This is a genomic window from Saccharothrix mutabilis subsp. mutabilis, from assembly GCF_039521145.1.
GTDB classification, from domain to species: Bacteria; Actinomycetota; Actinomycetes; order Mycobacteriales; family Pseudonocardiaceae; genus Actinosynnema; species Actinosynnema mutabilis.
This window is the reverse complement of sequence record NZ_BAAABU010000030.1, coordinates 1-57,671: the sequence shown is the minus strand read 5'-3', so window position 1 is coordinate 57,671 and position 57,671 is coordinate 1. Positions and strand designations below refer to the sequence as shown.

General features: G+C 71.9%; 47 protein-coding genes (1 of these 47 running past the window's edge). 15 read left to right on the top strand and 32 right to left on the bottom strand.

The features are described 5' to 3' along the window. The 9 genes from ABD126_RS35665 to fabG form a co-directional block, all read right to left on the bottom strand. On the bottom strand, positions 1-95 hold the beginning of the coding sequence (locus tag ABD126_RS35665) for a hypothetical protein (protein ID WP_343939492.1). It extends 472 nt beyond the left edge of the window; 95 of the gene's 567 nt are visible here — the first part of the coding sequence; the start codon lies at positions 93-95; the stop codon falls past the left edge of the window. A gap of 60 nt (positions 96-155) precedes the next feature. Further along, on the bottom strand, positions 156-2,090 hold the full coding sequence (locus tag ABD126_RS35660) for a vWA domain-containing protein (protein WP_343939490.1): 1,935 nt from the start codon (positions 2,088-2,090) through the stop codon (positions 156-158). Beyond that, positions 2,087-3,472, bottom strand: coding sequence for a sigma 54-interacting transcriptional regulator (locus tag ABD126_RS35655; RefSeq protein WP_343939488.1), 1,386 nt, complete (start codon positions 3,470-3,472; stop codon positions 2,087-2,089). Before ABD126_RS35655 ends, ABD126_RS35660 begins: the two co-directional genes overlap by 4 nt. 359 nt (positions 3,473-3,831) lie before the next feature. Then, positions 3,832-5,649, bottom strand: coding sequence for a glycoside hydrolase family 6 protein (locus ABD126_RS35650; protein WP_343939486.1), 1,818 nt, complete (start codon positions 5,647-5,649; stop codon positions 3,832-3,834). A gap of 279 nt (positions 5,650-5,928) precedes the next feature. Beyond that, positions 5,929-6,705: a hypothetical protein gene (locus ABD126_RS35645; protein WP_425542941.1), complete on the bottom strand. Its 777-nt coding sequence runs from the start codon at positions 6,703-6,705 to the stop codon at positions 5,929-5,931. A gap of 70 nt (positions 6,706-6,775) precedes the next feature. Beyond that, entirely contained in the window at positions 6,776-7,312 is a 537-nt protein-coding gene (locus ABD126_RS35640) for a YcxB family protein (RefSeq protein WP_343939482.1), read from the bottom strand. Beyond that, positions 7,267-8,283 carry a ferrochelatase gene (locus ABD126_RS35635; protein WP_343939479.1) on the bottom strand — a complete coding sequence of 339 codons (1,017 nt, stop codon included), beginning with the start codon at positions 8,281-8,283 and terminating at the stop codon, positions 7,267-7,269. Before ABD126_RS35635 ends, ABD126_RS35640 begins: the two co-directional genes overlap by 46 nt. A gap of 152 nt (positions 8,284-8,435) precedes the next feature. After that, positions 8,436-9,203, bottom strand: a complete 768-nt coding sequence (gene fabI / locus ABD126_RS35630) for an enoyl-ACP reductase FabI (protein ID WP_309110752.1) — start codon at positions 9,201-9,203, stop codon at positions 8,436-8,438. A gap of 49 nt (positions 9,204-9,252) precedes the next feature. Continuing rightward, positions 9,253-9,957 (bottom strand): 3-oxoacyl-[acyl-carrier-protein] reductase, encoded by a 705-nt coding sequence (gene fabG / locus ABD126_RS35625; protein WP_343939476.1) that lies wholly within the window; start codon positions 9,955-9,957, stop codon positions 9,253-9,255. Positions 9,958-10,052: 95 nt separating this feature from the next. Here fabG and ABD126_RS35620 point away from each other — a divergent pair, with 95 nt between their 5' ends. Continuing rightward, positions 10,053-12,803 carry an FAD-binding and (Fe-S)-binding domain-containing protein gene (locus ABD126_RS35620; protein WP_343939474.1) on the top strand — a complete coding sequence of 917 codons (2,751 nt, stop codon included), beginning with the start codon at positions 10,053-10,055 and terminating at the stop codon, positions 12,801-12,803. Here the strand turns inward: ABD126_RS35620 and cutA are convergent. The 5 genes from cutA to ABD126_RS35595 form a co-directional block, all read right to left on the bottom strand. After that, entirely contained in the window at positions 12,784-13,104 is a 321-nt protein-coding gene (gene cutA, locus ABD126_RS35615) for a divalent-cation tolerance protein CutA (RefSeq protein ID WP_343939472.1), read from the bottom strand. The two genes, ABD126_RS35620 and cutA, sit on opposite strands and share 20 nt — an antisense overlap. 396 nt (positions 13,105-13,500) lie before the next feature. Beyond that, positions 13,501-14,496, bottom strand: coding sequence for a LacI family DNA-binding transcriptional regulator (locus ABD126_RS35610; RefSeq protein ID WP_343939470.1), 996 nt, complete (start codon positions 14,494-14,496; stop codon positions 13,501-13,503). Then, complete coding sequence (locus tag ABD126_RS35605; protein WP_343939468.1) at positions 14,496-16,991, bottom strand: beta-glucosidase family protein; 2,496 nt, start codon at positions 16,989-16,991, stop codon at positions 14,496-14,498. Before ABD126_RS35605 ends, ABD126_RS35610 begins: the two co-directional genes overlap by 1 nt. A 269-nt stretch (positions 16,992-17,260) precedes the next feature. Then, the gene (locus tag ABD126_RS35600) at positions 17,261-20,191 is read right to left on the bottom strand and encodes a glycoside hydrolase family 48 protein (RefSeq protein WP_343939466.1); all 2,931 of its coding nucleotides are present in this window, start codon (positions 20,189-20,191) and stop codon (positions 17,261-17,263) included. A 110-nt stretch (positions 20,192-20,301) separates the two neighbouring features. Beyond that, the gene (locus ABD126_RS35595; protein ID WP_343939464.1) at positions 20,302-22,965 is read right to left on the bottom strand and encodes a glycoside hydrolase family 9 protein; all 2,664 of its coding nucleotides are present in this window, start codon (positions 22,963-22,965) and stop codon (positions 20,302-20,304) included. Between the two features lie 447 nt (positions 22,966-23,412). Here ABD126_RS35595 and ABD126_RS35590 point away from each other — a divergent pair, with 447 nt between their 5' ends. The 3 genes from ABD126_RS35590 (at position 23,413) to ABD126_RS35580 (ending at position 25,390) form a co-directional block, all read left to right on the top strand. Beyond that, the gene (locus ABD126_RS35590) at positions 23,413-24,735 is read left to right on the top strand and encodes a glycoside hydrolase family 6 protein (protein ID WP_343939462.1); all 1,323 of its coding nucleotides are present in this window, start codon (positions 23,413-23,415) and stop codon (positions 24,733-24,735) included. Positions 24,736-24,818: 83 nt separating this feature from the next. After that, positions 24,819-24,995, top strand: coding sequence for a hypothetical protein (locus ABD126_RS35585; RefSeq protein ID WP_343939460.1), 177 nt, complete (start codon positions 24,819-24,821; stop codon positions 24,993-24,995). Positions 24,996-25,015: 20 nt separating this feature from the next. Then, a complete protein-coding gene (locus ABD126_RS35580; RefSeq protein ID WP_343939458.1) occupies positions 25,016-25,390 on the top strand; it encodes a YchJ family protein in 375 nt (124 codons plus the stop codon). 303 nt (positions 25,391-25,693) lie between these two features. Here the strand turns inward: ABD126_RS35580 and ABD126_RS35575 are convergent, their stop codons facing one another. From ABD126_RS35575 to ABD126_RS35550, 6 genes are read right to left on the bottom strand one after another with little or no spacing between them, the layout of a single operon-like run. Beyond that, positions 25,694-26,788, bottom strand: a complete 1,095-nt coding sequence (locus ABD126_RS35575) for an MCE family protein (RefSeq protein WP_343939456.1) — start codon at positions 26,786-26,788, stop codon at positions 25,694-25,696. Further along, on the bottom strand, positions 26,788-27,780 hold the full coding sequence (locus ABD126_RS35570) for an MCE family protein (RefSeq protein WP_343939453.1): 993 nt from the start codon (positions 27,778-27,780) through the stop codon (positions 26,788-26,790). Before ABD126_RS35570 ends, ABD126_RS35575 begins: the two co-directional genes overlap by 1 nt. Continuing rightward, positions 27,777-28,784: an MCE family protein gene (locus tag ABD126_RS35565; protein WP_343939450.1), complete on the bottom strand. Its 1,008-nt coding sequence runs from the start codon at positions 28,782-28,784 to the stop codon at positions 27,777-27,779. Before ABD126_RS35565 ends, ABD126_RS35570 begins: the two co-directional genes overlap by 4 nt. After that, entirely contained in the window at positions 28,784-29,755 is a 972-nt protein-coding gene (locus ABD126_RS35560; RefSeq protein ID WP_343939448.1) for an MCE family protein, read from the bottom strand. The genes ABD126_RS35565 and ABD126_RS35560 overlap by 1 nt, the downstream gene beginning before the upstream one ends. Next, positions 29,752-30,768 carry an MCE family protein gene (locus ABD126_RS35555; protein WP_343939446.1) on the bottom strand — a complete coding sequence of 339 codons (1,017 nt, stop codon included), beginning with the start codon at positions 30,766-30,768 and terminating at the stop codon, positions 29,752-29,754. The genes ABD126_RS35560 and ABD126_RS35555 overlap by 4 nt, the downstream gene beginning before the upstream one ends. After that, positions 30,765-31,856, bottom strand: a complete 1,092-nt coding sequence (locus tag ABD126_RS35550) for an MCE family protein (protein WP_343939444.1) — start codon at positions 31,854-31,856, stop codon at positions 30,765-30,767. The genes ABD126_RS35555 and ABD126_RS35550 overlap by 4 nt, the downstream gene beginning before the upstream one ends. Positions 31,857-32,085: 229 nt before the next feature. Here ABD126_RS35550 and ABD126_RS35545 point away from each other — a divergent pair, with 229 nt between their 5' ends. Beyond that, positions 32,086-33,642, top strand: a complete 1,557-nt coding sequence (locus tag ABD126_RS35545) for an AMP-binding protein (protein ID WP_343939442.1) — start codon at positions 32,086-32,088, stop codon at positions 33,640-33,642. A 208-nt stretch (positions 33,643-33,850) separates the two neighbouring features. After that, positions 33,851-35,083, top strand: coding sequence for a PucR-like N-terminal domain-containing protein (locus ABD126_RS35540; RefSeq protein ID WP_343939440.1), 1,233 nt, complete (start codon positions 33,851-33,853; stop codon positions 35,081-35,083). A gap of 25 nt (positions 35,084-35,108) precedes the next feature. Here ABD126_RS35540 and ABD126_RS35535 read toward each other — a convergent pair whose 3' ends face one another. Further along, on the bottom strand, positions 35,109-35,726 hold the full coding sequence (locus ABD126_RS35535) for a hypothetical protein (protein ID WP_343939438.1): 618 nt from the start codon (positions 35,724-35,726) through the stop codon (positions 35,109-35,111). A gap of 249 nt (positions 35,727-35,975) precedes the next feature. On the opposite strand from ABD126_RS35535, the gene ABD126_RS35530 reads away from it, so the two are divergent. Continuing rightward, positions 35,976-37,202, top strand: a complete 1,227-nt coding sequence (locus tag ABD126_RS35530; protein WP_343939436.1) for a DUF6801 domain-containing protein — start codon at positions 35,976-35,978, stop codon at positions 37,200-37,202. Between the two features lie 59 nt (positions 37,203-37,261). Here ABD126_RS35530 and ABD126_RS35525 read toward each other — a convergent pair whose 3' ends face one another. Beyond that, entirely contained in the window at positions 37,262-37,963 is a 702-nt protein-coding gene (locus ABD126_RS35525) for a LolA-like protein (RefSeq protein WP_343939434.1), read from the bottom strand. Between the two features lie 138 nt (positions 37,964-38,101). Next, positions 38,102-38,827, bottom strand: a complete 726-nt coding sequence (locus tag ABD126_RS35520) for an ANTAR domain-containing response regulator (RefSeq protein WP_343939432.1) — start codon at positions 38,825-38,827, stop codon at positions 38,102-38,104. Positions 38,828-38,883: 56 nt separating this feature from the next. Between ABD126_RS35520 and ABD126_RS35515 the strand changes: the two genes are divergently transcribed. The 3 genes from ABD126_RS35515 to ABD126_RS35505 are packed head-to-tail and all read left to right on the top strand — an operon-like array spanning position 38,884 to position 41,780. Then, on the top strand, positions 38,884-39,552 hold the full coding sequence (locus ABD126_RS35515; protein WP_343939430.1) for a response regulator transcription factor: 669 nt from the start codon (positions 38,884-38,886) through the stop codon (positions 39,550-39,552). Continuing rightward, positions 39,553-40,908, top strand: a complete 1,356-nt coding sequence (locus tag ABD126_RS35510; RefSeq protein WP_343939428.1) for a sensor histidine kinase — start codon at positions 39,553-39,555, stop codon at positions 40,906-40,908. Then, the gene (locus tag ABD126_RS35505) at positions 40,905-41,780 is read left to right on the top strand and encodes a TAXI family TRAP transporter solute-binding subunit (RefSeq protein WP_343939426.1); all 876 of its coding nucleotides are present in this window, start codon (positions 40,905-40,907) and stop codon (positions 41,778-41,780) included. The genes ABD126_RS35510 and ABD126_RS35505 overlap by 4 nt, the downstream gene beginning before the upstream one ends. Here ABD126_RS35505 and ABD126_RS35500 read toward each other — a convergent pair. The 5 genes from ABD126_RS35500 to mobA all read right to left on the bottom strand — a co-directional run bounded on the left by ABD126_RS35500 (position 41,777) and on the right by mobA (position 45,982). After that, a complete protein-coding gene (locus ABD126_RS35500; RefSeq protein WP_343939424.1) occupies positions 41,777-42,349 on the bottom strand; it encodes a DUF5655 domain-containing protein in 573 nt (190 codons plus the stop codon). The genes ABD126_RS35505 and ABD126_RS35500 overlap by 4 nt on opposite strands. Positions 42,350-42,440: 91 nt before the next feature. Further along, positions 42,441-43,406: a VWA domain-containing protein gene (locus ABD126_RS35495; RefSeq protein WP_343939422.1), complete on the bottom strand. Its 966-nt coding sequence runs from the start codon at positions 43,404-43,406 to the stop codon at positions 42,441-42,443. Then, entirely contained in the window at positions 43,406-44,287 is an 882-nt protein-coding gene (locus tag ABD126_RS35490) for a DUF58 domain-containing protein (protein WP_343939552.1), read from the bottom strand. The genes ABD126_RS35495 and ABD126_RS35490 overlap by 1 nt, the downstream gene beginning before the upstream one ends. Positions 44,288-44,346: 59 nt before the next feature. Then, on the bottom strand, positions 44,347-45,378 hold the full coding sequence (locus ABD126_RS35485) for an AAA family ATPase (RefSeq protein ID WP_343939420.1): 1,032 nt from the start codon (positions 45,376-45,378) through the stop codon (positions 44,347-44,349). Positions 45,379-45,451: 73 nt separating this feature from the next. Continuing rightward, entirely contained in the window at positions 45,452-45,982 is a 531-nt protein-coding gene (mobA, locus tag ABD126_RS35480; RefSeq protein WP_343939418.1) for a molybdenum cofactor guanylyltransferase, read from the bottom strand. A gap of 247 nt (positions 45,983-46,229) precedes the next feature. On the opposite strand from mobA, the gene ABD126_RS35475 reads away from it, so the two are divergent. The 3 genes from ABD126_RS35475 (at position 46,230) to ABD126_RS35465 (ending at position 50,583) form a co-directional block, all read left to right on the top strand. Further along, positions 46,230-48,968 carry an AfsR/SARP family transcriptional regulator gene (locus tag ABD126_RS35475; protein ID WP_343939416.1) on the top strand — a complete coding sequence of 913 codons (2,739 nt, stop codon included), beginning with the start codon at positions 46,230-46,232 and terminating at the stop codon, positions 48,966-48,968. 80 nt (positions 48,969-49,048) lie between these two features. Beyond that, a complete protein-coding gene (locus ABD126_RS35470; protein ID WP_343939415.1) occupies positions 49,049-49,552 on the top strand; it encodes a SigE family RNA polymerase sigma factor in 504 nt (167 codons plus the stop codon). Further along, positions 49,549-50,583, top strand: a complete 1,035-nt coding sequence (locus ABD126_RS35465; protein WP_343939414.1) for an LCP family protein — start codon at positions 49,549-49,551, stop codon at positions 50,581-50,583. The genes ABD126_RS35470 and ABD126_RS35465 overlap by 4 nt, the downstream gene beginning before the upstream one ends. Before the next feature lie 52 nt (positions 50,584-50,635). On the opposite strand, the gene ABD126_RS35460 is transcribed toward ABD126_RS35465, so the two are convergent. From ABD126_RS35460 to ABD126_RS35445, 4 genes are all read right to left on the bottom strand, one after another. After that, the gene (locus tag ABD126_RS35460) at positions 50,636-51,919 is read right to left on the bottom strand and encodes an NlpC/P60 family protein (RefSeq protein WP_425542937.1); all 1,284 of its coding nucleotides are present in this window, start codon (positions 51,917-51,919) and stop codon (positions 50,636-50,638) included. A gap of 157 nt (positions 51,920-52,076) precedes the next feature. Then, the gene (locus ABD126_RS35455; RefSeq protein WP_343939413.1) at positions 52,077-53,606 is read right to left on the bottom strand and encodes an AMP-binding protein; all 1,530 of its coding nucleotides are present in this window, start codon (positions 53,604-53,606) and stop codon (positions 52,077-52,079) included. Between the two features lie 78 nt (positions 53,607-53,684). Further along, the gene (locus ABD126_RS35450; RefSeq protein WP_343939411.1) at positions 53,685-54,239 is read right to left on the bottom strand and encodes a carbonic anhydrase family protein; all 555 of its coding nucleotides are present in this window, start codon (positions 54,237-54,239) and stop codon (positions 53,685-53,687) included. Positions 54,240-54,300: 61 nt separating this feature from the next. After that, positions 54,301-55,074: an SIR2 family NAD-dependent protein deacylase gene (locus ABD126_RS35445; protein WP_343939409.1), complete on the bottom strand. Its 774-nt coding sequence runs from the start codon at positions 55,072-55,074 to the stop codon at positions 54,301-54,303. 80 nt (positions 55,075-55,154) lie between these two features. Between ABD126_RS35445 and ABD126_RS35440 the strand changes: the two genes are divergently transcribed. Next, positions 55,155-55,568, top strand: a complete 414-nt coding sequence (locus ABD126_RS35440; protein ID WP_343939407.1) for a hypothetical protein — start codon at positions 55,155-55,157, stop codon at positions 55,566-55,568. Beyond that, a complete protein-coding gene (locus tag ABD126_RS35435; protein WP_343939405.1) occupies positions 55,565-57,070 on the top strand; it encodes a proline-rich domain-containing protein in 1,506 nt (501 codons plus the stop codon). Before ABD126_RS35440 ends, ABD126_RS35435 begins: the two co-directional genes overlap by 4 nt. Positions 57,071-57,671 lie beyond the last annotated feature (601 nt).

Sequence of the window (57,671 nt, the reverse complement as noted above, 5' to 3'; positions counted from 1 at the left end):
GTGGACCGCGACGCCGGTGGCGGGGTGCCCGGTTGCGCGCCGGCGCACCCGCCCAGCGCCACCGCCAGCAGGACCGCGGGTACGACCCGAATCACGTCACGACCTCCCGTTGTGCTGTCGCTCCCAGGACGGAGGCGACAGCACCGGGGGTTGCATCACCGCCGGCGGCGCGACCTGAGGTAGTCGCTGACCACGGCCGCGCCCAGGCCGTCCTCGTCGGGCGCGACCACCCGGCCGCCGCTGCGCCGGGCGACCATGTCCACGAACCGGGCCAGCCGCGGGTCGTCGCCCAGCCGGAACACCGTGATCGCCGCGCCGAGCCGGGCCAGGCCGTCCACCTCGGCGACCGTCTTGGCCAGGGTTTCCGGCCGCGGCGGGTAGGAGAACTCGGCCTCGCCGTCGGCCTCCAGGTGCGCGGTCGGCTCGCCGTCGGTCACCACCAGCACCACGGGCTGCGCGTCGGGGTGGCGGCGGACGTGCCGGGACGCCAGCAGCAGCGCGTGGTGCAGGTTGGTGCCCTGTTCCCAGACGCCCTCCAACGCGGTGAGCTGCCCGATGTCGACGGCCTCGGCGTGCCGGCCGAACGTGATGAGCTGCAACGCGTCCGTGCGGAACCGGGTGCGGACCAGGTGGTGCAGGGCCAGCGCGGTGCGCTTCATCGGCACCCACCGGCCGTCCTGCACCATCGACCACGACGTGTCCACGCACAGTGCGACCGCCGCCCGCGACCGCTGCTCGGTCTCGCTGACCTCGACGTCCACCACGTCCAGGCCGATCTCGCCGGTCCCGCCGCGCAGCACCGCGTTGGTGACCGTCCGGGGGACGTTCCACGGCTCGGTGTCGCCGAACCGCCACGGCCGGGTGCTGCCGATCAGCTCACCCGCCGCGCCGGCCCGGGTGTTGTCCCGCCGACCCTGCGCGCGCACGCTGTCGATCACGCCGCGCAACGCGGTCTCCCCCAAGCGCCGCAACGCTTTCGGGGTCAGCCGCAGCGTCCCGTCCGGGGCGCGTTCGAGGAGGTTCTGCCGCCGCAGCTCGCGCTCCAGCTCGGCCAGCCGCCGCGCGTCCACCCCGGCCTCGTCGCCCAACTGGCGGACCAGGGCCTCCAGGTCGATGTCCTCCAGCCGCGCGCCGGGGTAGGACTGGGCGAGCTGCTCGGCCAGCGCGTCCAGCTCGGCGAGGTCGGCCATGGCCTGCGCGCCCTCGCCCAGGCCCAGCGGCTGGTTGCCGCGGAAGCGGGCGGAGCCGGTCCAGTCCTCGCCGGGCCGCAGGCCTTGCAGGAGGGAGTCCAGGGTGGACAGCTGCTGTCCGATGCCCGAGTTGCCGAAAGCCTGTTGCGACAACGCGCTCAGCTCTTGGCGTTGCTGCTCGGTCATCGAGTTCATCATGCGCTGGGCCGCCGCCGACCGGGCCGCCAGCGCGTCGATCAGCTCCTCGACGTCGCGCGGGTTCTCCGGGAAGAACTCGCCGTGCTCGCGCATGAAGTCCTGGAACTGCTCGGGCGTGTCCTGGCCCCGGGCGTGCGCGGCGAGGAGCCCGTTGAGGTCGTCGAGCATGGCCTTGATGCGCTCGACGTCCTGCGGCGAGACGTTCTCCATCGCCTGCTTCATGCCCTGGAACCGCTGGTCGAGCAGCTCCTTGCCGAGCATGTTCCGGATCTGCTCGTAGGCCTCGCGGGCCCGTGGGGACCGCCAGTCGTACTCGGCCAGCTCGCGGACGGCCGCCGCCGTGCCCTGCGGCAGCGCGTCCAGCTGCGCCTCGCGGAACCGCGCCTCGTCGTCCGGGTCGGGGAACAGCGCGGCCCGTTCGGCCTCCAGCGCCCGTTCCAGCAGCCGCCGGATCTCCTGGAGCGTGCCGTCGAGGCGGTGCCGGCGCTGGATGGCCGCGCGGCGCTGCCACAGCCGGGAGGTCAGGTCGTCCAGCCCGCGCCGACCGGGCAGGCCCCGGCGCAGCAGCTCGCGCAGCGCCGACTCCGGCGACGCGCCCTCCATGACCTCGCGGCCCAGCTCGTCCATCGCCGCCCGCAGGTCGGTGGGCGGGGCCAGCGGGTCCGGGCCGTCGACGTACCGGCCGTAGCGGTAACCGGTCATCCGTACACCGATCGGTCGTCGTCGTCGTCCTTGGACAGCTGCCGGGTCAGGTAGAGCGACTCCAGCGCCAGCTCGACGGCGGAGGCGATGCGGCCCACCGGGTCCTTCGGGCCGGCGCCGACGCGCTTGGCGACCTCGTGCAGCAGCGGCAGCTCGGGCAGCGCGGCCAGCAGGTCGCCCGCGTGGACGCGTTCGCCGGTGGCCACCGGGTGGCCGTCGGAGACCAGCTCGGCCAGCGGGCGCAGGTTCAGCCCGGCGAACGCCGAGCGCGCGGTGTCGGCGATCGAGCGCCGCAGCAGGTGGGTCAGCACCTCCTGCTCGCGCCCCTCCTCACCGGCCTCGAACTCCAGCTTGCCGCGCAGCACGGCCGGGACCGACTCCAGGTCCACCGGCCGCGCGATGGCCGGCGACTCGCCGATCAACGCGCTGCGCCGCAGGGCGCTCGCCGCGACCGTCTCGGCCGCCGCCACCGCGAACCGCGCCGAGACGCCGGAGCGCTGGTCGATCGCGGAGGACTCGCGCAGGTGGCGGACGAACCGGGCGATGACCTCCAGCAGGTGGTCCCCGACCTCCGCGACCAGGTCGGCCTCCTGGCGCACCAGGTCCACCTCGGCGGCGACCTCCAGCGGGTAGTGCGTGCGGATCTCCGCGCCGAAGCGGTCCTTGAGCGGGGTGATGATCCGGCCGCGGTTGGTGTAGTCCTCGGGGTTTGCGGTGGCGACGAGCAGGACGTCCAGCGGGAGGCGCAGCGTGTAGCCGCGGATCTGGATGTCGCGCTCCTCCATCACGTTGAGCAGCGAGACCTGGATGCGCTCGGCGAGGTCGGGCAGCTCGTTGACCGCGATGATGCCGCGGTGGCTGCGCGGGAGCAGGCCGTAGTGGATCGTCTCGGGGTCGCCGAGGCTGCGGCCCTGGGCGACCTTGACCGGGTCGACGTCGCCGACCAGGTCGCCGACGCTGGTGTCGGGCGTGGCGAGCTTCTCGGCGAACCGCTCGTCGCGGTGCTTCCAGGCGACGGGGAGGTCGTCCCCCAGCTCTTGAGCGCGCCGCTTGGACTCGGGGGTGATGGGGTCCAGCGGGTGCTCGTGCAGCTCGGCGCCCTCGATCACCGGGGTCCACTCGTCGAGCAGGGTCACCAGGGTGCGCAGCAGCCGCGTCTTGCCCTGGCCGCGCTCACCGAGCAACACCACGTCGTGCCCCGCGAGGATGGCCCGTTCGAGCTGCGGCAACACGGTCCGCTCGAACCCGACGATGCCGGGCCAGGGGTTCCGCTTCTCCCGCAGGGCGGCCACCAGGTTGTCCCGCAGCTCGACCTTGACGCTGCGCGGCAGGTACCCGGCGGTCCTCAGCTCACCCGCGGTCTTGGGGAGTCCGATCGTCACCCGTTCGACGCTACGCAAGTCCACACGACCGTGTCGACGTGGAGTTCCTCCAGAACGACTCTTTGTTCGCCCACAGCCGAACTTCCGAGGTCACGCAGCCCCGGGGTGTCGGCGACGCAATCGCTCGCGGCCAAGCCGCGTGGCGGCGACAGCTGCCGCCCTTGCTCGTGCGTCCTGTGAACTGCCCACCCGTGCACCAACCGACCCGCGCCCACCACCCCTTCCGACCTGCGCACTCGCGGCTTCTCGCACCGGACGCTGCGGCCCTGCGCACCGCCTCGCCGACACCCACACGGCCCGCGCACGCCCGTGGGCGGTGTCCGTGCCGGGACACCGCCCACGGGAGATCGCTCAACCCGTCAGGACAGCGGCGGGTAGGCGTTGCGCATCAGCTCCTGGAACTGGGCCGAGAACCAGTGGCCCGAGAGCGGTGCGTCGGGGAGGGCGCCCGAGAGGTTGTTGCCGTTGCGCGGGTTGCCGGTGTACGTCGGGTCGCACATCCGGTCGAAGCCCTTGCCCTCGGTGTTCGGGATCTCCTTGCTCGCGCCGTCGGACTCGCCCGGCGGCTTGATCCAGACGTAGGCGTCGATGCTCGGCTTCGGCGCGGCCTTCGGGCGCTCGCCGAGGCCCGCACCGGCCTGGTTGCACCAGTTGCCCTTCTGGATGCGGCGGTCGATGCGGGACTGGTCGACGTACTCGGCCGCGTTGGTCGAGGTCGACTTGCCGGTCGGGCGGTTCGCGCCGCCCCAGCCGTTGCGGGACGTGTCGATCAGCATGCCGATGCCGCTGTCGAAGCCCTGCTTGACCAGTTCGGCCCGCATCGCCGTGGCGAAGCCCAGCTCACCGTTGAAGTCGTTCCAGTCGACCCACTTGGAAGCCTGCTTCACCGGCTGGCCGCCGACCACGTCGTCCACCGTCCAGTACGGCTCCTCCAGCGCGGAGTAGTTCGCCGTGTTGGTGATGAAGCCGTGCACGTCGGACTTGGTCGCGCCCTCGCGGCCCAGGATCGAGGCCATCATCTTCGCCGAGGCGAAGAAGTTGTCGTACTCGGGAACGGTGTCGCCCCACCCGATCCAGCCGTGGTGGCCGGAGTCGAGGTAGTTGTAGACGTTCGGGATGTCACCGAGCTTGGACACCGCGTACGCCACGCCGTTCTGGTAGTTCTGGTTCTGCTTCATCACGTCGCAGTTCGGCGTGGCCGTCGCCCGCGGCGTGACGTTGGTGACCAGGTTGGGCAGCGAGTCGATCTCGATGACCGCCACGATCCGCAGCCGCGCGTACTCCGGCCGGGCCAGGATGCCCGCGATCTTGTCGATGTACTCCGCCTTGTAGCGCGGCAGCTCGTCGGCCTTCAACTCGCCGTTGGACGCCAGCGCCGCGCAGTCGCGACCGGGCAGGTTGTAGACGACGACCTGGAAGACCAGCTCACCGGTCGGCGACGCGGCGCGCTGGCGCTCCGCCTCGTTCAGGTGGTCGGCCAGGCCCATGCTGCCGGTGGTCGGCGAGCCGTTGCCGTCGATCGCGCTGATCCGGTCCATCCAGACACCGGTGGGCTGGTTGGCGATGCGCGAACCACCCGGCTCGGCGGCGGCCTGCCGCTGCCACTGCGGGTTGACGTACACGCCGGCGCCCACGTACGGGTTGTCCACCCGCGGACCCGGGTTCGGGTTCGTGCCGGTGGTCGTCGTCGTGGTGGTCGTCGTGGTCGTGGTCGTCGTGGTCGTCGTGGTCGTGGTCGTCACCGTGCCGGTGCAGACCGTCCCGTTCAGCCTGAACTGGGCAGGCTTCGGGTTCGAGCCGTTCCAGGACCCGTTGAAGCCCGGGGTGACCGAGGCGCCGGTGCCCAGCGCCGCCGACCACTCGGGGTTGCGGACCGTCACCTTGGTGCCCGACTGGCTGAACCGGCCGTTCCACCCCTGCTGGACCGTCTGGCCCGCGGCGAAGTCCCAGTCCAACGTCCAGCCGCCGGAGATCGCGTCCCCGAGGTTGGTGACCGTGACAGTGGCCCCGAAACCGCCCTGCCACTGGCTCGTGATGGTGTAGTCGACCCGGCAACCGGGCGCGGCGCTGGCGGTGGTGCCTCCGGCCACGACCGCTGCCGCGGACATGGCGGCCACCGACACCATCGCCATCGCTCCGGCCGTCTTGCGGGACCGGAGGAATGTGCGCGGACTCATGCATCGCCTCCTTGCGAGCAAATCGTCGTCTGGGAACGCTCCCAGATGGGTGTCCGCGCTCAACGGTGAGCCGGAACCGGGGATGGGGACTGGGAGCGCTCCCAGACGTACCGTAACCCACGACACATCACGTTGACGAGGGGTTCATTCACAGTCCGTGCGCGACTGTTCCGGCTTCAAGCTCGTTACCAGCGGCTATTCACGCACAGTTGGACAAATGTCGAAATGGTGCACCGAAACGGCGCGCAACCGAAAAGCCCAAACGGATGCGCGGAAGGACTAGTGCCGTCCGGCCGCTTGGTCGGACAGCACGCGCACCGCTTCGTCGACCGCCGCGTGCCGCGCCCGCCGGACCGCCTCCGACAGCGGTCGCAGGGCCTCGTCGCGCGCGGCCTGCGCGGAGGCCGACACGGCGCCGCCCGGGGCGTCCGACGCGGCCACCTGGAGGATCGCCGCGACCTCGGCCGCCCGTTGCAGCACCCGCAACGCGCGCGGCGGCATGCCGGAGGGCCAGCGCAGCTTGGTGTGCAGGCTGGACAGTTCGGCGATCTCCTCGCGGACGTTCGGCCGGTGGCGGGCGACGTCCAGGGTCACCAGCGCCGTGGCCGCCTCGCGCATCGCCGACGCCAGGCCGTGCTCGGCCTCGCCGATCGGCACGTGCTCGGCCGGGGTCGCGGTGGGCAGGTCGAACACCGTCCAGCGCAGCACGCCCTCGGCGACCAGGCGCGGCACCAGCCCGACGCCGACCTCGGGCAGCACGACGGCCTGTCCCGCGCGCAGCGCGCCGACGCTGAGCGGACCGCGCCCGCCCAGGCCCCGGACGTCACCGGCGACCGGCAGCACCAGCCGCGCCGTGCGGGTCGACGCCCGCCGCAGGGCCGCCAGCAGCAGGGCGGCGCCCACCGGCGACTCGTCCGGCCCCGGCAGGTCGAGGGCGGTGGCGGTGCCGTCGTCGTCGGCGACCACCTCGTGCAGCTCCGCCCAGAACCCCAGGGCGTCCAGGACGTCGTCGGCCGCCGCCGAGCCGTTCAGCCAGGCGGACGTCCACACGACCATCGTCGCACTCGCACAGGACACGGCACTCAACACTACGCGCGCACCCCGACAGTCCAGCGGGCCGGCCTTCTCAGGCGGCCGGGCCCACGTGGTCCACCAGCAGGGAGCGGAACCGGTCGACGTCGTCCGAACCGGTGAACGCCCGGTGTGGCACCGCGTACATGGCGGTCGTCGCGGTCTTGAGCACGAACACGCCGCCGGTCTCCGACCAGCCCGGCAGGTCCGACCAGTCCACCTCGCTGCGCGCGGCCTCCCCCACCGACATGCGCAGCGAGTGCGCGTCCGCCGACCCGGTGACGGTCTTCGCCGCCAACGGGTGGTTGTGGAAGTTGACCGCGGTGCCGATGGGCACCAGTGCGACGATGATCACAGCCAGCGCCAGGCCGAACACGCCGGCCCACGTCATGCCCATCGCCAGGACCACCGCGCCGAACACGCCCAGCGCCAACCCGAACCACGGAGCCCACCGGTACAGCGGAACGGCCGTGCGCAGCGCGTGCCGCCAGTCCGACGACCGCGGCGACCAGGTGAAGTCCACGCTCGTCGCGCCGGTCTCCGCGCTCACCGCGCCGGCCTCTTCGCGGGCTCGCAGCACAGCGGCGCGCACGGCTCCCCGTTCACCGTGCACCCGGCGGCGGTGAAGGACGACAACTTGCGCGCCGGCGCCCCGGACGTCATCTCCGCCACCAGTTCGGCCACCAGCTGCGCGAACCGCGGGTCGCCGTTGGGCGTGGCCGCCCGCGCGAACCCCATGCCCAGCTCGGCGGCGCGATCCCTCGCCTCGGTGTCGAGGTCCCACACCACTTCCAGGTGATCGCTGACGAACCCGATCGGGCACACGACGACGTTGGCGACGCCCTTGGCGTGCAACGCCTCGACGTGGTCCACGATGTCCGGCTCCAGCCACGGGATCTGCGGCGGCCCGGACCGCGACTGCCACACCACGTCGTACTCGGCGATCGACAGGGCCGACGCCACCAGCCGCGACGCCTCCGCCACCTGCCGGGAGTACCGGTGCCCGCCCTCGGCCGGCGGCCCGGCGGCCTTGTCCGCGGACACCGGCACCGAGTGCGCGGTGAACACGAGCCGGTAGTCCTCGAACGCCTCGCCCGCCACCCGGACCGACTCCGCGAAGGACTCGATGAACAGCGGGTGGTCGAAGAACTGCCGCAACTTCACCAGTTCGGGTGCGCCGGGGACGGCGGCGCGGGCGCGCAGGATGTCCTCGTCGTACTGCCGGCAGGCCGAGTAGCCGCCGTAGGCGCTGGTCGGGAACACCAGCGCCCGCCGCACCCCGGCGGCCTTCATCTCGGCCAGGGTGTCCTCGACCATCGGGTGCCAGTTGCGGTTGCCGAAGTAGACCGGCAGGTCCACCAGCGGCTCCACGGCGGCGATGGCCTCGCGGTTGAGCCGGTTGATCGGCGACACCCCGCCGAAGTGCAGGTAGTGCTGCTCGACCTCGTCCAGCCGTTCCGGCGGGACACCGCGGCCCCGCGTCACGTTCTCCAGGAAGGGTCGTACGTCTTCAGGCCCTTCCGGTCCCCCGAAGGACAGCCAGAGCAGCGCGTCGTAACTCACGGGACCCATCCTCGCGCTGCCCGCTGGACGGTGCACAACCGGGTCGGCGTGATCAACCGCACGCCGACCCGGTCCGGCGAATCCTCGACCGGTCCGAGGGGGTGGATTCCAAGCCGGTCCGGGCGGGTGGACCGCGGACCGGTCCGGGTCGATTACAGGCCCAGGAAGTGCACGCCGCCGTCCACGAAGACCATGGAGCCGGTGGTGGCCGGGAACCAGTCGGACAGCAGGCCGCACACCGACTGCGCGACCGGCGTCGGGTCGTTGACGTCCCAGCCCAGCGGGGCCTTCTCGCCCCACATCGCCTCCAGGTCCGCGAAGCCCGGGATGGACTTCGCCGCCATCGTGCGCACCGGGCCGGCCGAGACCAGGTTCACCCGGATGCCCTGCGGGCCCAGGTCGCGGGCCAGGTAGCGGTTGATCGACTCGAACGCCGCCTTCGCCGCGCCCATCCAGTTGTAGGCGGGCCACGCCTGGCGGGCGTCGAAGTCCAGGCCCACCACCGACGCGCCCCGGCCCAGCAGCGGCAGCGTCGCCTGGACCAGCGACTTGTACGAGTAGGCCGAGACGTGCATCGCGGTGGCGACGTCCTCCCACGGCGCGTCCATGAACGGCGCGCCCAGGCACGACGGCGGGGCGTAGCCGATGGCGTGCACGACGCCGTCCAGGCCGTCCACGTGCTCGCGGACGCGGTCGGCGAGGGTGTCCAGGTGCTCCTGGTTCTGCACGTCCAGCTCGACCACGGGCGCGGGCTGCGGGAGCCGCTTCGCGATCCGCTCCACCAGGCTCAGCCGGCCGAACCCGGTGAGCACCACCTGGGCGCCCTGCTCCTGGGCGACCTTGGCCACGTGGAAGGCGATCGACGCGTCGGTGATCACCCCGGTGACCAGCAGCCGCTTGCCTTCGAGCAGACCCGTCACGTGTGTTTCCTCCGGAAGTTGTGCGAAAAGGTGGTCAGCGCCCGAACCCTCAGTGGCCCATGCCGAGGCCGCCGTCGACCGGCAGCACCGCGCCGGTGATGTAGGCGGCGGCGTCGGAGGCCAGGAACGTGACGGCGGACGCGATCTCCTCGGTGGTGCCGTACCGGCCGGCGGGCACCTGGGCGAGGATCTGCTTGCGGCGCTCCTCGGGCAGCGCGTCGGTCATGTCCGTGGTGATGAAGCCGGGGGCGACGACGTTCGCGGTGATGTTGCGCGACCCCAGCTCGCGGGCGATCGAGCGGGCCACGCCCACCAGGCCCGCCTTGCTGGCCGCGTAGTTGACCTGGCCCGCGCTGCCCATCAGACCCACGACGGAGGAGATGAACACGATGCGGCCGTAGCGCTTGCGCAGCATGCCCTTGGACGCGCGCTGCGCCACCCGGAACGCGCCGGTCAGGTTGGCGTCCAGGACGCGGGTGAACTGCTCGTCGGTCATCCGCAGCAACAGGGTGTCGTCGGTGATGCCGGCGTTGGCGATGAGCACCTCGACCGGGCCGTGCGCGGCCTCGACCTCGGCGAACGCGGCGTCCACCTCGGCGGAGCTGGTGACGTCGCACTTGACGCCGAGCAGCCCCTCGGGGGAGCCCGAGCCCCGGTGGGTCACGGCGACCTTGTCGCCCTGCGCGGCGAACGCCTGCGCGATCGCCAGACCGATTCCCCGGTTCCCGCCGGTCACCAGTACGGACCTCGACACGCCCTGCTCCCATCGCTGCTGGTTGGTGCGGGGGCGAGGCTATCCCCTACCGCCAGGTAGCCCACCACGGGCCGGGGTGGATCACAATCGGCCGCGTGACCGGTTTCGTGGAACAACTGCGTGTCGCCGTCGACGGCGACGTCCTCGCCGACCCCGCCACCCGCGCGCTGTACTCGGTGGACGCCTCCAACTACCGGCACGTGCCGCGCGTGGTCGTGCGCCCCCGGACGGTGGCCGCGGTGGTGGCGGCGGTCGGGGTGGCCGCGGAGTTCGGCGTGCCGATCACCAACCGGGGCGCGGGGACCTCGGTCGCGGGCAACTCGGCCGGGCCGGGGCTGGTCATCGACTTCTCCCGGTACCTCGACCGGGTGATCTCGATCGACCCGGACGCCCGGGTGGCCGTGGTGCAGCCGGGCGTGGTGCTGGACCGCCTCAACGCCGCCGCCCGCCAGTTCGGCCTGGTGTTCGGGCCGGACCCGTCGACGCACTCGCGGTGCACGCTCGGCGGCATGATCGGCAACGACGCGTGCGGCGCGCACTCGGTGGCGTGGGGCAAGACCAGCGACAACGTGCACGCGCTGGACGTGCTGCTGCCCGACGGCCGCCGGTTCGACACGCGCACCCCGCCGGCACTGGACCTGCCCGCGGTGGACCCGTCGTGGTTCCCGGAGCTGGACCGGCGCGTCTCGGGCTACCGGCTGGACGCCCTGCCCGACCTGACCCGTGCGCTGGTGGGCACCGAGGGCACGTGCGTGACCGTGCTCGGCGCTTCCCTGAAGCTGGTGGAGGCCCCGCGGCGGCGGGTGCTGGCCGTCCTCGGGTTCGACGGGCCCTACGACGCCGCCGATCACGCGCCGATGGTGCGTTCGCTGCCGGTGTTGGCTGTCGAGGGCATCGACGTGAAGTTGGCGGAAGCGGCGGGTGATTCGCGGTTCCTGCTGCCGCGCGGGGTGAGCTGGTTGTTCGTGGAGACCGCCGACGAGGAGAGCGCGCACGCGGCGGCGGCGCTGGCCCCGCACTCGGTGGTGGTCACCGACCCGGCGCGGCAGCGGGCGCTGTGGCGGGTGCGGGAGGACGGGGCCGGGTTGGCCACCCGGATGGAGGATGGCAGCGAGGCTTGGTCGGGGTGGGAGGACGCGGCGGTGCCGCCGGATCGGCTCGGCGCGTACTTGCGTTCGTTCGACGCCCTGTTGGCTGGTCATGGGCGGCGGGGCGTCACGTACGGGCACTTCGGGGAGGGGTGTCTGCACGTGCGCATCGACTTTGATCTCGGGAGTGGGGCCGGTGGGTCTGGCGGGTCCGGCGGGGCCGGCGGGTCCGGCGGGTCCGGCGGGTCCGGCGGGTCCGGCGGGGCCAGGGGGTATCGGGAGTTCCTGGAGGCGGCGGCTGACCTGGTCGTGGCGCATGGCGGGTCGTTGTCCGGGGAGCACGGTGACGGGCAGGCTCGGTCGGAGCTGTTGACCCGGATGTACCCGGAGGCCGCGATCGAGGCGTTCGGGCGGTTCAAGCGGGCGTTCGACCCGGACAACCTCATGAACCCGGGGCGGGTGGTGGATCCGTTGCCGCTGGACGCCGACCTGAGGGTGGTGGTCGCTCCCCCGGTGATCCCGACGCGGGCCGCTCTGGCACTGCGTGCCGACGGTGGTGACCTGGCGGCGGCGACGCGGCGGTGCGTCGGGGTGGGCAAGTGCCTGAACACGTCTGGCGGCGTGATGTGCCCGAGCTACCGGGTGACGCGCGAGGAGAAGCACTCGACGCGCGGGCGGGCGCGGTTGCTGTTCGAGATGCTGGGCGGGCAGGTCGTGCGCGGCGGGTGGCGCTCGGAGGAGGTGCGGGACGCGCTGGACCTGTGCCTGGGGTGCAAGGGGTGCAAGCGGGACTGCCCGGTGGACGTGGACATGGCGACGTACAAGGCGGAGTTCCTGCACCACCACTACAAGCGGCGGGTGCGGCCGTTGTCGCACTACTCGATGGGGTGGTTGCCGCTGTGGCTGCGGATGGGGCTGGTCAACGGGGTGACGGCCCGGTTCGCCCGGTTCGCCGGGGTGGCGGAGGAGCGGCCCTTGCCGACGCCTGCCCGGCGCACGTTCCAGGACACGTTTTCCGGCGGTGAGAACGGTGATCGGGTGTTGCTGTTCCCGGACACGTTCACCAATTTCTTCGAGCCTGGGATCGGGCATGACGCGGCGGCCGTGCTCGGGCATGTGGGGCAGGCGGTGGAGGTGCCGCGTCGGGCGGTGTGCTGCGGGTTGACGTGGTTCTCGACCGGGCAGCTGGACGTGGCGCGTCGGGTTGTCAGGCGGACGGCGCGGGTGTTGCGGCCTTGGACTGGTGCCGGGGTGCCGGTGGTCGGGTTGGAGCCGAGTTGCACGGCGTTCCTGCGGTCGGATGCGTTGGAGGTGGCGGGCGATGATCCGGATGTGAAGCGGTTGGCGCGGTCGGTGCGGACGTTCGCCGAGCACGTGTCGCCGTTGTTGGAACCGTTGGCCGGGTCGTTCGCGGATGGGAGTTCCGCGGTGGTTCAGCCGCACTGCCACCAGTACGCGGAGTCGGGGACGGCTGCCGACCGGGAGTTGTTGGAGCGGGCCGGGGTGAGCGCGTCGATGGTGTCCGGGTGTTGTGGGTTGGCGGGCAACTTCGGGTTCGAGAAGGGGCACTACGACGTGTCGATGGCGGTGGCGGAGTTGGAGTTGCTGCCTGCTGTGCGTGGGGCGGCCGAGGGTGCGGCTGTGGTGGCGGATGGGTTCAGTTGTCGCACGCAGGTGCGGCAGGGGGCCGGGGTGGAGCCGGTGCACACGGCGACGTTGGTGGCTCGGGCGTTGGGGCTCAGCGGGTCTGCTCGGTGATCCAGGTGAGGTAGTCGGGGCTGCCGGCCAGGACGGGGAGGGCCAGGACCTCGGGGGTGTCGTAGGAGTGGTTGGCCTGGATGAAGTCGGTCAGGTCGTTCAGGCGGTCGTAGGCGGTTTTGATCCAGAGTTGCCACTCGCGGTCTTCTTGGACCTCGTCGTTCCAGCGGTAGACGCTGCGGACCGGGGCGCTGATCTGGACGCAGGCGGCCAGGCGGTGTTCGACCAGGGCGCGGGCCAGGGTGGTGGCGGCGTCTTCGCGGTCGGTGGTGGTGATGACGACTACGTGGTTGTCGGTCATTGAGCCAGCGTAGCCGGCGCGGGGTGTGCACTCTCAGGAAGAGAAGCGGAGCAGAAGCCAAAAGCGAAGAGCGAAGAGCGAAGAGCGAAGAGCGAAGAGCGAAGAGCGAAGAGCGAAGAGCGAAGAGCGAAGAGCGAAGAGCGAAGAGCGAAAAGATTGAAAGAGGCGCTCGCCGCGCGGCAGGCCCCCGGGGGTGGAAGGGCGTCGGTTCGTTCCCCGTACGGCCTGCCGGAGGCAACCACGCTTGGGTCTTCTGCGCAACCGGTGAAGCGTGGTTGCACAGAAGACCCAAGCGTGGTTGGGCTGCGCCCAGGCCGTACGGGGAACGAACCGAGGCCCTTCCTGTGGCTGATAGCCCGTGGCGCCTGCGGCGCGGAGGGTGCGTGTGTGCGCGGGTTAGCGGGTGGTGGCTCGGGTTGTTAAGCGGGGTGGGAGGAGGGTTAGGGGTGGGGTGGGGGCTCGGTTCAGTTTGGCCATTAGCAGGGCTACGGCGTGGTGGCCTAGCTGTTCGGCTGGGACGTGTACTGAGGTCAGGGCCGGGATCAGGCGTTCTGCCTGGTCGTCTGGGCAGATGGCTACTACTGCCATGTCGTCGGGGATTCGCCTGCCCAGGGAGCGCAGCACCTCCATGATGGAGGGCAGGGCGGCTTCGTTGTGGACCACCAAGCCTGACAGTTGCGGGTGGCGTTCCAGGAGGCCTGTGACGGTTCGGTGTACGGACTCGTGGTCTGGTTCGGTGGGGACCGTTGTGGAGGAGACTCCTCGGCGCATGGCCGCCGCGCTGAAGCCGGCCATCGTCCGGTGGGCGTAGCCGGTGTCGCGTTGGTACACCGCCCTCGGCGCGCCGATCAGGGCTATCGACGTGTGGCCCAGGTCGGCCAGGTGGTCCACGCACTTCGCGCCCGCCTCGGCGAAGTCCAGGTCCACGCACGTCAGCCTCGCCGCGTCGGCGGGGAAGCCGATCAGGACCGACGGGCGGTCCAATTCCCTGAGCACGGGGACGCGTTCGTCGTGCATCTCCACGTCCATCACCAGCAGGCCGTCCACCTGCGCGCTCCCGGCCACCCGGCGCAGGCCCGCCGCGCCCTGGTCGGCCGTCACGAGCAGGACGTCGTGTTCGTGGCGGCGGGCGGCGGTGGCGACGGCCACCACGAACTGCATGATGACCGGCATGTGCATGCCTTCGCGCATCGGCAGGACCAGCGCCAGCACGTTGGCCCGGTTGCTCGCCAGCGACCGGGCGCCCGCGTGCGGGTGGTAGCCCAGCGCCCGCACGCTGGCCTCGACCCTGGCCTTCGTCGCCTGCGAGATCGATCGGCGGCCGGTCAGCGCGTAGGACACCGTGCTCGGCGCCACCCCCGCGTGCCTCGCCACGTCGGCGATCGTGACCATCAGCCCACCTCCGCCACGCGCACGCCCGCTTGCACGGCGGTCACCGTCAACACCCCGTCTGACCACTCCACCTTCGTCCCTTCCGGTGCTGGACGGTCCGCGTGTTCCGTGTCGTGGAAGGAGATCCACGCGCCCGTGTCGGTGAAGACCACTGTGTCGTCCACCAGGCGGACCCCCTCGCAGTCGTCGAAGTCCACGGCTCGCAGGGTGCCGGAGCGCGGTGGGACGCGTTCGCCGGGCACGTCGATCGTCAGCCTGGCGCGGATGTCGCTGGACGAGGCGCCGACCAGGAGTTCGTAGCGGCCGGCCTCGACGACTTTGCGGCTTGACACGACGTCCCAGTGCCACAGGTGCTCGACGGGGAGTGTTACTACGCGGCGCTCGCCCGGGGTCAAGTGCACCCGTTTGAAGGACTGGAGGCGGCGTCGTGGTTGTCTGACGCGGGAGTCCAGGGCTCGGGTGTAGAGCTGCACCACCTCGTCGGCGGCGATCCGGCCGGTGTTGGTGACGCCGATGGTGGCCACGTTGTCGGCCCACGTGAGGCTGTCGTACTCGAAAGTCGTGTAGCTCAGGCCGTGGCCGAAGGGGAAGAGCGGTTCGCCCTCGAAGTAGAGGTAGGTCGAGCGCGCTCGGATGATGTCGTAGTCGAACAGGTCCGGGAGGTCACCCGGGTCGGCGTACCACGTTTGGGGGAGGCGGCCGGCGGGTGAGCACTTGCCCATCAAGGCCTCCGCGATCGCCCTGCCTTGTTCCTGGCCGCCGTGGGACGTCCACAGGACGGCGGGCACGTCGACGTCCAAGGCGTAGGGGTAGCTGCTCACCAGGACCAGCACGGTGCGCGGGTTGGCGGCCAGCACGGCGCGCACCAGGTCGGCTTGCGGGAGACCCAGCCCTGTCCGGTCCTGGGTCTCCCGGCCGTTGATGTGCGGGTCGTTGCCCACCACCACGACCGCCGCGTCGGCTTCGGCCGCCACCTCCGCCGCCGCGGCGATCCCGTCCACCACCGGCTCGACGGTGAACACCTCGGTTTCGGTGCCCTGCACGACGTCGCGCAGCACGACACCACCGTCCCGGTCGCGCGGCTCGAACAGCTCGCGCACGTCCCACCCGCCCGGCGTGTCCGCCTCGGCGACCAGCTCGCCGGCTTCGGACACCCCGAGGTACTTGGCCGTCACGACGTCGCGCAGCGTCCACACGCCGTCGCCCCAGTCGAACACGTCGAACTCCGCCCGCTCCCCCAGGCCGACGATCCCGTCGCGCACGCCCAGGTACCGGCCGTCGGCCGCCCGCAACGCGATCCGGTCGACGCCCTCGGCGTAGGACACCGGACCGAACTCGGACAGTCCACCCAGGACCGTCTCGGCGTAGGGCAGGGTGCCGCTGTACCAGTCCTCGAACACCACGTCCGCGTGGGAGCCGATCACCGCGAGCTTCGCGCCCGGCCGCAACGGCAGCAGGCAGTCGTTGCGCAGGAGGACGACCGCCTGGCGCGCCGCCTCCAGCGCCAGCTCGCCGTGCGTGCCGATGACGTCGGAGGTGATGGCGGCATAGGGGTTGTCGTCGGGCGGGTCGAACTCGCCCAGGCGGAACCGCAGTGCCAGCACGCGGCCCACGGCCCGGTCGATGACGTCCCAGTCGAGCAGGCCGTCCTTCAGGGCGGTCCACACGCTCTCGATCAGCAGGGTCGGGTCGCCGCCCTGGTCGGTGAAGCTGTCCAGGCCGGCGTTGAGCGCGGCGGCGTGGCCCTCGGACTGGGTCGGCAGGAAGCCTTGCAGGCCCGCGATGTTGGACGGCGCGTAGGCGTCGCTGACGATCACCACGTCCGGGGGCAGCAGGCCCAACAACGGGCTCACGTGCGCCGGGCGGCCGTTGACCAGGTTGTACGACGGCATGACCGCCACCGCCGCTTTGAGGGGACCCAGGAAGCAGGGCAGCTCGTACTCGTGCAGGACGCGGGGGCGCAGGTCCGACGACGTGACGCACCGGTCGGTCTCGTTGTTGTAGCCCAGGAAGTGCTTGAGCGTCGGCGCGGTGCGCAGGTAGCGGGGGTGGCCGCCGCGCAGGCCCGACGCGTACGCGGTGGCCAGTTCCGCGGTCAGCACCGGGTCCTCCGAGTAGCCCTCCTCGTTGCGGCCCCAACGCGGGTCGCGCAGCGGGTTCACCACCGGCGCCCACACGTTCAGGCCGTGCGCCACCGGGTCGCGGTGGTGGAAGCCGCGCGCCTCCGTGCCGACCGCCTCCCCCACCGCGCGCAGCAGGTCGGGGTTCCACGACGCGGCCAACCCGACCGGCTGCGGGAACACGGTGGCCTCGCCCAGCCACGCCACGCCGTGCAGGACCTCGGTCCCGGTGCGGAACTCCGCGATCCCGAGCCTGGGCACGGCGGGCTGCCGCTGGTGCAGCATCGCCACCTTCTCCTCGTCGGTGAGCCGGCCCAGCAGGTCGGCCACGCGGTCGGACACCGGCGTCGCCGGGTCGCGGAACGGGGGTTTCACCGGATGCACCTCGCGCGCACGTCGAACACTTCGAACGGACTGCTCGGCGAATCGAACCGTTTCGATCCACGAGGGGGGATTTACCGCCTAAACAACGGCGGGTGAAGTAACGGAAATGTGGCACAGGCCGCACTGCGGCGTCAACACCCCGTGCGGTTTCGAACAATTCGATTCGAACGCGTTCGACACCTTCCCCGGAATCGTTCGCGAGGCACGCCGAACGCCCCTCGCACCACGGTGTGCGAGGGGCGACGGCGACCTTCGCGGGCCTAGCCGAACAGTTCCGCGTGCAGCGAGAACGCCGTGGCGATCTCGGCCTGCGCCCAGAACCGGTGGTAGGTGAAGGTCGGTGCGGACCCGCCGTTCAGGTAAGCCTGAACCTTGGGCCAATCGGGGTCGTTCCGGTAGAACGAGCGGATCGACAGGAACGTCGAGCTGCCGTTGATGATGTCGCCGTTGGGCATGTCGCCCGTCCAGCCCGGCGGGACGTATGTGCCCTCGCCGGTGCTCGCGACGTACGGGTCGTCGAACCGGTTGTAGTCGGTCCGCGTCTCCGGCACGGAGATGCCCTTGGCGGTCTGGTTCGCGAGCATCGCGTTCAGCAGGCCCTCACCCGCGGTGCGGGCGGCGGCGTTGCCGGACTTGGCCGCGTAGTTGAGCAGCGTCTTGGCGTAGGAGGCCGCGACGCCGACGTCCTGGCTGTGGTTGAGCACCCGCACCCGCAGGTTCGCGTTCGCGCCCGGCGTGGTCGGGTTCCAGTTGTCCGGCGCGCCCGTCCACTCCATGTCGGACGGGATCTGGAACGCGCCGCCGGTGCCGATGGTGGTGTTGGCCAGCGCCCACGGGACCCACTTGTCGAGGATCTTCTTGGCGCGCGGGTCACCGGTCATCTGGTACAGCGACGCGGTGCGCTCCATCTGCCACACCTGGAAGCCGAACCAGCGGTTCGACGGCGGGTCCCGCCACACCGGGTGGGCGTCGTAGAACATGCCGTAGAACGTCGGCGTGCCCGCCGGCGGCGTGCCGTACTGGCCCTCCCAGGTGTTGGTGACACCGCCCGCGATGCCGCCGTCGGCCGACTGGAGCCACTGGAGCAGCTCCAGCTGGCGGTCCAGCGACTTGGCCCAGTCCTGCTGGCCGGTGGCCGACTTCGGCTTCAGCGCCGGCACCTGCGACAGCGCGTAGGCCGCCAGCGGGTTCTGGTAGCCCTGGTGCGACGCGCCGTCGCCGATGCGCCACGCCCAGCCGGCGGACGTGTCCGTCGCGCCACCCCAGGCGTAGTACCAGGACATCAGGTAGTGCGCGCTGTCCTTGCCGGTCGCGCCGGGGCAGGTCTGCGGGCTGGTGCAGTTGCCGATGCGCTTGAAGTACTTGTCGAACATGGCGTAGCGCAGGTAGTCGCCCATCTTCGCGGCCTTGTCGATCTCCGCGGAGATCTCCGAGCCCTTGCCCTGCGCGGTCGCCCACTGCTGGGCCAGCAGCGCCACCTGCACCGCGCGCGCGTCGGCGTCGGGGGCGTTGGTGTACTTCCACTGCTTGGCGTAGGACGAGTCCTTGGTGAACAGGTCGAGGAACCCGTTCGGACCGCCGTGCGCGAAGGTGTCGCACGAGGGCTGCGGGATGGTCTCCCACACCGACTCCGACGAGCCGCGCTGGTAGGTGTTGATGTACGCGGGCGCGGTGTTGGTGCCGTCGCCGCACCGGCCGAAGCCGTAGGTGTTGTCGACGTCGAGCAGCCAGTGCATGCCGTAGATGTCCGACGTGCCGTAAGCCGTCTTCAGCTCGTTGGCGATCGGGTCGGAGCCGACCGGCGCGTTGGTGTCGAGCACCGACGGGTACTGGTCCATGCGCGCGTGCTCGGGCGCGTAGGTCGCCGGGTCGGCCGGGTTGTACTTGTCGTTGGTCGGCTGGTCCGCCTTGGCCGGGATGATGTACTTCTCCATCGAGGCCCACGCGGACTTGAACGACGCCCAGTTGCCGGTGATCCGGCCGTAGCTGGCCTCCAGCCACAGGTAGTAGCTGAACGCCTCGGACGTCGTCTGGTGGCCGTGGTCGGGCGCCTCGACCATCAGGGTCTCGACCGAGTGGTAGGGCACCTTGAGACCGTCGGAGAAGGTCCGGAAGTAGCCGCTGGCCGGGTCGTGGATCTTGTTGTACTGGTCCAGGAACGCCTGGGTGTAGTCCGACGAGCCCTTGGCGATCTCGGTCACCGTCGCGGTGGCCGAGGTGATGCCGGTGGCGCTCGCGGTGAACGTCGCGGTGCCGAGGTCGCCGCCGTTGTCCGCCGAGGTGACGGTGACGTTCTGCTTGGTGGCCCAGTTGGCCGTGGTGAACGTCAGCGTCGTCGGGGACGCGGTGAGGTCGGCGCTGCCGGTGCGGGAGATCGTCACGGTGACGCTCGACGAGGGCGCGGTGGCCAGCGAGACGCCGAAGGTCGCCGTGCCGCCCTGCCGGACGTTCAGCGTCGGCGGGCTGATCTGGATGGTCTGCCCGGCCAGGACGCGCACGCCGACGGCGGTCGACGCCGTGACGCCGCCCTTGTCGTCGGTGGCGCGGGCGACGATCGAGTGCTCGCCGACCGCCGCGCCGGCCCAGGACCCGGTGTAGGGGGCGCTGGTGTCGGTCGCGACGACCGCGCCGTCGGCCAGGAAGTCGACCTTGGCGATGGTGCCGTCGCTGTCACTGGCGTTGGCCGCCAGCGCGATCGCCTGGCCGGACTGGAAGCTCTGGCCCGACGTGGGCGAGGTCAGCGACACGGTCGGCGCGGTGTTGGGGCCCGTGCAGGGGGTGCCGTTGATCGCGAAGTCCGTGGGCGGGCGGTTCTGGCCCGTCCAGCTGCCGTTGAACCCCACCGAGTACTGGGCGCCCGCCGCCAGGTTCGGCGCCCAGGACGGTGCGGTGACGGTGACGGCGTTGCCGCTCTGGCTGAACGTGCCGTTCCAGCCCTGCTGCACGCGCTGGCCGTCCGGGAAGGTCCACGTGAGGCGCCAGTTGTTCACCGGGTCGCCCTGGTTGCGGATGGCGACACTGGCGCCGAAACCGCCCTGCCACTGGCTGGTCACCTTGTACTCGACCGTGCACGCCACCGCGGCGTGCGCGGCCGGCGCCACGAGCGGCATCATGCCTGCGGCGGTCGCCGCCGCCGCGATCAGCGCGAACGGCCGACTGCGCGACCGTCCGGCTCTGGTGCGGTACCTCATGCGTCCTCCTCCTGCACGGATCAGCCGTTGACCCGCGAGCCTGCAAAGGGCGGTGGGGTGGAGTCGGCACGGGGCGCCTGGGCGCGCAGAACGCCCCGTGCCGAGGTCTCTCAGGGCTCGACGCCCCAGGTGAGCGCGCCGCCGGCGTGGGCGGTGACGCGGTCGAAGTCGGTCAGGGTCGCGCTGACGCGGTAGCTGTGGTCGTTGGTCTGGTCGAACTGCGACCAGTCGGACTTGGCCACGCGCAGCTGGATGTCGCCGGTCTGCGCGCCCGCGTTGAGCGTGCCGCCGGTGAAGGTGACCTGGAGGTAGGCGTCCGCGCCCGTGCGGGCGGTCGCCAGCTTCACCACCGTGGCGCGGACGTTGGCGCAGCCGACCACGGCCCAGTCGCAGAACACCTGGTAGTTCGCGTTGGTGGCGTCACCGGTGAACCAGTACCGCAGCGTCACGGTGTCCAGCCCGACCGCGGTGGCGCCCCGGTTGACCAGGTTCAGCGTGGCGCCGATCTGGTTCGCGGTCGCGCCGCCGTTGCCGCGCTGCTGCGCGACCAGGCCGCCGGTCACCGATCCGGCCTTGGTGCGGAAGGTGACCGCGGTGCTCGCCGCGGAGACGTTGCCCGAGGTGTCCTTGGCCCGCACCGAGAACGTGTACGCGGTGTCCGGGGTGAGGCCGGTGACCTGGGCGGTGGTGCCGCTCGCGGTGGCGGCGACGGTGCCGTCCGGGCGCAGGACGTCGTAGCCCGCCACGGCGACGTTGTCCGTGGCCGCGGTCCAGCTCAGCGTGGCGCTGGAGCCGGTGACGTTCGTGGCGGTCAGTCCACCGGGGACGGTCGGGGCCTCGCGGTCGGTCGGGACCTCACCGGGCTCCCTGCCCCACTGGACCGCGCCGTTCTCGCGCAGCACCAAGCGGTCGGTCTGCACCACCGTGTTGCCCGAACCGAGGCCGGTGTACGACCAGTCGTTGGTCGGGTCCCAGGTGCCGGCGCTGGCGATGCGGAACTGCACCTCGTGCCGGTGCGCGGACTGGCCGCCCGGGTAGACGTCCGGGCACGGGATGTCCACGAAGTAGACGTTGCCGCTGAACCTGGTCGGGCCGCTGGCCGTGCCGCACTGGTTGTAGTTCGTGGTGACGGTGATCTGCTCGGGCGTGGTCGAGCCGTCGAGGGTGAAGTAGTAGCGCAGCGAGCCGTTGAACGTGCGGGCGGGCCACGCGCTCTTGTTGATGATGAACGCCTTCACCTCGGTGAACTGCGCCGCGGACTGGTTCACCGACGCCTGCACGGTCAGCTCCGGGCCGTCCGGGGTCTCGGCGACCGGGAAGTCGGCCAGGGGCGTGCCGCCGTACTCCTTGTAGAGCCGGGCCAGCGCGCCGGTGAAGCCCGCGTTGTAGTCCAGCGCGACCTCGTTGGCCACGTAGTCCTGGCGGCTGTCGGTGTACTTGTCGTCGTTGGTGCTCGGGCCGCCGACCAGCGCGCCGTACAGGACGTGCCGGCTGGTGGCCGGTTCCTGGATGCTGTCGGCCCACGCGCCGTGCGCCGTGCGGTGGTGCGGGTTGCGCGGCGGGTTCGCGCCGAACCCGACGACGTAGCTGGAGTTGCGCGGGTTGTCGCCCAGCGCGTAGTTGACCTGCTTGACGCCGAAGTCGTGGTAGGTCGTGGCCCGAGCCGGGTCGGTGGCGCGCAGCCAGTCGCTGTAGACCAGGGCGACGAACGCCGTGTTGGCCGCGTACCGCAGGGAACCCCAGGTGTCGAGCACGGCCTGGCCGCCGGGCGAGTAGCGGACCCGGTTGCCGTTGTAGCCGGTGGTCCAGTAGTCCAGCCAGCGGTTGGCGTCGGCCACGTACTCGGCCTCGCCGGTCAGCTTGGCCAGCAGGGCGTAGGAGCCGTAGGACTTGTCGTCCCACGCGATCGTCCACTTGTAGGACCGCGTGGTGGACTGCGGTTCGGTGGACAGCTTCGGGTACTCGGCCTTGGCCTTGGTCAGGTAGGCGGCGTCACCGGTCGCGCGGTACAGCCAGATCGCGCCCCACACCAGCTCGTCCTGGTAGCCGCTCCACGAGTTGTAGAAGCTCGCGGCGTCGGTGATGCAGGAGCTGTACTTGCCGCGGTAGGTGTCGGCGAAGGTGTAGAGCTGCTTGGCGTGGGTCAGCAGCGTCGCGGCGTAGGCGGGGTCGGTCGGCTTGAACACCATCGAGGACGCGGCCAGGGCGGCGGCGTACTCGCCGGCGAGGTCCGAGCCGGGGCAGGAGGCGTCCACTTTGTACGCCGGGCGCGCCATCCGCATGACCTCGGCGGGACCCCACCAGGCGTGGTCGGGGTTGCCCGCGCCGACCTGGCCGTAGACCACGTTCGGCGACGGGTGCGCCTTGACGATCCAGTCCGTGCCCCACTTCAGGTTGGACAGCAGGTGGCGCAGCTGGCCCGAACCCTCGTAGGCGTCCCGGTTCTCCACCGCGCCCCACGCGAGCATCGTCATGGACGCGCCGAAGGGCAGGCCGAACTTCACGTGGTCGCCGGCGTCGTAGAACCCGCCGGTCAGGTCGAGCCCGACGTCCGAGCCGTCGCGCAGGGCCGAGTCGCCGCGCCAGTTCACGCGGTTGTCCGCGGGCAGGTCGCCGGAGCGTTGGGCGTCGTAGAACCAGATCGACTTCTGCAGCGCCTCGCCGTAGTTGAACGCCGGCGCGGCCGTCGCCTCGGGCTGGGGTGCGGTGAGCGTCAGCGCGCCGACCAGCACCGCGAGCGTGCCGGTCAGCGCACCGGACATGCGTCGTCGCATGCGGTGCCTCCAGGAAGCAGGGGATTCTGGGAGCGCTCCCAGCGCTGGACTGTAACCGCAACGCAACACCGTGAAAAGAGGGTGTGCCGCAGCCCGTGCGCCAATGCGCCGAACGCTCCCCGGGAATTAGCCCGAACGCCGCAATTCACGGATTGAGCCCGCTCGCCGTTCGACCGGTCGCAGCGTTACCGGAATGGAGCAACCACAGGCGAAAAACGCCTACTCAGCGTACTTCCGACCGCTCCGGCCGCCCTCGGCGCGACGATTCGCAGTCGATTCGATGCGATTCGATCCACCGACCGTGAAAACGATCAACGGGGTGCCGCCGACGCACGCAGCCGGTTGCCCCTTTTGCCGAACGGTTCGGAATGGTTACAGTGCCGCCCACTGGGAGCGCTCCCAATGCGGGGCGGGCCCACCGACATCGGCGTCGGCGAGAGGAAGGCGATGAGGAAAGGCAAGGCGGCAGCCGCGGGAGTGCTGTCCGGCACCCTGGTGGCGGGCGCGGCGGTCCTGGCCCTCGGCGGCGGCGCGCACGCGGCCGACTCGGCGTTCTACGTGGACCCGAACACGGGCGCGGCGCGATGGGTCGCGGCGAACCCCGGCGACTCCCGGACCCCGGTGATCCGCGACCGGATCGCGTCGGTCCCGCAGGCGCGCTGGTACACCACGTCCAACACCTCGACGGTCCGCGCGGAGGTGGACTCGTTCGTCGGCGCGGCGGCGGCAGCGGGCAAGATCCCGATCCTCGTCGTCTACAACATCCCCAACCGCGACTGCGGCGGCGCGAGCGGCGGCGGCGCCCGGTCGCACGCCGAGTACCGGGCCTGGGTGGACCAGGTGGCGGCGGGCCTGGGCGGTCGGCGGGCGTCGATCGTGCTGGAGCCCGACGTGCTGCCGATCATGACCAACTGCCAGTCGGCCGAGCAGCAGGCCGAGACGCGGGCGTCGATGGCGTACGCGGGCAAGAGGCTGAAGGCCGGCTCGGCGCAGGCGAAGGTGTACTTCGACATCGGCCACTCGGGCTGGCTCAGCCCGAGCGAAGCGGCCAACCGCCTGCGTGCCGCGGACATCTCCAACAGCGCCGACGGCATCTCGCTGAACGTGTCGAACTACCGGTACACGAGCACGGAGACCAGCTACGCGCACAGCGTGCTCAACGCCCTGGGCGACTCGCGCCTGAAGGCCGTGATCGACACCAGCCGCAACGGCAACGGTCCGGCGGGCAGCGAGTGGTGCGACCCGCCCGGCCGCGCCATCGGCACGCCCAGCACCACCAACACCGGCGACGCCCGCATCGACGCCTACCTGTGGGTCAAGCTGCCGGGCGAGGCGGACGGCTGCATCGCCGCCGCCGGCCAGTTCGTGCCGCAACGCGCCTACGACCTGGCCATCGCCGCAGGCCCCACCTCAACCACCACCACAACCACCTCGACCTCCACGACCACGCCCCCTCCCGGCAACGGGTGCGCGGTGCGGCACCGCGTGGTGAGCGCGTGGTCGGGCGGTTACACCGGGGAGATCGTGATCGAGAACCGGGGTGCGCCGATCGACGGCTGGACCCTGACCTTCTCCGCGCCCGGCGTGACCGTCACCCAGGGCTGGAACGGGACGTGGACCGACACCGGGGACGTGGTCCGGGTCGGCAACGCGTCCTGGAACGGCAAGCTCGGCACCGGTGGAACCGCGACCATCGGTTACAGCGCGAGCTTCTCCGGAGCCACCCCGCCGTTCTCGTCTCCCACCCTGAACGGCGCGGCCTGCTCCTAGAGAACCGTTCCCAGCCCCCAGCGGCTCCCCGTGCCCGGCGATGGCAGTCCCCCGGCACGGGGAGCCGCTCTTATCCTGGGGTCATGACACACGACGAGGCCGTGGCCGTCCTGACCGACCCGGCCTCCCCACCGGAGACCCGCTACGAGGCCCACGCGACGTTGACCGCCGCAGCCGCCGCCGGCGACGCCCAGGCGGAAGCCACCCTGCACTGGCTGCGCTACAACCGCTCGGGCCGCTCGGCCTGCGACGTCGACTGACGCTGCCGCACAATGGGCAGGTGCCACCAACCTGCCGTTGCGGCTCGGGCGAGCCCTACGAGTCCTGCTGCGCCCCGTACCACCAGGGCGACAAACAGGCCCCCACCGCCGAAGCCCTGATGCGCTCCCGCTTCACCGCCTTCGCCCTCCGGAACGAGGCCTACCTCCTGGCAAGCTGGCACCCGAGCACCAGGCCAAGGCACATCGACTTCGACCCGGACCAGCACTGGACCCACCTCCAGATCCACAACCGGACCGAAGGCACCCCGTTCCACACAACGGGCACAGTCGAATTCACCGCCCACTACCGCTACCAGGGCGACCCCCAGGAACTGCACGAGAACAGCCGCTTCACCCGAGAAGCCAACCGCTGGCTCTACGTAGAACCCATCTAGCACCGCACGCGCTTTGCTCTTCCCCGGGCTGCCAAGCCACAGGAAGGGCCTCGGTTCGTCCCCCGTACGGCCTGGGCGCAGCCCAACCACAGATCGCCGGGGTCGGCCTGAAAAAGTTTCGCGAGGAACGAGCGAAAGTTTTTTGGACGACCCCGGCGATCTGTGGTTGCCTCCGGCAGGCCGTGCGGGGGACGAACCGACGCCCTTCCACCCCCCGGGGGCCTGCCGCGCGGCGAGCGCCGCTTTTCGCTCTTCGCTTTTTCACTCATGATCTTGCGCGCGTGAAGCGCTTCGAACGAAATCTCAACGAGGAACGTTCTGCGAGCCCCGCACCCCGGTCTCACTCCCCCGCGGCAACGTGCAACTGGCCCCCAGGTTCAACCCTCCGACCGACGTGTCCAAGCCACCCTTCCTGGCCGTCCCCTCATACCCCGCAACACAAGGCGCAGGCTCGAAGAACGTCAACGCCAGCCCGAAAGAAGCCTGCCCCCCGCGAACAGTCGAAGCCCCCACGCTCACGGCATCCGGCACAGTCACCAGCACCTGCTCCAACTGCCCCTGCCGGGTGACCAACACATCCGCGGTGGTCAACAGATTGGCCAGCACGATCCCCAGATTCGGCCCGGACTCCCGCAACAACGCACTCACCTCGGCCGCCGCCCCCGGCGCGGTCGCGATCAACCGCCGCAGGTCCCCATCAGCCGCGCGCAGCCGCTCCGCCACCAACAACGCCGACTCGGAGAACGAATCGATGGCCGCCGAGTGGTCGAGCTGGGTCTGCAGGACGAGCAACGAGTCGTTCAGCAACCGCGTCGTCTGCGGGAGGTGCTTCCCCGCCGTCTCCGTGAACTCCCGCGTCGCGTCCAGCAGCACCTGAAGGTCCGGCCCCGCCCCGCGCAGAGCGTTGTCCAACTCCTCCACCACGGTCTGCAACGACTCCACCGGCACCGACCGCGCCAGGTCGTCCAGACTGGTCAACACCTGCTCCACCGGCAACGGCAACCGCGTCTGCCACTGCGAGATCACCGACCCCTCCCCCAGGAACGGTCCTCCGCTCCCGCGGGGCCGCAGGTCGACGTACTGCTCGCCCACCGCCGACCGGTTGGCGACCACGGCCTCCAGGTCCGCCGGGATGGGCGGCGCACCGCCGGCGATCCGCAGCTCGACCTCGACCCTCCGGTCCACCAACCGGATCGGCCCCACCCGCCCCACCGGCACACCGCGATAAGTCACCTCACCGCCGGTGAACAGCCCACCCGTCCGGGCCAACTCCAGCTTCACCCGATAGCCGTCGTCCACCACCACCAGCCCGGCGTACTTGGCCCCCACATACGTCACCCCGATCAACGCGATGACCGCGAACAACACGATCTGCAACCGCATCCGACCGGTGATCATCACCGCCCCCCGGAATTCGGCGTCCCGGTGTTCGACGTCCCTGTGTTCAGCGTCAGATACGTGTTCAGGTAATCGCCCTTGATCCCGTCGAGCACCGCGTCCGTGAACGGGAACGTCAACAGCAGCTCCAACGACTGCGGCAACGCCTGCCCCGCCTCCGCCAACCGCCGCAACGTCGGCTCCAGCGCCCGCAGGTCCGCCACCAGGTCCTCACGGCTGCGGTTCACCGTGTCCACCGCGACCCCCGACAGCTCGTGCAACGTGTTCAGCATCGTGACCAACTGCCCGCGCTGCTCGTTGAGCACCCGCAACCCGGGTTCCAGCCCGTCGAGCACCTCGCCGATCTCGGACTTCTTCGCCTCCAACGACTTGGCGAACCGGTCCATCCCCTCGATCGCCCGCGTGATCTCACCCTTGTGCTCGTCCAACGCGCCCACGAACGTGTCCATCGTGGACAGCAACGACTTCACCGCCGTCTCGTTGCCTTCCAGCGCCGCGCTCAACTCCCGCGAGATGTCCTGGATCTGCCCGATCCCACCGCCGTTGAGCAGCATGGACAACGCCCCGAACACCTCCTCCACCTCGGGGTTGCGGTTGGTCCGCGCCAGCGGGATCACGGCTCCGTCCACCAAGGGCGCGGCCGACGCGTCCTCGGGCCCGTCCAGCTCCACGAACTTCTCGCCCAACAGGCTCGACTGCCGCAACCGCGCCACCGCGTCGGCCGGCAGCCGAACGTCCCCGCGCACCGCCAAGTGCACCAGCGCCATCGACCCGTCGTCCGACAACTCCACCCGCTCCACCTTGCCCACCGGCACGTCGTCGACCTTCACCCCGGCGTGCGGGACGAGGTCGAGCACGTCGTCGAACTCCACCACCACCCGGTACGGCCGGTCGCCCAGGTCCGCCCCGCCCGGCAACGGCAGGTCGTACGCGCTGGGAATGGCCGAACACCCGGTCAACACCAGCACCAGCACCACGGCCACGAGCCTCATCTGGTCCCCCCGGGCACGCTGAGCAGGTCGGCGACGAACTCGTTCAGGTTGGCCCGCGCGTTGAGCGTCCCGGTCGCCGGGTCGTAGGCGTTGACCACGTTGTGCAGCGCCACGGGAGCCACTTCGAGCAACTCCGCCAAGGACTTCTGCTGGTTCACCAGCGTCCCGGTGATCCCGGCCAGGTCGTCCAAAGTGGACTTGACACGGCCCCGGTTGTCCTTGACGAACCCGCGCACCTGCTCCAACGCCGTGGCCAGCTCGCCCAGAGCCGCGCCCAGGTCGTCGCGCTCGGCGGCGAAGAACCCCGACACGTCGGCCAGCTGCTCGGCCAGCTCGCCCACCTGCTTGTCATTGGCGGCCAGCATGGACGTGAACTCCTGGAGGTTGTCCACGGTCCCGAACAGGTCCTCCCGCGACCCGGACAGGGTCCGCGCGGCGTCGGCCAGCTGCCGGATCGACTCGCCCAGCGAGGACCCGGTCCCGTCCAGGTTCGCCGCGCCCGTCTTGAGCAGGTCCGACAGCGCGCCCTCCTTGTTCGCGCCCTCGGGACCCAGCGCGGTCAGCAGGGTGTCCAGGCTCTTGTAGAGGTCGTCCAGCTCGACCGTGCCCGCCGTGCGGATGGTGGTGATCACCGCGCCGGCCGCCATCTTCTCCCCGCCCGTGTAGACGGGGGCGAGCTGCACGTACCGGTCGGCCACGATGTTGGGCGACACGACCACGGCCCGCGCGTCGGCCGGCACGTCCACGTCGTGGTCGACGGCCAGCTCCACCCGCACCGAACCGCCCTCGGGCACGACGCCGACGACCTCGCCGACCTTCACGCCCAGCACCCGCACGTCCGACCCCTCGTACACGCCCACCGCGGCGGTGAAGTACGCGGTCACGTGCTTGGCCGCGGGCCGCAGGAAGACCCACCACACGGCGACCGCGGCCACCAGCACCAGCACCAACCCCTGCGCCAAGGCCACGAACAGCCTGCGCCGCCCTCTGGTCCGGATGAACATCAGCGGCCTCCCGGGGCGCAGTCGCGGCGACCGCCGGGTTGGGCGACCAGGCCGCACAGGTAGGTGTCCACCCACTGCCCGTTGCCCAGCGAGTTGTTCAGCAGCCGGTAGTAAGGGCCTGCCAGCGCGAGCCCGCGGTCGAGGTTCTCCTGGTTGCGCCGCAGCACGTCGGTCACCTTCTCCAACTGCTCCAGCGCCGGACCGAGCTGTTGCTGGTTGTCCTGCACCAGGCCGGACAGCTGGCGCGACAGCTCGCGCGTGCCGTCGAGCAGGGCGGCGATGGCCTGGCGGCGGTGGCCGATCTCGCCCAGCAGCTTCACCCCGTCGGTGATGAGCGCGGCGAAGTCCTCCGTGCGGTCGGCCAGCGCGCCGCTGACCTTGTTCGCGCCCTGCACCAAGTCGGCCAGTTGCTCGTCGCGCGAGGAGATCGTCTTGGACAGCGCCGACAGCCCGTCCAGCGCCTGCTTCACGTGCTTCGGCGACTCGCGGAAGGTGTCGGACAGGACCCGGAAGCTCTCCGCGAGCTGGTCGGTGTCGATCTTGCCGATGGTGTCGGACAGGCCGCTGAACGCCTCGATCACGTCGTAGGGCGACGTGGTGCGCTCCAGCGGGATGGGGGTGTCGGGGTCGAGCTTGTCGCGGCCCTCGGAGTCCAGGGCGAGGAACTTCTGGCCCAGCAACGTCTTGATGCGGATGTCGGCGCGGCTGCGGTCGCCCAGCTCCAGGCCCTTGACCCGGAACGTCACCCGCACCTTGCCCTGGTGCAGCCGCACGTCGCTGACGTGCCCGACCTTCATGCCCGCGACCCGCACCTCGTCGTCCTCGCGCAGGCCGGCGGTCTCCTTGAAGTAGGCCTGGTACCGGGTGCCGCCGCCGAAGAACGGCACGTCCTCGATGTAGAAGGCGAGCAGCGAGGTGATCGCGATGAACGCGAGCCCCACCGCGCCGAGCAGGACGGGACGCCGGGTCATCGGTGGCACCTCTGTTCGGTGATGGGCAGCCCGACCGGCGGTCCGCCCGGCGCGGGCTTGGCGTCCGAGGACGCCAGGCACAGGTAGAAGTTCAGCCACGAGCCGTAGGAGGAGATCCGGCCGATCGCCTCGAACTTGACCGGCAGGTTGCGCACGAACGGCTCCAGCTCGGGCGCGTTGCCCAGGTTGCCCGCCAGCACGCCCAGCGCGGCGATGTCGTCCTTCAACGGCTGCCGCCCCTGCTCCAGCAGCGACGCCGTGCTCTCGCTCAACGCGGCCAGGCCGGTGATGGCGTTGCCGATGGGTTGGCGGTCGGCGGCGAACCCGGACACCAGCTGCCGCATGGAGGTCAGCAGGCTGCCGAACCGGTCGTCGCGCGAGTTGACCGTCTCCAGCACGGCGTTGAGGTTCTCGACCACCTTGCCGATCACGTCGTCCTTGGCCGCCAGCGCGCTGGTCAGCGAGGCGGTGTGGGCCAGCAGGCTCTCCACCGTGCCGCCCTCGCCCTGCAACACCTGGACGATCTCGTGGGACAGCTTGTTGACGTCGTCCGGGTTCAGCGCCTGGAACAGCGGTTTGAACCCGTTGAACAGCATGGTCAGGTCGAGGGCCGGTTTGGTGCGCTCCACCGGGATCAGGCCGCCCGCGGGCAGGCGGTCGGCGATGCGGCCGGCGGGCTGCTCCAGCGCGATGTAGCGCTGGCCGACCATGTTGCGGTACTTGATGGTCGCGGTCACGGCGGCGGAGAGCGAACGCCCGTTGTCCACCGAGAACTCGACGTCCACCAGCTCGTCGTCGACCAGCGTCATGCCCTCGACCTGGCCGACCTTCACCCCCGACATGCGCACGTCGTCGCCCTCGGCGACCGCGGTGACGTCGGTGAACCGGGCGGTGTAGGTGTTGGTCGCGCCCACGTTGGTCCCCGCGATGGTCGAGGCGAGGAACGTCGTGGCCGCCACGGTGACCGCCACGAAGAGCAGGAACTTGGTCAGCGGCGCGGCTATCGCCCTCATCGGACCCCCATCAGCAGGCCGGCCCACCCCGGCACCCGGTCCGGCGCGACGGCGTTGACCGGCCCCGCCGGGCAGTGCGGCGTGCCGCCCCGGCGGATGACCGGGTCGTCGCGCCCCGGCACGTACTTCTCCCCCGGCGGCACGACGGTCACGTTCGCGTGCATGCCGGGCTGGTCGGTGCCCTTGCCGAGCACCTGGTCCATCCGGGGCCGCAGGTCGTTGACCGCCACCAGCACGCACGGGAACGACGGCGAGTAGGTGGCCAGCAGCTCCAGCGTCGGGCGGCCGCGGTCGGACAGGCCGACGAAGTTCTCGCCGTGGTCCTTGAAGAACGCCGTCAGGTCGGCGGCGGCCGTGGTGAGGCTGGTGTAGACGGCGTCCAGGTCGGCGCGTTGCTGCGCGATCGTGCGGCTGGTCGTGGTCAGCTCCTTGAGCGCCTGCACGATGTCGGGGCCCGCGTCGGCGTAGACGCCGGAGAGGTCGGCGAACTTGGTGATGTCCTGCTTGAGCACCGGGAGCTGCGGGTTCAGCTCGCGCAGGTAGGCGTCCAGCTTGGTGATGGTCTCGCCGAGGGTGGCGCCGCGCCCGTCCAGCGCCTGGGCCATCGCCGAGAGCGTGGCGGACAGCTTGTCCGGCCGCACCGCCTGCAACGTGGGCAGCAGGTCGTTGAACACCCGCTCGACCTCGATGGCGCTGGACGTGCGGTCCTGCTCGATCACCGCGCCCTCGCCCAGCGCGCCGGCCGGGTCGTCGGGCAGCTCCAGGCTCACGAACCGCTCGCCGAACAGCGTCTTGGGCAGCAGGCGGGCGGAGACGTTGGCCGGGATGCGCCCCACCTCGTCGGGCCGCATCGACAGCTCGACCTCCGCGCCGGAGCCCCGCGTCCGCACCGCGCCCACCTGGCCGACCTGGACGCCGAGCAGCTTCACGTCCGAGTCGACCTGGAGCTGGTTGCCGACGTGGTCGGTGCGCAGCAGCACGGTCACCCGGGTGGTGAACACCTTCAGGTAAGCCGCGACGGACAGCCCGCACAGCGCGACGATCAGCGCCACGAAGAGCAGCCCCAGCAGCCGTCGCCGGAATGCCATCGGTTATTCTCCGGGAAGGTATTTGTGAATGCGGCCGAAATAACATTACCGACGAGTACGTTACTGTCCGGTGTCCGGCCGCACAAGGAGCCGAAAAGGCTTGTCAGTTACGTGACAAAGACCGTGGCACAGACCACTCACGGTTCTACAAAAACGGGTTCGACCCTGGCGTGGGAGTGGTTCGTGCGGCTACGAATGGCTGACCGAAGCAGGAGTCGGGGGTGCCCGCATGGTCAAGTTGCTGCACTGCGTCCGGGTGCTGGGCCGCGCCGGTCTGGTGGAACCGCTGCGGCCCGTTCGGGCGGCGCGGTCGTTGGTCGAGGTGCGGGCGCACGGGCCCCTGCTCGGCTCGGTCCTGCGCGGTGCGCGGCACCAGCCCGACGCGGTCGCGTTGATCGACGAGGACGGTCAGCGGACCTACCGTGAGCTGCACGAACGCTCGGCGGCGCTGGCCCGCGCGCTGCACGGGTCGGGCATCCGCTCCGACCACGTGGTGGCCCTGCTGTGCCGCAACCACCGGGGCGCGGTCGAGGCCATGCTGGCGTGCGCCCGGATCGGGGCGCGGGCGCTGCTGCTCAACACCGGGTTCGCCGGGCCGCAACTGGCCGACGTGACCCGGCGCGAGCAGGTGGTGGCGCTGGTCCACGACGAGGAGTTCGCCGCCGTGGTCGCCGAGGCGCCGCCCGAGGTGGCCCGGTTCCCGACCGCCGACTTCGACGCCCTCATCGCTTCGGCGCCTTCCGCCGAGCCTGCGCGACCGGACCGGCCGGGCCAGGTCGTGCTGCTGACCAGCGGCACCACCGGGACACCGAAGGGCGCGCACCGCGAGGTCCGGTCGGCGTTCGCGGCGGTGGACTTCCTGGACCGCATCCCGCTGCGGGCGCGCGAGACGTCGCTGATCGCCGCGCCGGTGTTCCACGGCATCGGGTTCGCGCACCTGGTGCTCGCGCTGGGGCTGGGTTCGACGGTCGTGCTGCGCCGCCGGTTCGACGCGCGCGAGGCGGTGGAACTGCTGGCGCGGCACCGGTGCACGGCGATCATGCTGGTCCCGACCATGCTGCGCCGGATCCTCGACCTGGGGCCGGTGGAGCTTCAGTCGCACGACCTGTCGGCGCTGCGGGTGGTGCTCAGCTCCGGCTCCGACCTGCCGGCGCCGCTGGCGGAGGAGGCGACCCGGCGGTTCGGCGAGGTCGTGTACGACCTGTACGGCTCGACCGAGGTGGCGGTGGCGACCGTGGCCACGCCGGCGGACCTGCGGGCCGCGCCCGGGACCGTCGGCCGGCCGCCGCGCACGTGCGTGGTGCGGCTGTACGACGCGGCCGGGAAGCGGGTGACGCGGCCGGGCGAGGTCGGTCGGGTGTTCGTGGGCAGCGGGTTGCGGTTCAGCGGCTACTCGGGCGGGGGCGGGAAGGACACCGTCGACGGGCTGGTCTCGACCGGCGACCTGGGGCACTTCGACGCGGGCGGTCGGCTGTTCGTGGACGGTCGGGAGGACGACATGATCGTCTCGGGCGGGGAGAACGTCTACCCGTCGGAGGTGGAGAACCTGCTGGCCACGCACTACCAGGTGCGGGAGTCGGTGGTGCTGGGCGTGCCGGACGAGAAGTTCGGGCAGCGGCTGCGGGCGTTCGTGGTGCCGGTGCCGGGGGCTCGCCTCGACCCGGAGGCGCTGAAGGTGTTCGTGCGCGACCGGTTGGCTCGGCACAAGGTGCCGCGGGAGGTGGTGCTGCTGCCCGCGTTGCCGCGCAACGCGACGGGGAAGGTGCTGCGGCGCGAGCTGCGGTAGCCCGGGTCGCGACGGCGTGCGCGGCGTGCCGGGTGTGCGGGGCGTGCCGGGGCGAGGGTTTTCGCGTGTCCCGCACGGCAGTTTTGTCATGGATCGCACAAAGCGTGCCGCCGATTTGTCACCGGGGTGCGCGTTGGTTGACCTTGCGCAAGATCAAAAATACAGTGTTCGGAATCACACCTGAGGCGTTAGGTGGTGGGCGAACCGCATGAACAGAACCGGAGGGCTCCGCGCCCCGGAATTACCGCTCATCGGGAACGTGGACCTGTGGGAGCAACTGCCGGCCGACCTGGCGCCGAAGTTCCGGGCCAACGCGGGCGCGGTGGCCACGGACATGGTCCGGGAAATCCAGTGCTCGATCGCCGAATACTCCCAGAAGCTGGAGGGGATGTTCGGCCAGGTGGTCGTGGAAGGGGTCGAGCAGGCGATCCACCAGTTCATCGACCGGATGGTCGACCCGACCGCTCAGCGCGAGGACCGGGCGAAGCTGTTCCGGCTGCTGGGCAAGCTGGAGGTCAGCGCCGGCCGCAGCCTGGACCTCCTGCAGACCGCCTACCGGATCGGGGCCCGCGTCGCCTGGCGGCGGATCTCCGAGTTCGGGCTGCGCGAACGGGTCCCGTTGGCCACCATGTGCCTCATCGCGGAAGCGATCTTCGCCTACATCGACGAGCTGTCGCTGCGCTCGATGGAGGGCTACGCCGAGGCACAGGCCCGGCACGCCGGAGCGGTGCAGCGGCGGCGCAAGCGGTTGCTGGACCTGATCCTCGGGGAACCCGGCTACCACCCCAGCGCGCTGGCCGACCTGGCCGACGCCGCGCACTGGCCGGTGCCGGAGAAGGTCGTCGTGGTGGCGCTGGAGAGACGCACCGACCAGCACCAGCTGCCGATCCCCTCCCTGCACGAGGACATCCTGATGGACCTCGAAGGCAGCGAACCGTGCCTGCTGCTGACCGACCCCGAACGGCAGCTCGTCGCCCTGGAGCACAAGCTCGGCGGGTGGCGCGCGGCCGTGGGTCCCGTCGTGCCGCTGGCCAAGGCGCGGCAGTCGCTGCGGTGGGCACGTCGGACGATCACCCTGATCCAGTCCGGCGTGATCGCGGACAAGGCGATGGTGGACACCACCGAGCACCTGTCCACGCTGCTGCTGCTCGGCGACGAGGAGCTGCTGCGCGAACTCGTCCGGCGGACCCTCGCGCCGCTGGACGGGCTCACGCCCAAGCAGCAACAACGGATGCGCGAGACCATGACCGCCTGGGTCGAGACCCGGGGCAGCGCGCCGGAGGTCGCCTCCTCGCTCGCCGTGCACCCGCAGACCGTGCGCTACCGGCTGCGACAGCTGGAGGAGCTGTTCGGCGACCGCCTGCACGACCCGGACGCGCTGTTCGACATGGGCATCGCGCTGCGCGCCCTGCGGCTGCTCGACTCACGCCGAACAGCCTGAAGCCGGACGGCCTGGCGCCGACGGTCTAGAGCTGCGCGGTCAGGGTCATGTCGAGCTTGTTGTCCGGCCCGGAGATCAGGCCGGTGAACAGCGGGTCGAGCCGCTCGGCGCCCCGGCAGCCGGCGAACGCCGGGATGGTGAAGGTCGCCTTCATCGGGATCTTCGCCAGGTCGAACGGCCCCTCCAGGTCGATCGACGCGGGCGTCTCGGTCTTGCAGTCGGGACCGACGTCGAGGAACTGCCCGTCGACGTGCACGTCGCTGAGCTTGATGTGCAGTTGGGAGTTGGCTTTGATCTGGCCCGCGGAGATCTTCCCGACGACCTGCGCCGTCGGGATCAGCTCGACCTTCGCGGTGTTGGGCATGAAACCGAACACGATGAAGTAGCCGCTGCTCGGGGGCAGCGTCAGGTCGCCTTTCAGGTCGCCCGTGATCAGGTCGATCTCGGTCTCCAGGCTCCCCGGTCCGATCACCAGGTCGGACTGGAGCTTGGCGACCCGGTTCACCCCGTCGACCTTGTACTTCAGCTTCAGGCCGGCGGCCGGCACGGGCGGCTTGACCTGCGCGTACCGCACGACGTGGCCGCGCGGCAGCAGGGCGAGCACGAGCACCGCCACGACCGCGACGACCAGTGCCACCCTCACCTGCGGGATCCATTCCGGCGCATTCTCGCAAACTACTTTCCCGACGGCCCGTAGACAACTGTTACCGCGTGTTCTAGCACCTGCGTGACAAAACCGGACGCCACTCTTGTAGGCGTGCTGACAATCGCTGCGAAAAGTGCACGGATTGCTTGCCGGGTTTGTTCGGTGAAGCTACCTTACTGATCAGTAGCCGCGATTCGGCTGCCGCGATCGCGTCCTTTCACCCGTTGTCTCGACGAGGAGACGCACATGACCGGTACCAGGAGGAGGCTCGTCGGCGGGCTCGCGGCGGGCGCGGTGGCGCTCGGCGCGGTCGCGTTCGCGGGCGCCGGGGTCGGCGCGGCGGCGACGGCCACGCTCACGCTCACCTACAGCTGCCCGTTCCCGCTGATCGGCACGCAGGACATGAGCGTGAAGATCGTCGTGGAGGACCTGCCCGACTCGGCCGTCGTCGGACAGCCGGTCCCGGCGTCGAAGGTGACCGCGACCGCGACCGTGCCGCCCAACGCGACGCAGGGCCTGGCCCTGGTCGGCGCGACCACCGTGGAGGGCACCGCCAAGGCCGGGACGAAGGTGGACAACGCCGGGACGGTGCTGGACGTCGTGGCCGACCTGACCGTGGCGAAGACGCCGGTGCCCCCGTCCGGCGCGTTCGACACGGTCGCCACCGGCGGCACGCCCCCGGTGTCGTTCGCCGACGCCGGCCGCACGACCATCTCGATCGGCGACTTCAGCACCACCCTGACCCCGCGCAAGGCCGACGGGTCGGAGACCGGCCTGGGCACCTTCACCTCGGACTGCACGCTCAAGCCCGGCCAGCAGACGCTGCTCCACGAGTTCACCGTCGCGCCCGGCACGACGACCACCACGACCACGTCGACCACGTCGACCACGACCACCACGACCACGACCACGACCCAGCCGACGACCACCACCACGACGACGACCAGCGCCCCGCCCAACGACCCGTTGCGCATCGACTACGGCGTCACGGGCGTGAGCGGCATCAAGAAGCTCGGCTCGGACCTCAAGCTCGGACCGGGCACGCTCAAGACCGAGGTGGACCTGCTCGGCGGCACCTTCGCCGGCGACCTGGCCCTGCCGGACGCGCCGGGCGAGTTCAAGCTCTTCGGGTTCATGCCGACCAAGGCCACCGTGCGCCTGATCCCGCAGGGCCGCACCGTCGGCACCATCGCGGCGGGCGCGGTCACCGCCAACGCGAAGGTGACCGTCAAGCTCACCGACGTGCGGGTGCTGGGCATCCAGGTGGTCCGGCCGACCGACGCGTGCCACACGGTCACGCCCAGCTCGATCGACCTGGTCTCCCAGCCCGGCTTCGACCCGCTCGCGGGCGGCAAGCTCGCCGGCGCCTACGCCATCGACGAGTTCCACCGGTGCGGTCTGGTGACGGCGATCGTGAACGGCACCATCCCCGGCCCCGGCAACACGCTCGACCTCACCATCGCGAAGAAGTAGAACTCCGCACGAGAAGGCCCTTCCGGACCATTCCGGAAGGGCCTTCTCGCACTAACGGCTCACGCCGTCGGAAGTGTCGTCAACTGCTCCAGCGACGGCGGCGTGATGGTGACCGGCTTGCCCCAGTCGCGGAACACCGCGGTGATCGTCACCGGCTCGGCGTCGGGCACCGGTGTGCGCAGCTCGGTGCGCACCGGCAGGTCCGCCTCGTCCACCCACAGCTTGAGCACCGCCGCCTGCCCGTTCACCGTCACGTGCGCGGTGTACCGGACGGTCCGCCGGCCGCCGACCTCCTCCTCCGCCTTCTCCACCAGCTGCGCGCCCTCGGGCAGCGCCTTGCGGATGTCGGCGGAGTCCCGGATGTGCACGGCCACGTCCGCCATGGCCTGCCCCAACGGGTTGCGCGTGTCCGCCGGGTCGAGCTTGAGCCACGGCTTGTCCGGCTGCGGGGCCTGGCCTTCGGGGATGCGCACGAAGATGCCGTCGGGCACCATCACGTACGCCACCTTCTCCGCGTCGGCGATCGAGATCTCGCACGCGGCGGCGTAGTCGTCGGTCCGCAACCCGCAACTGCCCTTGCCGTTGGTCGCCAGGTCGAGGTCGACGGTCACCGACCGCTTGCCCTCCGCCGCCACCCGGTTGGCCTCGGCCAGCGCCTGCGGGCTGTCGAAGGTCCGCAGCCCCGACGAGGCCGACTCGCCGGAGCAGGCGGACAGGGACGCGGCGGCCAATGCGGCCAGGACGACGCGGTGGGCACGCATGCTTCTCCCCGGAAATGGTCGAATGAATTCGCCGACCGGGACACTGTAACCACGGGGAGAACCATTCGGATCACCCCGTTCACAGCTCCGAACAAATGCGCAAACAGCCCCGCCGGGATTGTCAGCCGGGTGACAAAGTCAGGGCTTGCGCACCGAGTCGAGCAGGTTGCGCGCCACCACCCGCAGCTTGGTGTTGCTGGTCTGGGACTCGGCGACCAGGCTCGCGAACGCCTCGTCCGCGCTCACCCCGTGCGCCGCCATGAGCACGCCCTTGGCCTGGTCGATCTCCGCCCGCGAGTCCAGCGCCCGCTCCAGGCTCTTGACCAGCTCCCGCGACCGCTCGTAGCGGCGGAACCCGGTGATGGCGGTGGACGCGGCGGTGGTGAACAGGCGCAACAGGGCCTCGTCGAACGGGTCGAAGGCGCGCGGCTCGGAGCTGTAGAGGTTGAGCGCGCCGAGCACCGACCCCTCGACCAGCAGCGGCGCCGACAGGTAGGCCTTGACCCCGGCCCGCTCGGCCGCCGCCGAGAACTCCGGCCACCTCTCCCGCGCGTCGGCCACCCCGACCCGCACCGGCCGCTCGGTCCGCGCGGCCTCCAGGCACGGGCCGTTGCCCGCGGCGTACTGGTCCACGTCGATGGCCACGACCTTCCGGTCGGTCGCGGCGGCGGTCTCCGCGCCCTTGGCGCCGACGACGGTGACCGACACGTTCTCCGCGTCCGGGATGACCCGCGACGCCGACTCCACCAGGTGCTGGAGCACCTCGCCCAGCGGCTGCTCGTCGGCCAGCACGGCCGCGAGGTGCTCGAACGCCTCACTCGCCTCGTCCAGCTGTCTCGCCGGAGCTCTGTCGTCGATGCTCACCACCACTGTTTACACCCCACAGGCCATAATCGCCGCTACCGGAAGGGGGTGATGCGGTGCGCGTGCTGCTGGTGGAGGACGACGACGGCGTCGCCGACGCGCTGGTGGAGGCCCTGGAGGCCAACGGGCACCACCCGCGGCGGGTCCGGCGCGGCTCGGACGCGCTGACCGCGCACCGGGACTTCGACCTGCTGCTGCTGGACCTGGGGCTGCCCGACACCGACGGCCTGGAGGTGCTGCGCAAGATCCGCAAGGTGGCGCAGACGCCGGTGCTGGTGCTGACCGCGCGCGGCGACGAGCGGTCCATCGTGCGCGGGCTGCGCCTGGGCGCGGACGACTACCTGGTCAAACCGGTCCGGCTGGGCGAGCTGCTGGCCCGGATGGACGCGGTGGCGCGGCGCAGCGTCCGGGTCGGTCCGGCCGACCGGGTGGTGCGGGTCGGGGACGTGTCGATCGACCTGGAGGGCCGGCGGGTCGTGGTCGGGGCGGCGGAGGTGCCGCTGACCACCAAGGAGTTCGACGTGCTGGCGGCGCTGGCGCGGCGGGCGGGCACGGCGGTGAGCCGCCAACAGCTCATGGACGAGGTGTGGGGCGACGCGTACCTGGCGGTGTCGCGGTCGCTGGACGTGCACCTGGCGGGGCTGCGGGCGAAGCTCGACCGGCCCGGCCTGCTCACCACCATCCGCGGGTTCGGCTACCGGCTGGCCTCCGGGGACGGCGACTAGATGCGCCGCCGCCTGCTGCTGGTGCTGCTGCTGTTCTCCGCCGCCGCCGTGACGGCCTTCGCCGTGCCGCTGCTGTCGGCGACGGCGACCGAGCGGACCCAGCGGTTCCTGATCAGCCGGACCGCCGACCTGGACCGGTTCGCGGCGCTGGCGCAGCAGGCGGAGACCTCCGGCGACAACGCGGCGCTGGTGGACGAGGTGACCGCGTACGTCGCCCTGTACGGGGAGCCGGTCGTGGTGGTGGACGCGCGCCGGCAGCCGGTGGCGCAGGCCGGGCTGAGCGCCGACGACCCGGCGCTGGCCGACGTGCTGGACGCGGCGCTGCGCAACCAGCCCGCGCCGACCGTGCCGACGATCAAGCCGTGGTCGTCGGGGACGGTGGTGTTCGCGCGGCCGGTCGGGACGGGCACGCGGGTGGCGGGCGCGGTGGTGCTGCGGGCGTCGCTGGAGCGGGCGGCCGGGGACGTGATGTCGCGGTGGCTGCTGGTGCTGGCGGGCGCGCTGACGGCCGCGGGCGGGTCGCTGCTGCTGGTGCTGGCGCTGGCGCGGTGGCTGCTCAAGCCGTTGGCCGACCTCGCGGTCGGGGTGCGGGCGGTGGCGGCGGGCGAGCGGCGGGCGCACGTGCCCGGCCGCAGCGGCCCGCCCGAGGTGCGGGAGCTGTCGGAGTCGTTCAACCGGATGTCCGACGCGGTGACCGAGGCCGCCGACCAGCAACGGCGGCTCATCGCCGACGCCTCGCACCAGCTGCGCAACCCGATGGCGGCGCTGCGGCTGCGGATGGACACGTTGAGCGCGCAGGTCAAACCGGAGGGCCGGCGGATCTACCAGGCCGGGGTGGCGGAGTTCGAGCGGCTGGAGTCGCTGCTGGACGGGCTGCTCGCGCTGGCGTCCGCGGAGAGCACGGCCACCGAGGTCGCCGCCGGCGGGCGCGAGCCGGAACTGGCCGACCTGGGCACGGTGGTGGCCGACCGGGCGGACTTCTGGCAGGTGCCCGTGCCACCCGCCCCGCCGGTCCCGGTCCTGGTGCGGTGCCCGGAGTCCGACCTCGCCCAGGTGCTGGACGTGTTGCTGGACAACGGCGTCAAGTACGGCGGCGCGGTCCGGGTGGCCCTGGGCGCGGACCGCGCGGCGGGCGTCGGCTGGGTGCGCGTGTCCGACGACGGGCCGGGCCTGACCGACGAGGAGCTGGCCCTGGCCACGCGACGCTTCTGGCGCGGCCGGACCGACCAGCCCGGCACCGGCCTGGGCCTGGCCATCGCCGACCGCCTGGTCCGGGCCCGCGGCGGAACCCTCGAACTGTCCACTGTGGACGGCCTGGTCGCGCGGGTCGTCCTCCCCCTGGAGCCGACGCTGTGAACCGCCGCCTGTTCCTGCTGGCCCTGCTGACCGCCGGCTGCACCTCGAACCGGTCCACCGCCGGCCTGCGCATCGCCGCGGGCGAGAAGGGCGGCCTGTACTACGACTTCGCGACCCTGCTGGCGGCCCAGCTCCCGGGCGTGGTCGTGGAAACCCAGGGCAGCCTGTCGAACCTGGAGCTGCTGCGCGACGGCGGCGCCCAGATCGCGTTGGCCCTGGCCGACTCCGCCCGCACCGCCGACCCGGCGCTGGAACTGCGCGCCCTGGGCCGGGTGTACGAGAACTACCTGCAACTGGTCGTGCGCGAGGACGACCCGGCGCAGACCGTCATGGACCTGGCCGGCCGCCGCGTGTCGCTGGGCGCGGCGGGCTCGGGCGCGTCGCTGTCCGGCGAGCGGATGCTCGCCACCACCGGCCTGGACCGGTCCGTGCGGGTGGAGCACCTCCGGTTGGCCGAGGCGGCGCAGGCGCTGGCCGAGGGCGGGATCGACGCGCTGCTGTGGTCCGGCGGCGTGCCGACCCCCACGCTGGCCCGGCTCCCGCGCATCCGCCTGCTGCCGTTGGCGGGGTTGCTCGGCGGGCTGCGCGCGGCACACGGTTCGGTGTACGAGCAGGTGCCGGTGCCGGTCGGCGTGTACGGGGCGGTGCGCGAGGTGCCGACCATCGGCGTGGCCAACCTGCTGGTGTGCCGGGCTTCGCTGCCCGACGAGGTGGCCGCCGAGGTGACCAGGACCCTGGTGTCCCGGGCGGCGGCCCTGGTCCCCGAGCAGGCCCTGGGCACCCAGTTCCTCGACGTGCGCAGCCTCATCGGCACCGCCGGCCTCCCGCTGCACCCCGGCGCGGCCGAGACGTACCGGGACCTGCACGGCTAGCTGTTGCTGAGGTAGGCGTCCCGCAGCCAGTCGAGCGTCTCGTCGTCGATGTCGTCGGCGCTGGAGATGGCGATCCGCACGGTGATCGTGTCGCCGCCCAGCGACCCGGCCCCCTCCAGCCGCCCCGAGGGTTCCTGGGCGGCGAGCCGGAGCCCGAGGTCCACGCGGGTGCGGGTGCTGGCCCGGACGACGGCGAACGTCCGCCGCGGCGACACCAGGGCGACGTAGGTCTTGCGGGCCTGGACGTGCAGGGGGCCGAGCAGGGCGGCTTCGGCGAGCAGGCGGTCGAGGATGGGCCGCAGCTCGGGCCGGTCGGCGTACTGGCGGTCGACCAGGTCGTCGGAGGAGGCGGTGGCGAACTCGGGGTACCCGAAGCGCTCCATGACCAGCAGCATCTGCGCGTACCCGGGAACCTGCCGGTCGCGCAGCCAGTCGCGCAGCTCGACCTCGGTGGCGGCCCCGGACTCCAGCACCCGCCGGTTCCACTCGGGAACCCCTTCACCGGTGGTGCGCCACAACAGGTCAGCGGACCAGTCGACCATCTCGCGCCAGCTCTGCACCTGCACCATGCCGCTCATCCTGCCGCCAAGCCCGCCCGCCCGCGCGCGAAGCGTTGCCCCGTTCGCGCGAACCGGCGGGCGGCGGCTGGAGCGCCCGGCCTCAGGGCAAGCGCTGCCCGAGCAGGAGAGCGCCGGCGACGGCGAGCAGCCCGGCGAGGGTCCCGAGGACCACCCACGGCCTGCTGGCGTCGGACTGCTTCTTCTCGTACCCGATCTGCTCGCCCAACGTGTCGTAGACCCGGCGCAGCTCCTCGGCGCTGGCGGCCTTGAAGAACTCGCCCCCGGACAGCTTCGCGATCTCCTTCATGGAGTCGTCGTCCACGGGCACCTCCTGCCGCCGCCCCTCGATCTCGACCACGCCGTCCTCGGTGCCGAACGAGATGGTGGAGATCGGGATGCCGGCCTTCTTGGCGTCCTCGGCCGCGTCGAACGCCCGCCGCGTGCCGACCGTCTCCTTGCCGTCGGTCATCAGCACGATCCGCGCCGGCGGCGGCCCGTCGGCCCCGCCCACGACCTTGCCGAACGAGTCGATCGCCGCCAGCGCGGCCACGATCGCGTCGCCGGTGGCCGTGGCCTGGGCCAGCTTCAACCCGTCGATGCTCTGCGTCACCGCGCCGCGGTCGGTGGTCGGGGCGACCAGCACCGTGGCGCTGCCGGCGAACGAGATCAGCCCGAGGTTGATCCCCGGCGTCAACCCGTCCGCGAACGACTTGGCCGCCACCTGCGCCGCCTCCAGCCGCGACGGCTGGACGTCGGTCGCCTTCATCGACAGCGACGTGTCGATCACCAGCATCACCGTCGCCCGGTTGCGCGGCACCTTCTGCTCGGCGGTCGGGCCGGCCAGCGCGACCGTCAGCAGGATGAACGCCACCAGCAGCACCGCCGCCGGCGCGTGCCGCCACCAGCCCTGCTTCTTCGGGGCGACCTTCTCCAGCATGGACAGGTTGGCGAAGCGCAGCATCCGCTTGCGCATCACCCGCTGGATCACCACGTACAGCGCCGCCACGGCGAACACCGCGATCAGCAGCAGGAACCACCACGGCGCGGTGAAACCCGAGAAGCTCATCAGGCCACCCCTCCCGACCAGCGGCGCTTGCGGGCCACCACGAAGCGCACGGTGTCGGCGATCCAGTCCGAGTCGGTCCGCAGGACCAGGTGCCCGGCGCCGGCCTGGCGCAGGCCCGCCGCCACCGCCGCGCGGTGCTCGGCCGCCGCCGCCGCGAACTCCCGGCGCAGCAACGGCGAGGCCACGACCTCGCGCTGCCGGCCGGTCTCCGGGTCGGCCAGCACGACGGTCCCGACCTCCGGCAGGTCGATGTCGCGCGGGTCCACGACCTCGATGGCCACCAGGTCGTGCCGCGCGGACAGGGCGCGCAGCGGGCGTTGCCACTCCGTGCCGCCCAGGAAGTCCGAGATCACCACGACCAGGCCGCGCCGACGCGGCGGCCGGCGCAGCTGCTCCACCAGCTCGGCCAGCGACCCGCGGGTGCCCTCGGGCGCACGGGGCGTCTCGGCCACCTTGCGGATCAGGCCGCGCGCGTGCGCCAACCCGCCCCGGGCGGGCACGCGGACGAGCTTCTCGCCGGTGGACACCAGCGCGCCGATCCGGTTGCCGCCGCCGCGGGTCAGGTGGGCCACGGCCGCCGTGGCGGCCACGACCAGGTCGCGCTTCTCGCACACGGCGGTGCCGAAGTCCAGCGACGGGGACAGGTCGATCGCGACCCACGTCTCCAGCTCGCGGTCGGCCACCGTCTCGCGGATGTGCGGCACGGTGGTGCGCGCGGTGACCGCCCAGTCCATCCGGCGCACGTCGTCGCCGGGCTGGTAGGGCCGGGCCTCGCCGGGTTCGGACCCCGGCCCGGGGACCAGGCCCAGGTGGTTGCCCTGCAACAGACCGTCCAGCCGGCGGCGGACCTCCAGCTCCAGGGTGCGCAGCGCGGCCTCCATGCGACCGCCGTGCAGGACCGGCGGGGCCCAGGTGGGCCGCGCCGAGGGCTCTTCGGAGGTCACGGCCTACCCGCGGGCTGCGGCGCCTGCGGACGGGCGGAGACCTGCGGCAGCGGCACGGTCTGGAGCACCCGCGTGATGATGTGGTCCAGCGGCACGCCGTCGGCCAGCGCGTCGTAGGACAGCACGAGCCGGTGCCGCAGCACGTCGGGCACCACGTCCACGACGTCCTGGGGCAGCACGTAGTCCCGGCCGCGGACCAGGGCCAGCGCGCGGGCGGCGGCGATGATGCCCAGCGAGGCGCGCGGCGAGGCGCCGTAGGCGACCCAGCCGGCGACGTCGGTGAGCTGGTGCTCCTTGGGCGCGCGGGTGGCGATGACCAGCCGCACCACGTAGTCGACCAGCGCGTGGTGCACGAACACCTTGGACGCCACGCCCTGTAGGCGGACCAGCTCCTCGGGGCTGAGCACCTGGTGCGGGACCGGCGGCTCGACGCCCATCCGGTAGACGATCTCCCGCTCCTCCTCCGCGGTCGGGTACTCGACCTGGATCTTGAACAGGAAGCGGTCGCGCTGCGCCTCGGGCAGCGGGTAGACGCCCTCGTTCTCGATGGGGTTCTGGGTGGCCAGCACCAGGAACGGGGTCGGCATGGGGAAGGTCCGGCCGCCGATCGACACGTGCCGCTCGGCCATGACCTCCAGCATCGCGCTCTGCACCTTGGCGGGCGCGCGGTTGATCTCGTCGGCGAGGACGAAGTTGGCCACGACCGGGCCGAGTTCGACGTCGAAGCTCTCGCTGCCCTGCCGGTAGATGCGGGTGCCGAGGATGTCGGCGGGCACCAGGTCCGGGGTGAACTGGACGCGCGAGAACGAGCCGCCGACGACGTTCGCGAACGTCTCCACGGCCAGGGTCTTCGCCACGCCGGGCACGCCTTCGAGCAGCAGGTGCCCCTTGGCCAGCAGGCCGACGAGCATGCGCTCGACCAGCCGGTCCTGGCCGACGATCACCCGCTTGACCTCGAACACGGTGCGTTCGAGCAACTGGGCGTCACGAGCCGGCGTGTTGGGCGCCTCGGCGGCGGGCTCGGACAACGGTCCTCCTCGACGGGGTTGTGCGACGGTCCCAAGTCTTCCCTGTCGGCGGTGTGGCGCTTGTGAAGGGGCCCTAACGCCCGAGATCACCCGGCGTGTCCACGTCGCTGGTCTCTTCGGGTGAACCGGCGACCCGGACGGGGAGCAGGGCGGCGACGACGGACCGCACCGACCGGTCGCGCGGGTCCGCCGGCAGGGCGGCGCGCAGGTCGTCGGTGCGCCAGACCCCGGTCAGCCACTGCTCACGGCCATCGCGGTCGACCAGCACCGCGGACTGCCCCACCGCCACCAGCCGGGCCACGGTGGCGGCGGTGACGCCCGGCTGGTCCACGGCCAGCACCACCACGCGCGGCGCGGTCACCAGCGCGATCCCGGCGGCCAGCCCCGCCACCGGTCCCCCGCCGGGCGGCTCCTCGCGCGTCCACACGATCCCCGGCACGGGCCGCCGCGGCCCCACGACCACGATCCGGCGCGCGCCGCGCACGGCGTCCAGCGCGTGGTCCAGCAGGGTCCGCCCGCCGACCTCGACCGCGGCCTTGTCCACCCCGCCGAGCCGACTGCCCCGCCCGCCGGCCAGCACCACGGCGTCCCACGCGTCGTCCACGGGCTCGATCATCACATCCGGGGCCAGGTGTCGTCGGGAACGCGGGTTCCCGACGACACCTCTTCCCCCCCGGTCCCGCCATGCGACCGGCCGAACCACGTGCCCCCCGGGTCGGACGTGGGCCGCGTGCCGCCGCCCCCGCCCTTCCCCGTCGGGTTCGACCGCGTTGACAGGATGTCGGCAGCGTATGGCGCGATTGTGGAACGATCCTTGAATCCGCAGGTCGCAGTGGTCGACAGGGGGTTGGGTGTTCACGGTCTTGGGCTCGGTGGGCGCGTGGTCGCGGGGCCGTCCGGTGGAGGTGGGACACGCCCGTCAGCAGTGCGTGCTGGTGGCGCTGGTGGTGGACGCGAACCGGGTGGTGCCGGCGGACGTGCTCGTGTCCCGGGTGTGGGGGGCGGAGGCGTCCCCGCGCGCCCGCAACACCCTGCACACCTACCTGGCGCGGCTGCGGCGCGCCCTCGAACCGGACTTCACCCTGGAACGCCGGTCCGGCGGCTACCTGCTCGCGGTCGACGAGGACGCGGTGGACCTGCACCGGTTCCGCCGGCTGACCGCGGCGGCGCGGGCCGCCGGGTCCGACGACGAGGCGTTCGCCCTGCTGGAGGAGGCGCTGGGGCTGTGGCGGGGTGAGGCGTTCACCGGTCTGGACACGGAGTGGCTGACCGCCGTGCGCTCGGCGCTGCACACCGAGCGGACCGCCGCCGAGCTCGACCACGCCGACCTGGCGCTGCGGTCGGGCCGCCACGACGAGGTGCTGCCCCGGCTGCTGGTCCGCGCCGGCGAACGGCCGTTGGACGAGCGGCTGGCCGCGCAGCTGCTCACCGCGCTGTACCGGGCGGGGCGGCAGGCCGACGCGCTGGGCCACTACGAGCTCGTCCGCCGCACGCTGGCCGACGAGCTGGGCGCCGACCCCGGGCCGGCGTTGCGCGAGCTGCACCGGCAGGTGCTCACCGCCGACCCGGCGCTGGACTGGTCGCCCGCCGCGCCGGAGCCCGCCGACCGGACGGCCGTCCCCCGGCAGCTGCCCGCCGCGCCCCGGCTGTTCACCGGGCGCGGCGACGACCTGGCCCGGCTGACCAAGGCGTTGGACGTGGGCGACGGGGTGCCGGTGTCGGTGGTCGGCGGCGCGGGCGGCATCGGCAAGACGTGGCTCGCGCTGCACTGGGCGCACCAGCACCTGGACCGGTTCCCGGACGGCCAGCTGCACGTCAACCTGCGTGGTTTCGCGCCGGCCGGCGACCCGGTGCCGCCCGAGGTGGCGTTGCGCGGGTTCCTGGAGGCGCTGGGCGTGGCGGCCTCCGCCGTGCCCGCCGACGTGGACGCGCGGGCCGCGCTGTACCGGAGCCTGGTGGCCGGGCGGCGGCTGCTGGTGCTGCTGGACAACGCGGCCGACTCGGCGCAGGTCGCGCCGCTGCTGCCGGGCAGCCCGACGTGCGCGGTGGTGGTGACCAGCAGGCGGCGGCTGCCGGGGCTGGTGACCGGGCACGGCGCGCACACCGTGGAGCTGGACGTGCTCGGCGACGCCGAGGCGCGCGACCTGCTGGCCCGGCACCTGGGCGCGGACCGCGTGGCGGCCGAGCCGGACGCGGTGGCCGAGCTGGTGGCGTGCTGCGCGGGCCTGCCGCTGGCGCTGGCGATCACGGCGGCGCGCGCGGCGGCGCACCCGACGTTCCCGCTCGCGGTGTGGGCGCGGGAACTGCGGTCGATCGGCCTGGCCGCGTTGGACACCGGCGAGCCGGGGTCCGGTCTGGACGCGGTGTTCTCGTGGTCCTACCGGGCGCTGCCGGAGCCGACGGCGCGGGTGTTCCGGCTGCTGGGCGCGGTGCCGGGGCCCGACATCGGTCTGTCGGCCGCCGCCGCGCTGACCGGTCTGCCGCGCTCGCGCGCGCTGGCGGCGTTGCGCGAGCTGACCGCGGCGCACCTGGTGCAGCAGCACGCGCCGGACCGGTTCCGGCTGCACGACCTGCTGCGCCTGTACGCGGCGGAACTCGCGGCCGAGTGCCCCGAGGCGGAGGCGGCCGAACGCCGGCTGGTCGACTTCCTCCTGCACACGGCGTTCGCGTTCACCCGGGTCACCGAGCCGTACCGGGTGCCGATCACCCTGGACGAGGCGCCCGCCGGGTGCGTGCCCGACCCGCCGGACGGGGACCCGTGGGAGTGGTTCGCGGTCGAGCACCAGTCCCTGCTGGCCGTGCAGCGGCTGGCGGCACGGCGCGGGTGGCACAAGGCGGTGTGGCAGTTCGCGTGGACCCTGGACGACTACCACTTCCGCCAGGGCCTGCTGGCCGACGAGTACGCGGTGTGGGAGGCGGGCGCGGCGGCGGCGGAAGCGCTGTCCGACCACGACGTGCGCACGCGGGCCCACCGCCTGCTCGGCTACGCGGCCAACGACCTGGGCCGCGTCGACGAGGCCCTGGACCACATGCGCCGGGCGCTGGCGCTGTCCGAGCGGGCAGGCGACCTGCTCGCCCAGGCCCACACCCACTACGCCCTGTCCCGGTCCCTGTGCGACTGGGGCGACCCGGCCGCCGCGCTGAACCACAGCGAGCAGTCCCTGGTGCTGTACCGGCGGCTGGAGGACGAGGTGGGCGTGGCCGACGCCCTCAACGCGGCGGGGTGGCACGCGACCCACCTGGGCCACGCCGACCGCGCCGAGGCCATGCTGACCGAGGCCCTGGACCTCTACACCGCGCAGGACAACACGGCGGGCGTGGCCAACACGCAGGACAGCCTGGGCCTGCTGGCCCACCAGACGGGCCGCCACGCCGACTCCCGGGAGCACTACGAGCGCGCCCTGGCCCTGTTCCGCGAACTGGGCCACCCCTACGAGGAGGCCAACACCCTCGAACGCCTGGGCCACGTCCTGACCGACCTGGGCGAGCACGACCGGGCCCGCCGCACGTGGCGGGAAGCCCTCCGCCTGCACACCGCCCAGCACCGGACCGCCGAAGCCGACCGCGTCCGCGCCGCCCTCGGGGAGTGAAGCGGGTCACACCGGTGGACGCGCGGGGGCGCCCGCCGGGTTTCCCGGGCGCCAACGACAACACTGCGGAAGGGGGCGACGTGCGCGACGGGTTCGACGAGTTCGTCGCCGATCGACTTGATCGGCTCTTGCGCTACGCCACCGCGATGACGTGCGACAAGCACCTGGCGAACGACATCGTGCAGGACGTGCTGCTGCGCGCCCGGGACCGGTGGGCGCGGATCGCGGCCATGGACGCGCCCTACCTCTACGTCAAGCGCATGGTGACCAACGAGTACCTCTCGTGGCGCAGGCGGCGGGCCGCGCGGGACGTGTCCGCCTCGCACGCCGCCCTGGAGGAGGTCGCGCCGCCGGTCGCCGACCACGCCGCGCGGCACGCGGAGCGCGACGCCATGCGGCGGCGGATCGCCGTGCTGCCGCGCCGGCAGCGGGCGGCGCTGGTCCTGCGCTACTACGAGGACAGCACGGACGCGGAGATCGCCGCCGTGCTCGGCTGCACGGAGAGCACCGTGCGCAGCCACATCTCACGCGCGCTGAAAACGTTGCGCGTCAACGAGAACACGCCGGTGGAGGTGCTTCGGTGACCGATCGGGAGATGCTCATCCGCGAGGCCATCGCGGCCGAGGCCGCCGAGGCGGTGGACGCGCGCGAGGTGATGGCCCAACTGCACCGCCGCCGGGCCCGCCGCCGCACGGGACCGCTGCTCGCGGTGGCCGCGCTGACCGTGACGGCGGCGGCCGTGGCGGTGGTGGTGCCGCTGACGGTGTCCCGCGACGCCGCGCCGAGCCCCGGCTCGTCCTCGACCGCCACGACCCCGCTCGCGCCGCGGAACGTGCTGCTGGTCGGCCTGGACGAGGCGGCGCACGCCGACAGCGTCGCGCTGGCCCGGGTGACGCCGTCCGGGGTGGCCGTCGTGTCGCTGCCCCGCGACTCGTGGGTCGAGGTGCCGGGCCAGGGCCCGGAGCGGCTCACGCTGGTCTACACCAAGGCGCACGAGTCGGGCGGTGCCCAAGTCGGCGCGCAGGCGGTGGCGCGGACCGTGGAAGCGCTGACCGGGGTGTCGGTCGACCACTACGCCGTGGTGGAGATGCGCGCGTTCGCCGAGCTGGCCGACGCCGTCGGCGGGGTCGAGGTGTGCGTGAACGCGGCGACGAAGGACGTCCGGACGGGCGCGGAGTTCCCGGCCGGGCGGCAGGTCGTGTCGGGCGACCGCGCGCTGGACTTCGTGCGCCAGCGCTACGGCCTCCACAACGGCGACCTGGACCGGGTGCGCCGGCAGCAGGCGTTCCTGTCCGGCCTGGGCGCGAAGCTGCTCGACCGGTCCTTCCTGGAGGACACCGCCAAGGTGACGGGCCTGGTGGGCGTGATCCGGTCGAGCGTGCGCACCGACGAGGGCTGGGACCTGCTCGCCTTCGCCCGCGGCCTGACCGCCGGCGCGCCGATCCGGACCACGACGATCCCGGTGCTGGACGAGGACCACCCGACGGCGGGCAGGGTCGTGCGCCCGGATCCGGCGGCGGTGCGGGAGCTGATCGGCACGTTCTTCGCCGACCAGCCCGCGGGTTCCCCGGGCGCCACCCCGCCCCCGGGCGGCGGCCCGGTCTGCGTGGACTGACGGCTTTCGCGCTGTGGCTCGCCACCGGCCGGTGGCGAGCCACAGCCGGCTTTCAGAGCAGGCGGACCGCGTAGGGCATGATGCCGCCGTAGCGGACCGGGGCCACGCGGACCGACGAGCCCGAGTACGGGGCCTCCACCATCATGCCGCCGCCCAGGTACAGGGCCACGTGCGTGCCGCCGCCCGGACCCCAGAACAGCATGTCGCCGCGCCGCATCTGCGCCAACGGCACCTTGCGGCCCGAGTTGTACTGGTAGCCGCTGTAGTGCTGCAGGTACACGCCCACACCCGCGAACGCGTACATCATCAACCCCGAGCAGTCGAAGCCGACGGTGTAGTAGTCGCCGTACGAGTCGCCCACGCCCCAGTCGCGCACGCCCACGGTCGGCCCGTTGTAGTTGCCGCCGCCCCACGAGTACCGCACGCCCAGTTGCGACATCGCCCGCGCGACAACGGTTTCCACGCCGCCGCCGCTGGGCGCGGCCACCGGCTGGTTCACCGGCGCGCTGGGCTTGGCGGCCAGCGCGGCCTGGCGGGCGGCTTCCTCGTCCTCGCGGCGCTTCTGCTCGACCCACTGGTCGTACTGGGCGCGCTGGCCCTCCAGGCTCTGCACCGCGCCCAGCGCCTGGCTCAGCTCGCTCTCGACGCGGGCCTTGTCGCCCTCGATCGCCGCCGCCCGCGCCGCCTGGCCCCGCTGCGCCTGCGCGGCGAGCTGGTGGGCCGAGTCGGCGTCGCGCTTGGCCTGGTCGGCCGCCGCCTGCTTCCGGTCGGCGACCTCCAGCGCCGCGCGGGCCGCCGCGTCCTTGTTCGCCTTCTCCGAGCGCGCCCACTCCACGTCGTCCAGCGCGTTGAGGTTGGCGTCGCCGACCGCCGCGAGCAGCTGGTTGCGGGCCAGGAGGTCCTCCGGGCTCGACGCGCCCAGGTACGCCGACAGCGACCCGACCGTGCTGCCCTGCTGGTAGCTGGCGGCGGCGAACTCGTCCAGGTCGCGGCGCGCGGTCTCGACGGCCTGGCTCGCCGCGTCGGCCTCGGTGCGGGCGGCGTCGGCGGCCTGCCGGGCCTTGGCGGCTTCGTCCCGCGCGGACTCCAGGTCCACGCGGGCCTTGTTCGCCAGCTCCATCTTGTAGGCGACGTCGTCGGTGAGGCGCTGCAACTCCGCCTCGGCGGCGGTCAGCTGACCGGTCAGCTCCCCGACCCGGGCGGCCCTGGCGTCGGCCTCGCGCCGGGCCGCGCCGATCTGGTCGTCACCGGGGTTGGGCGGCGGCGGGGGCACCGCTGCCGCCACTCCGGGGAACAGCACGAGCGCCGCGGCCATGATGATCACCCACCGGGTCACGACACCCGCCTCCCCACCCCGCTCGGTCGAACCGCGTTCCACCGAATGGCGTCACACGGACACGTTCCGAGACTGTGCCACTTCAGCACCAGGGTTTCCAATTGACCCGGCACGAACTTCAGCCACATGGGTCACAGATGTTTACCGCGGGTATGTGCTAGTTGACCTTGCGCTCCAGATCGGCCCAGTACGGCTCGCGCAGCTTGAACTTCTGCACCTTGCCGGTGGCGGTGCGCGGGATCGCCTCCCGGAACTCGACCGTCGTGGGCGCCTTGTACCCGGCTAGCCGCTGCTTGCAGTGGGCGATCAGCTCGGCCTCGGTCGCCCGCGCGCCCTCGGCCAGCACGACCAGCGCCTTGATCGTTTCACCCCACTTGTCGTGCGGCACGCCGATGACCGCCGCCTCGGCGACCGCGGGGTGGCTGAACAGGGCGTCCTCGACCTCGATGGACGACACGTTCTCCCCGCCGGTGATGATCACGTCCTTCTTGCGGTCGGAGATGGTCAGGTGGCCCTCGTCGTCGAGCGTGCCGCCGTCGCCGGTGTGGAACCAGCCGTCCTCGATCGCCTCCGCGGTGGCCCGCGGGTTCTCCCAGTAGCCGGCCATGACGTTGTTGGTGCGGGCCATGACCTCGCCGCTGTCGGCGATGCGCAGCCGGACCCCGAGCCCCGGCGCGCCGGCCCGCGACAGCTTGCGCGCGCGTTCCTCGGCGGGCAGGTCGTCGTCGCCGGGGCGGGTGCGGTTGAACGTGAGCAGCGGCGAGGTCTCGGTCAGGCCGTAGAGCTGGAGGAACTCCCACCCGAGCTCCTCGCCCACGCGGGCGATGGTCCGGCTCGGCGGCGGCGCGCCGGCGCACACGATGCGGACCTTGTCGCGGCCGGGGATCTCGCCGTCCCACGCCTGCGCGGCGTCCAGCACGGAGTTCCACACGGCCGGCGCGCCGCACATCAGGGTGACGCCGTGGTCGCGGACGCGGCGCAGGATCTCCGCGCCGTCCACCTTGCGCAGCACCACCTGCGGCACGCCCAGGCCCGCCAGCCCGAACGGCATGCCCCAGCCGTTGCAGTGGAACATCGGCAGGACGTGCAGGTAGACGTCCCGCTCCCACGCGCGGGTGTGCATGGCGAAGGTGACGGCGTTGAGCCAGATGTTGCGGTGCGTCATCTGGACGCCCTTGGGCCGGGCCGTCGTGCCGGACGTGTAGTTGATCGTGGCGGTGGCGTCCTCGTCCGGCTCGGACCACGGGCGCGGCTCGGTGTCGAAGCGCAGGAGCCCTTCGGTCTGCTCGCCGAGGGTGAAGCGGTGGCGGGCGGTGACCCCGTCCAGGTCCAGCTCGGGGTCCACGAGCAGCACGGACGCGCCGCTGTGCTCGACGATGTAGGACACCTCGTCGGGCCGCAGCCGGAAGTTGACCGGCACGCAGATCCGGCCGCTCGCGGGGACGGCGTGCAGGAGTTCGAGCAGGCGGGCGGAGTTGTGGCTGACGACGGCGACGCGCTCGCCCTCCCCGACGCCCAGCGCGTCCAGCCCGGCCTGCCAGGCGCGGACCCGGCGGGCGAACTCGCGGTAGGTCGTGGTGGGGACGGGGGCGGCGGGCTGGTCGGGTTCGTCGACGGTGGCGGTGGTGTCCGCGTGGACGTGCTCGGCGCGGTAGAGGAAGTCGGCGACTGTGAGGGGTACGCGCATACGGGAGAACCTTATTGACCCGCGTCACACCCGGCTACTCACCGGTTCCAGCCGGTGGCCGGCGCGAAATCACCGGTTTCAGCCGGAGGCCAGCACGAACCGGCGGTGCAGCGGCTGCGGGTCGCGGGCCTGGTCGCCGTGCGCGAGGACGAAGCCGCGCAACGGGTCGCGCGGGGTGACCGGGTCGCGCATGACCACCCAGCTGACGTTCTCGCCGAAGTCCGGTGTGGTCAGCGAACCCTCGTAGCGGTAGAACCCGCCACGGGGCAGCAGCGCGGGCAGGTCGAGCGTTGTCGGCGGTTCGGCCGGCTGCGCGCCGTCCCGCTCGCCCAGGTTCAGCAGGACGGCCACCGCCACCACCTTCAGCCCGTCGTCGGCGCGCACGTGGACCGCGTGCAGCTCCGCGTCGAACCGCCGCCCGCTCACCCAGTGCTCGCTGGGCCGGTGGAAGTGGACGTTGGCCAGCTCGAAGCGCTCGCCGTCGAGCTTGACCCAGTGCGCGTCGACCGGCCGCAGGCGGTGGCCGTGGGCCGCCCGCTCGGCCTCGAACCGGCCTTCGTGCCAGCACACTTCGAAGTCCACCGCGGCCTTCACGGCGCGGCGCACGTTGATCGGTGACTGCTGCTCCCCCATGAGCACATCGTCCCAGCTCCCGGGCTTCCCGAGAGGGTGAAAGACGATCACCGTCGGGTGATCACCACGTGCTCGGGTCGCCCCAGGTCCGCACCGGGCCCGAGTCCACCACGGGCACGGCCACCAACTCCGGCACGGTCTGCTCCACCGGCCCGCGCACGAGCGCCGCCGCGACGCCGTCATAAGGGGTCGGCTCGTCGTTGCAGATCACCACGACCGCACCGGCCTGCGCCGCCAGCCCGACCAACCCGGCCGCCGGCTCCACCATCAACGACGTCCCGACCACCAGCATGAGGTCGCAGTCCAACGCGGCCACCCGCGCCACCCGCAGCACGTCGGGGTCCAGGGGCTCGCCGAACGCCACCGCGGTGGACTTCAGCGTCCCGCCGCACGTGGTGCAGTCCGGGTCCTCCTCCCCCGCCCGCACCCGCGCCACCGCGTCCGCCATCGACCCCAGCGCGCCGCAGTCCGCGCACACGGTCCCCAGCATCGAACCGTGCAGCTCCACCACGGCCGACGACCCGGCCCGCTGGTGCAGGCCGTCGACGTTCTGGGTGAGCAGCGTCCGCAACCGGCCGACGCGCTGCAACCGCGCGATCGCCCGGTGCGCCGCGTTGGGCGACGCCGACCAGAGGGGGTGCTCGACGCGGAACCGCCACGCGGCCCGTCGCACGGACGGGTCACTCAGGTAGCTCTCCAGGGTGTACTCACGCCCCAACCGGGTCCACAGCCCGGACGTCCCGCGGAAGTCGGGGATGCCCGACGCGGTCGAGACCCCGGCCCCGGTGAGCACGGTGATCCGCCGCGCGGCGGCCATCGCGCCCCGTGCGTCCATGCCCCCACCCTCGCACGCCGCCGGTTTGCGAGCATGAGCCGGTGCGAGGGACGTGGGGTGCGGTCGTCGGGGTTGTCGGCTTGATCACAGGGGTGGCGGGCACGTTCCTGCCGTGGCTGCGGTCCGGGACGGTGGTGCGGAACAGTTACGAAGTGCTCGCGTTCCGTGGTTTCGCCGGGTTGGACGGGGCGGCGGGCGAGGTGGTGCGGGGTGTCTGGGTGGCGATCACCCCCTTGGCGGTGTCGTGCGTGGTGCTCTGGGTGCTGCGACTTCGCCGGTTCGCCGCATGCGTCGGATTGGTTTTTGGCACGATTGCGGGAACGGTGGCGGCCCTTGCCGCCGTCCAAGGGGGCAACGAGGGAGCACTGGTCGGGATCACCCTGACCGGACCGGTGGTGACCCTCGGTGGTGCGTTGCTGGGGGTCGCGGGTGCGATCACCGTGCTCACCGCGAAATCCCGCACCGTGATCGTGAGTCCAGGAGGAGCACCGTGAGCTACCCAGGTGGCGGCGGAGGCGAATGGCCACCGCAGAACAACCCCTACGGCCAGCCGCAGCCCGGCTTCGGCCAGCAGGGCGGTTACCCGCAGCAGCAGCCGCAGCCCGGTTTCGGGCAGCAGGGCGGGTACCCGCAGACCGGGCCGCAGCCCCAGCAGGGCTTCCCGCAGACCGGTCCGCAGGGCTTCCCCCAGCAGGGGTACGGCCAGCAGCCCGGGTTCGGCGGGCCGCAGCAGCCGTTCGGGCAGCAGCCCTACGGCTTCGCGGGCGGCGAGCCGCCGAAGAAGAAGCGCACGGGCCTGATCATCACGGCGGTCGTCGCCGTGATCGCGCTGGCCGCGGGCACGTTCTTCACGGTGCAGGCGCTGCGCAGCTCCGACGTGGCGGCGGGCTCGGAGACCCCGACCACCGCGGCGACCAACCTGCTCAGCGCGCTGGGCAGCGGTGACGTCCTGGGCATCATGAACGGCCTGGCGCCCGCCGAGGCCAAGCTCAGCAAGGACTACACCGAGGCCACGGTCGACGAGGCCAAGCGGCTGGAGATCCTGAAGAAGGACGCGGACCCGCAGAAGATCAGCGGCGTCCAGATCAAGAGCGAGGGCATCAAGTTCGACGACGCCGCCGCCGAGAAGGTCAACGACCGCCTGACCATCAACAAGGTGGTCGAGGGCAAGATCACGGTGACCTCGGACGTCAAGCAGATCCCGCTGACCGACAAGCTGGTCAAGGCGCTGGGCGCGAAGCTGGACCAGGAGCCCGAGACCGAGACGCTCGACTTCGCCAAGGAGAAGGAGAAGCGCAAGGGCAAGCCGATCGGCATCGCGACGATCAAGGTCGGCGACGAGTGGTACCCGTCGCTGTTCTACACGATCGCCAACGCCTACTTGGAGGACGAGGACCTCAAGTGGCCCGCGCAGGGCATCAAGGCGGCCGGCGCCGACAGCGCCGAGGGCGCGGCGAAGCAGATCGTGGAGAAGGCGCTGGCCGGTGACCTGGAGGGCGTCATCGCCCTGCTCCCGCCGGACGAGATGGGCGTCATCCAGGATCTGGGCCCGGTGCTGCTGGACCAGGCCGGCCGCGTGGGCGACAGCGGCGCGAAGCTGGTGGAGCTGGAGACGGACTCGAAGGACGTCACCGGCGGCAAGCAGCTGACCATCAAGAAGCTGGTCCTCGACGTCAAGGGCAAGCGCGGCGAGATCTCCCGCGACGGCGACTGCTACACCGCCAAGGCCGAGGGCGAGAAGACCCAGAAGATCTGCGCGGACGAGATCGCGCAGCTGGTGGAGCAGCAGGGTGGCCGCGACGTGCCGCCGGCGGCGGTCGACGTGATCTCCCGCGTCGGCGCGCAGGTGCTCAAGGACGGCCTCGGTGTCGTGGCCGTCGAGGTGGACGGCAAGTGGTACGTCAGCCCGATCCGGACGTACAGCGAGGTCGTGCTGACCCTCATGCGCGGCCTTCAGCCGAAGGACATCGACGAGCTGCTCAAGCTGGTCAAGTAAGACCCCCGCGAAGGCCCCCGCCAGGCTCAGCCCGGCGGGGGCTTTCTCATGCCCACCGAAGCCACCACCCACGCCACCGGCGCACTACCAACACACTCTTCGCGCCACCCACACACTCTTCGCGCCACCCACACACTCTTCGCGCCACCCACGCACTCTTCGCGCCACCCACGCACTCTTCGCGCCACTCACGCGCTCTTCGCGCCGCAGGCGCGGCTTTTCCTTTGGGCTATTTAGCCACGGGAAGGGCCTCGGTCTCCCTCCGTACGGCCTGGGCGCAGCCCAACCACAGATCGCCGGGGTCGGCCTGAAAAAGTTTCGCGAGGAACGAGCGGAAGTTTTTTGGACGACCCCGGCGATCTGTGGTTGCCTCCGGTAGGCCGTGCGGAGGGAGACCGACGCTCTTCCCCTCCGGGGGCCTGCCCGCCGGCGAGGCTCTTTTCTTTCGAGCGCGCAGCGCGTTCGCTTGGGAGCGCTACGCGCGTTTCTCAAAGCGCTTCAAGAGCTTGAACAGCGCAAACGCGCTGACGCGCTCGAAAGAAAAAGAGCCTCGCCGGCGGGCAGGCCGCCGGGGGAGGAAAAGAAAAAGAGGGGGCTTTTC

Bases quoted from the DNA above. Each gene is read 5' to 3' on its own strand.
- ABD126_RS35495 (WP_343939422.1), bottom strand. From the start codon at position 43,406: ATGAGCTTCTCGGGTTTCACCGCGCCGTGGTGGTTCCTGCTGCTGATC.
- ABD126_RS35555 (WP_343939446.1), bottom strand. From the start codon at position 30,768: ATGAGGGCGATAGCCGCGCCGCTGACCAAGTTCCTGCTCTTCGTGGCG.
- ABD126_RS35500 (WP_343939424.1), bottom strand. From the start codon at position 42,349: ATGGTGCAGGTGCAGAGCTGGCGCGAGATGGTCGACTGGTCCGCTGAC.
- ABD126_RS35595 (WP_343939464.1), bottom strand. From the start codon at position 22,965: ATGCGACGACGCATGTCCGGTGCGCTGACCGGCACGCTCGCGGTGCTG.
- ABD126_RS35450 (WP_343939411.1), bottom strand. From the start codon at position 54,239: ATGGGGGAGCAGCAGTCACCGATCAACGTGCGCCGCGCCGTGAAGGCC.
- ABD126_RS35545 (WP_343939442.1), top strand. From the start codon at position 32,086: ATGGTCAAGTTGCTGCACTGCGTCCGGGTGCTGGGCCGCGCCGGTCTG.
- ABD126_RS35525 (WP_343939434.1), bottom strand. From the start codon at position 37,963: ATGCGTGCCCACCGCGTCGTCCTGGCCGCATTGGCCGCCGCGTCCCTG.
- ABD126_RS35510 (WP_343939428.1), top strand. From the start codon at position 39,553: ATGCGCCGCCGCCTGCTGCTGGTGCTGCTGCTGTTCTCCGCCGCCGCC.
- ABD126_RS35550 (WP_343939444.1), bottom strand. From the start codon at position 31,856: ATGGCATTCCGGCGACGGCTGCTGGGGCTGCTCTTCGTGGCGCTGATC.
- ABD126_RS35600 (WP_343939466.1), bottom strand. From the start codon at position 20,191: ATGAGGTACCGCACCAGAGCCGGACGGTCGCGCAGTCGGCCGTTCGCG.
- ABD126_RS35645 (WP_425542941.1), bottom strand. From the start codon at position 6,705: ATGGTCGTGTGGACGTCCGCCTGGCTGAACGGCTCGGCGGCGGCCGAC.
- ABD126_RS35540 (WP_343939440.1), top strand. From the start codon at position 33,851: ATGAACAGAACCGGAGGGCTCCGCGCCCCGGAATTACCGCTCATCGGG.
- ABD126_RS35660 (WP_343939490.1), bottom strand. From the start codon at position 2,090: ATGACCGGTTACCGCTACGGCCGGTACGTCGACGGCCCGGACCCGCTG.
- ABD126_RS35590 (WP_343939462.1), top strand. From the start codon at position 23,413: ATGAGGAAAGGCAAGGCGGCAGCCGCGGGAGTGCTGTCCGGCACCCTG.
- ABD126_RS35610 (WP_343939470.1), bottom strand. From the start codon at position 14,496: ATGGTCACGATCGCCGACGTGGCGAGGCACGCGGGGGTGGCGCCGAGC.
- ABD126_RS35585 (WP_343939460.1), top strand. From the start codon at position 24,819: ATGACACACGACGAGGCCGTGGCCGTCCTGACCGACCCGGCCTCCCCA.
- ABD126_RS35570 (WP_343939453.1), bottom strand. From the start codon at position 27,780: ATGAGGCTCGTGGCCGTGGTGCTGGTGCTGGTGTTGACCGGGTGTTCG.
- ABD126_RS35650 (WP_343939486.1), bottom strand. From the start codon at position 5,649: ATGAGTCCGCGCACATTCCTCCGGTCCCGCAAGACGGCCGGAGCGATG.
- ABD126_RS35565 (WP_343939450.1), bottom strand. From the start codon at position 28,784: ATGTTCATCCGGACCAGAGGGCGGCGCAGGCTGTTCGTGGCCTTGGCG.
- ABD126_RS35530 (WP_343939436.1), top strand. From the start codon at position 35,976: ATGACCGGTACCAGGAGGAGGCTCGTCGGCGGGCTCGCGGCGGGCGCG.
- ABD126_RS35560 (WP_343939448.1), bottom strand. From the start codon at position 29,755: ATGACCCGGCGTCCCGTCCTGCTCGGCGCGGTGGGGCTCGCGTTCATC.
- ABD126_RS35575 (WP_343939456.1), bottom strand. From the start codon at position 26,788: ATGATCACCGGTCGGATGCGGTTGCAGATCGTGTTGTTCGCGGTCATC.
- ABD126_RS35445 (WP_343939409.1), bottom strand. From the start codon at position 55,074: ATGGACGCACGGGGCGCGATGGCCGCCGCGCGGCGGATCACCGTGCTC.
- ABD126_RS35490 (WP_343939552.1), bottom strand. From the start codon at position 44,287: ATGGAGGCCGCGCTGCGCACCCTGGAGCTGGAGGTCCGCCGCCGGCTG.
- cutA (WP_343939472.1), bottom strand. From the start codon at position 13,104: ATGACCGACAACCACGTAGTCGTCATCACCACCACCGACCGCGAAGAC.
- ABD126_RS35455 (WP_343939413.1), bottom strand. From the start codon at position 53,606: ATGCGCGTACCCCTCACAGTCGCCGACTTCCTCTACCGCGCCGAGCAC.